Source organism: Micromonospora sp. NPDC006431 (genome assembly GCF_042870725.1).
In the GTDB taxonomy this organism is placed as follows: Bacteria; Actinomycetota; Actinomycetes; order Mycobacteriales; family Micromonosporaceae; genus Micromonospora.
Window position 1 is genome coordinate 1 of record NZ_JBIAHQ010000037.1, and the last position, 41,516, is coordinate 41,516.

The 41,516-nt window shown below is 68.3% G+C and carries 33 protein-coding genes; 13 read left to right on the forward strand and 20 right to left on the reverse strand.

Going from position 1 to position 41,516, the window contains the following annotated elements; all coding sequences use genetic code 11:
- Nucleotides 1–124: 124 nt before the first annotated feature.
- Nucleotides 125–727, forward strand: coding sequence for a DUF1152 domain-containing protein (locus tag ACFYM6_RS33460; RefSeq protein ID WP_387281503.1), 603 nt, complete (start codon nucleotides 125–127; stop codon nucleotides 725–727).
- Between the two features lie 257 nt (nucleotides 728–984).
- Nucleotides 985–2,445, forward strand: coding sequence for a S8 family serine peptidase (locus tag ACFYM6_RS33465; protein WP_387281471.1), 1,461 nt, complete (start codon nucleotides 985–987; stop codon nucleotides 2,443–2,445).
- 622 nt (nucleotides 2,446–3,067) lie between these two features.
- On the opposite strand, the gene ACFYM6_RS33470 is transcribed toward ACFYM6_RS33465, so the two are convergent.
- A complete protein-coding gene (locus ACFYM6_RS33470) occupies nucleotides 3,068–3,814 on the reverse strand; it encodes a phosphotransferase family protein (RefSeq protein WP_387281472.1) in 747 nt (248 codons plus the stop codon).
- 429 nt (nucleotides 3,815–4,243) lie between these two features.
- Entirely contained in the window at nucleotides 4,244–4,807 is a 564-nt protein-coding gene (locus ACFYM6_RS33475) for an ArsR/SmtB family transcription factor (protein ID WP_387281473.1), read from the reverse strand.
- Between the two features lie 65 nt (nucleotides 4,808–4,872).
- Here ACFYM6_RS33475 and ACFYM6_RS33480 point away from each other — a divergent pair, with 65 nt between their 5' ends.
- Complete coding sequence (locus tag ACFYM6_RS33480; protein WP_387281474.1) at nucleotides 4,873–5,442, forward strand: dienelactone hydrolase family protein; 570 nt, start codon at nucleotides 4,873–4,875, stop codon at nucleotides 5,440–5,442.
- Nucleotides 5,443–5,596: 154 nt separating this feature from the next.
- Nucleotides 5,597–6,097: a polyketide cyclase gene (locus ACFYM6_RS33485; RefSeq protein ID WP_387281475.1), complete on the forward strand. Its 501-nt coding sequence runs from the start codon at nucleotides 5,597–5,599 to the stop codon at nucleotides 6,095–6,097.
- Nucleotides 6,098–6,361: 264 nt separating this feature from the next.
- Here the strand turns inward: ACFYM6_RS33485 and ACFYM6_RS33490 are convergent, their stop codons facing one another.
- The 5 genes from ACFYM6_RS33490 to ACFYM6_RS33510 form a co-directional block, all read right to left on the reverse strand.
- Entirely contained in the window at nucleotides 6,362–6,775 is a 414-nt protein-coding gene (locus ACFYM6_RS33490) for an SRPBCC domain-containing protein (RefSeq protein WP_387281476.1), read from the reverse strand.
- Nucleotides 6,772–7,083 carry an ArsR/SmtB family transcription factor gene (locus tag ACFYM6_RS33495; RefSeq protein WP_387281477.1) on the reverse strand — a complete coding sequence of 104 codons (312 nt, stop codon included), beginning with the start codon at nucleotides 7,081–7,083 and terminating at the stop codon, nucleotides 6,772–6,774. The genes ACFYM6_RS33490 and ACFYM6_RS33495 overlap by 4 nt, the downstream gene beginning before the upstream one ends.
- A 131-nt stretch (nucleotides 7,084–7,214) precedes the next feature.
- Nucleotides 7,215–7,796, reverse strand: a complete 582-nt coding sequence (locus tag ACFYM6_RS33500) for a GNAT family N-acetyltransferase (RefSeq protein WP_387281478.1) — start codon at nucleotides 7,794–7,796, stop codon at nucleotides 7,215–7,217.
- Nucleotides 7,797–8,073: 277 nt separating this feature from the next.
- Complete coding sequence (locus ACFYM6_RS33505) at nucleotides 8,074–8,919, reverse strand: hypothetical protein (protein WP_387281480.1); 846 nt, start codon at nucleotides 8,917–8,919, stop codon at nucleotides 8,074–8,076.
- A gap of 471 nt (nucleotides 8,920–9,390) precedes the next feature.
- Nucleotides 9,391–9,693 (reverse strand): DUF4193 domain-containing protein, encoded by a 303-nt coding sequence (locus ACFYM6_RS33510; protein WP_387281481.1) that lies wholly within the window; start codon nucleotides 9,691–9,693, stop codon nucleotides 9,391–9,393.
- A gap of 250 nt (nucleotides 9,694–9,943) precedes the next feature.
- Here ACFYM6_RS33510 and ACFYM6_RS33515 point away from each other — a divergent pair, with 250 nt between their 5' ends.
- The 5 genes from ACFYM6_RS33515 (at nucleotide 9,944) to ACFYM6_RS33535 (ending at nucleotide 13,728) form a co-directional block, all read left to right on the forward strand.
- Nucleotides 9,944–10,276 carry a transposase gene (locus ACFYM6_RS33515; protein WP_387281482.1) on the forward strand — a complete coding sequence of 111 codons (333 nt, stop codon included), beginning with the start codon at nucleotides 9,944–9,946 and terminating at the stop codon, nucleotides 10,274–10,276.
- A gap of 927 nt (nucleotides 10,277–11,203) precedes the next feature.
- A complete protein-coding gene (locus tag ACFYM6_RS33520) occupies nucleotides 11,204–11,407 on the forward strand; it encodes a cold-shock protein (protein WP_107078210.1) in 204 nt (67 codons plus the stop codon).
- A 224-nt stretch (nucleotides 11,408–11,631) separates the two neighbouring features.
- Nucleotides 11,632–12,243: a class I SAM-dependent methyltransferase gene (locus tag ACFYM6_RS33525; protein WP_387281483.1), complete on the forward strand. Its 612-nt coding sequence runs from the start codon at nucleotides 11,632–11,634 to the stop codon at nucleotides 12,241–12,243.
- 279 nt (nucleotides 12,244–12,522) lie between these two features.
- Entirely contained in the window at nucleotides 12,523–12,693 is a 171-nt protein-coding gene (locus ACFYM6_RS33530) for a hypothetical protein (RefSeq protein WP_198940503.1), read from the forward strand.
- A gap of 504 nt (nucleotides 12,694–13,197) precedes the next feature.
- The gene (locus ACFYM6_RS33535) at nucleotides 13,198–13,728 is read left to right on the forward strand and encodes a hypothetical protein (RefSeq protein ID WP_387281484.1); all 531 of its coding nucleotides are present in this window, start codon (nucleotides 13,198–13,200) and stop codon (nucleotides 13,726–13,728) included.
- Between the two features lie 311 nt (nucleotides 13,729–14,039).
- Here ACFYM6_RS33535 and ACFYM6_RS33540 read toward each other — a convergent pair whose 3' ends face one another.
- On the reverse strand, nucleotides 14,040–14,762 hold the full coding sequence (locus tag ACFYM6_RS33540) for a helix-turn-helix domain-containing protein (protein WP_387281486.1): 723 nt from the start codon (nucleotides 14,760–14,762) through the stop codon (nucleotides 14,040–14,042).
- A 37-nt stretch (nucleotides 14,763–14,799) separates the two neighbouring features.
- On the opposite strand from ACFYM6_RS33540, the gene ACFYM6_RS33545 reads away from it, so the two are divergent.
- The gene (locus tag ACFYM6_RS33545; protein ID WP_387281487.1) at nucleotides 14,800–16,380 is read left to right on the forward strand and encodes an FAD-dependent oxidoreductase; all 1,581 of its coding nucleotides are present in this window, start codon (nucleotides 14,800–14,802) and stop codon (nucleotides 16,378–16,380) included.
- 554 nt (nucleotides 16,381–16,934) lie between these two features.
- On the opposite strand, the gene ACFYM6_RS33550 is transcribed toward ACFYM6_RS33545, so the two are convergent.
- The 9 genes from ACFYM6_RS33550 to ACFYM6_RS33590 all read right to left on the reverse strand — a co-directional run bounded on the left by ACFYM6_RS33550 (nucleotide 16,935) and on the right by ACFYM6_RS33590 (nucleotide 27,509).
- Nucleotides 16,935–18,533: an FAD-dependent oxidoreductase gene (locus tag ACFYM6_RS33550; RefSeq protein ID WP_387281488.1), complete on the reverse strand. Its 1,599-nt coding sequence runs from the start codon at nucleotides 18,531–18,533 to the stop codon at nucleotides 16,935–16,937.
- Between the two features lie 89 nt (nucleotides 18,534–18,622).
- Complete coding sequence (locus ACFYM6_RS33555; RefSeq protein WP_387281489.1) at nucleotides 18,623–19,801, reverse strand: cellulase family glycosylhydrolase; 1,179 nt, start codon at nucleotides 19,799–19,801, stop codon at nucleotides 18,623–18,625.
- Nucleotides 19,756–20,727 carry an acetylxylan esterase gene (locus ACFYM6_RS33560; protein WP_387281490.1) on the reverse strand — a complete coding sequence of 324 codons (972 nt, stop codon included), beginning with the start codon at nucleotides 20,725–20,727 and terminating at the stop codon, nucleotides 19,756–19,758. Before ACFYM6_RS33560 ends, ACFYM6_RS33555 begins: the two co-directional genes overlap by 46 nt.
- Nucleotides 20,728–20,840: 113 nt before the next feature.
- Nucleotides 20,841–21,728: a carbohydrate ABC transporter permease gene (locus ACFYM6_RS33565; protein ID WP_387281491.1), complete on the reverse strand. Its 888-nt coding sequence runs from the start codon at nucleotides 21,726–21,728 to the stop codon at nucleotides 20,841–20,843.
- Nucleotides 21,725–22,672 carry a carbohydrate ABC transporter permease gene (locus ACFYM6_RS33570; RefSeq protein WP_387281492.1) on the reverse strand — a complete coding sequence of 316 codons (948 nt, stop codon included), beginning with the start codon at nucleotides 22,670–22,672 and terminating at the stop codon, nucleotides 21,725–21,727. Before ACFYM6_RS33570 ends, ACFYM6_RS33565 begins: the two co-directional genes overlap by 4 nt.
- A gap of 79 nt (nucleotides 22,673–22,751) precedes the next feature.
- Complete coding sequence (locus ACFYM6_RS33575) at nucleotides 22,752–24,113, reverse strand: extracellular solute-binding protein (protein ID WP_387281493.1); 1,362 nt, start codon at nucleotides 24,111–24,113, stop codon at nucleotides 22,752–22,754.
- Nucleotides 24,114–24,168: 55 nt separating this feature from the next.
- On the reverse strand, nucleotides 24,169–25,440 hold the full coding sequence (locus ACFYM6_RS33580; RefSeq protein ID WP_387281494.1) for an enolase C-terminal domain-like protein: 1,272 nt from the start codon (nucleotides 25,438–25,440) through the stop codon (nucleotides 24,169–24,171).
- Complete coding sequence (locus ACFYM6_RS33585; RefSeq protein WP_387281495.1) at nucleotides 25,437–26,333, reverse strand: NAD-dependent epimerase/dehydratase family protein; 897 nt, start codon at nucleotides 26,331–26,333, stop codon at nucleotides 25,437–25,439. The genes ACFYM6_RS33580 and ACFYM6_RS33585 overlap by 4 nt, the downstream gene beginning before the upstream one ends.
- Nucleotides 26,334–26,510: 177 nt before the next feature.
- Nucleotides 26,511–27,509 (reverse strand): LacI family DNA-binding transcriptional regulator, encoded by a 999-nt coding sequence (locus tag ACFYM6_RS33590; RefSeq protein ID WP_387281496.1) that lies wholly within the window; start codon nucleotides 27,507–27,509, stop codon nucleotides 26,511–26,513.
- Between the two features lie 138 nt (nucleotides 27,510–27,647).
- On the opposite strand from ACFYM6_RS33590, the gene ACFYM6_RS33595 reads away from it, so the two are divergent.
- Complete coding sequence (locus ACFYM6_RS33595) at nucleotides 27,648–31,181, forward strand: hypothetical protein (RefSeq protein ID WP_387281497.1); 3,534 nt, start codon at nucleotides 27,648–27,650, stop codon at nucleotides 31,179–31,181.
- Between the two features lie 453 nt (nucleotides 31,182–31,634).
- Here the strand turns inward: ACFYM6_RS33595 and ACFYM6_RS33600 are convergent, their stop codons facing one another.
- Nucleotides 31,635–35,747 carry a glycosyl hydrolase 115 family protein gene (locus ACFYM6_RS33600; protein WP_387281498.1) on the reverse strand — a complete coding sequence of 1,371 codons (4,113 nt, stop codon included), beginning with the start codon at nucleotides 35,745–35,747 and terminating at the stop codon, nucleotides 31,635–31,637.
- A 119-nt stretch (nucleotides 35,748–35,866) separates the two neighbouring features.
- Here ACFYM6_RS33600 and ACFYM6_RS33605 point away from each other — a divergent pair, with 119 nt between their 5' ends.
- Together ACFYM6_RS33605 and ACFYM6_RS33610 are read left to right on the forward strand one after the other, a co-directional pair.
- Nucleotides 35,867–36,856 (forward strand): LacI family DNA-binding transcriptional regulator, encoded by a 990-nt coding sequence (locus ACFYM6_RS33605; protein WP_387281499.1) that lies wholly within the window; start codon nucleotides 35,867–35,869, stop codon nucleotides 36,854–36,856.
- Between the two features lie 306 nt (nucleotides 36,857–37,162).
- Nucleotides 37,163–39,385 (forward strand): hypothetical protein, encoded by a 2,223-nt coding sequence (locus ACFYM6_RS33610; RefSeq protein ID WP_387281500.1) that lies wholly within the window; start codon nucleotides 37,163–37,165, stop codon nucleotides 39,383–39,385.
- Between the two features lie 329 nt (nucleotides 39,386–39,714).
- On the opposite strand, the gene ACFYM6_RS33615 is transcribed toward ACFYM6_RS33610, so the two are convergent.
- The gene (locus ACFYM6_RS33615; protein WP_387281501.1) at nucleotides 39,715–39,873 is read right to left on the reverse strand and encodes a hypothetical protein; all 159 of its coding nucleotides are present in this window, start codon (nucleotides 39,871–39,873) and stop codon (nucleotides 39,715–39,717) included.
- Between the two features lie 107 nt (nucleotides 39,874–39,980).
- Entirely contained in the window at nucleotides 39,981–41,405 is a 1,425-nt protein-coding gene (locus ACFYM6_RS33620; protein ID WP_387281502.1) for a glycoside hydrolase family 28 protein, read from the reverse strand.
- Nucleotides 41,406–41,516: the final 111 nt, after the last annotated feature.

Below are 41,516 nucleotides of genomic sequence, written 5' to 3' on the forward strand. Positions count from 1 at the left end.
ATCGACCGCCGCACCTACAAGGCCACCACCAGAATCGACGTCATCACCGACGACCCTTGACGAACCAGCCACCGCCCTAACTGAACGGCGTTGCGTCTAGCCGTTACGGGCGGCGTACCGGTACCTGGTTGAACAACTCAACATCGATGCGGTGGTGCTGGTCGATGGCGGCACCGATGTCCTGCTGCGCGGCGATGAAAGCGATCTCGGCACCCCGGTGGAGGACATCACCAGCGTGGCCGCCGTGGCCGCGCTGGACGTGCCGGTCAAGCTGGTGACCAGTCTCGGCTTCGGCATCGACGCCTACGACGGCGTCAACCACGTCCCGGTGCTGGAGAACCTCGCCGCACTCGACCGCGACGGCGGCTACCTCGGTGCCCTGTCCATCCCCGGTTCCAGCCGGGAAGCGGCGCTGTACCGCGATGCTGTCGCCGACGCCCAGGCCGCCACCCCGGACCGGCCGAGCATCGTCCAAGGACAGATCGCCGCCGCCACCAGCGGCGCGTTCGGAGACATCCGGTTCACCCGCCGCACCGACCGAGGCAACCTGTTCGTCAACCCGCTGATGGCGATCTACTTCACCGTCGACCTCGACAAACTCGCCGCCCGATGCCTGTACCTCGACCGCATCGAGAACACCATCGGCAGGAGACAGGTCATCACGCGCATCCAAGCGTTCCGCGACGAACTCCTCAGCGCACGCATCCCCCGCGCCTTTCCCCACTGAATATGGATGGGATGTGCCCGACATAGGCCTGAAGGTCATGCGCGACATGGGCCACTGTCGTCCAGCAGCTCCAATCCAGCGACACCGGCCGGGCATCGCCAGTCCGCGTGGGTCGGCACGCACCCTGACGGCTGCAGTGCGAGCGGGTGGCTCCGTACGCATTCGCGCCCTTAGGACGTACCCGTGTTGCATAAGTTTGGTGATCGCCGATATCGGTCATAGACAGACGTCACACAGGCTCCCAGAGGAGGCCCCACATGCCTCGACCCACCCCCGTCCTGATCGCCGGCGTCCTTGCCGCCGCGCTCGTCGCGCCGGTCGCGCCGGCGCAGGCGAGCAACCCGCTCGCCCCGATATCCAGTGCCCTGGCGCGGACGCTGACGACAGCCTCCGGCACGATCCCGGTGTTTGTGCACGGTACGAGCATCGGCGCGGCCCGGCAGGCGGCCGCCGACACCGGCCTCAAACTCATCACGACCTGGAACAAGATCGGCGTCGCGGTTGCGCGCGGCACCGCCGAGCAGATCGCGGCCGTTCGCGGTCATGCCGGTGTCACCTACGTCGAAGGTGACCAGCCGCTGCGGCTGCACCTGTCGACCTCGAACGTCGCTACCCGAGGCGAGCAGGCGCGCGCTGAGCTGCGCGACGGACAGGGACGGCCGGTCGACGGCCGCGGTGTGTCGGCGGCGATCATCGACACGGGCGTGGACGGCACGCACCCGTTCTTCCGCAACGCCGACGGTAGCAGCGCAGTGAAGCTCAATCTGAAGAACATCTGCGGCCCGCTCACCGATCTGGGTCTGCCGCTCCCGCTCCCCAACGACTCGTGTTTCCTCGACCTGACCGCGGCCAACGACACCGACACGCTGTCGGCCGGCGGGCACGGCACGCACGTCGCGGGGATCGTCGCCGGGCGGGACACGACGCTCACCGACGGCACCCGGCTGCACGGCGCTGCCCCTGACGCCACGCTGATCAGCCTGTCGGTCGGCGCGGGACTGAGCATCTTCGGTGCGGACAGCGCGCTGAACTGGGTGCTCGAGCATCACCTGAATCCGTGCGCGGGCTGCCCGCCGATCAAGGTGAGCAACAACTCGTACGGCCCCACTGGCGGTGGGGCGTTCGATCCGAACTCGGCGACCACCAAGTTGCAGCGGGCGTTGGCCGCCGAGGGTGTCGTCACCGTCTGGGCGGCCGGCAACGACGGCCCGGACAACAGTGCCACCAACCCTCCGGGTCAGGACCCCACTCCGGGAATCATCATGGTCGCCTCCTACGACGACCACGGCACCGGCACCCGCGACGGTAGCGTGTCGACGTTCTCCAGCCGCGGGGCGGCGGGGCACCCGGAGACCTACCCGGACGTCTCGGCACCCGGATCGAACATCACCTCGGCCTGCCGGCCGTACCTGGTGATCTGCTCCACCGGTCTGGACCCGCGCAACGGCCCCGGGCCGCTGGACCTCGGCACGTTCAACACGATCAGCGGTACCTCGATGGCAACCCCGCATGTCGTGGGCATCGTCACCCAACTGTTCCAGGTCGCACCGAACGCGACCCCGGCCCAGATCGAGGACGCGCTCAAGGCCACGGCGTACAAGTTCACGGACGGCGCGGCCTACCAGACAGTCGGGCCCTACACCACCGCAGTCGACAAGGGAACCGGCCTCGTCGACGCGTACGCTTCGGCGGTACGGCTGGGGGCGACACCTGCCTGACGGCCGACCAGCTCAACGGCACGGTAGCGAGTTCAGCCGGCACTCCTCGCCGCCGACGAGGCGCCGGAGCGCCTGACAACAGGAAAAGGTCATCCCGATGGCGTTCGAGAACAGGCAACACTTCGAGCTGGGCCTGCTCCCCTGAATACCGGTAGCTTCCGGGGACCGGGCGTCCGCGATGGACAGCCCGGTCCTCCGGGTCAGGGCGGCCCGGCTGCCCTCTACACCGAGCGACGCGTCAGCACCTGCCCACCATCGGCGGGGTGCACGCTTCGTCGCCACCGGTCGGGTGCGCCGAGGGGCACTGCCTTGGTTCAGCCGGGTGGACCGCCTCGGTTACCACGATCCAAACAGCAGCGGAATTCGGATTGGCAGGCCCGGGCGGCCATGAGCGCCCCGCTCATCGGCTACTTGTCCGGACGTTCCTCCGGACGCAAGCGGTCGATCCGTAACGCTCGAATCGCGGCAGATCCGGATGCCCACGCTTGGCGTCGCATACAACGTGGGCGATGGCGCGCACGGGTCGTGAGCCACGACAGCTGCGCCTTCGCAGCGATCGGTGACAACGACATGTCCAGCCGCGCCCCTCGTCACCGCTCGTGGCCGTCGGGCTCGTGCAGTCTCACATCCGCGATCTCAGTACGTCGAACTCGCAGCCTGGCAAGGACGGGTCGAAGCCGTGTTCGATCAGCCAGCGGGACGCCAGCAGGCTGCGCAGCGACCACCAGGCGCGGATCACGTCCCGGTCGACGTCGGTGCCGTAACCGGCGAGGAGATCGCCGAGACGTTCCTCGTGCCCGAGGGTCAGGGTGGCCAGGTCGAACAGCGGATCGCCGGGCGCCGCCTCGGACCAGTCGATCACGCCGGTGACCTCGTCGCCGTCGGTGAAGATGTGGGTGATCTGCAGGTCGCCGTGCATGAACACCCGCGTCCACGGCCGAATCGCGGCCTCGGCTATCTCGCGGTTGCGATCGACCAGGTCGGCCGGCAGGACGCCGCTGTCGACGAGCCAGGCGCATTCGCGCTCGAGCTCCGCGTCCAGCCCGACGAGCTTCTTGCCGGCCCACGGCGGCGGTGGCGCGTCGTGCAGCTTCCGGATCGCAGCGCCCGCCGCGGCCCACGCCGCCGGTGACGCGGGCGACGGCTCGCCGAGACGGCCGAGTGCCTGGCCGGGGACGGCGGCGATCGCGAGGACGGGCGGCTTGCGCCACAGGACCTCGGGGGTCGGGACGGGCGCCAGCCGCATCGCCTCGACCTCGACATCGATGCGCGTCTGATCGCTGTCGACCTTCAGGAACACGTCGCCGACGCGCAGGGTCGCGCGCTCGTTATGGGCGACGACGACCGCGACCTCTTCCACGCCGGCCATTATCGCGGGCTGATCAGTGACGCCGCCACGGGTTTATTGCGTGCGAATCGAAATGCGTTACGGCGCACAGGCAAGCGACCTGGCCGACTCGCGCACATCGGCAAATTCGGACGTCTCCCACGCCCGGTCAGCGGTAAATCCCGGCACTCCGCCCACGGCTATGCGACAGGATCAGCAGCATTCTGCTGGCCGTGCAAGCCGCAATGCGAGGGGTGTCTTGGGTTGCTGATTCGGAGACTCCGCTCCGAGGCATCACCGGCTGCTGGCACGGCGAGGTCGTACCCGATGTCCGGCTGTCCGAGGACGTCGAGATGGACACGGGTGGGTGGCCTGACTTGGTCTGCCGGCGGATCGATCGTCAGTGACGACGGCAGCAGCCAGCTTGACCAGGTGCACGATCAGGCCGTCCGCGATTCTCGAGTAGGTGCATCACTGCGCCGTCGGCAGGGTCGGGTGGTCGGTGGGATAGATGCCGATCGCGAACCCGTACATGGTTTCGCCGGACCTCGGCATCCGGTCGAACTCATCAACCAGTTGCGCCATCCGGTCCCAGAACTGAGAGGCCTGATCCTGCGAGATGCGCGCATGCCGGATGAAACCCCAGAGCTTTCCCTGCTCGAACGCCTTCGCGGACTCGCGTGCAGCCACCTCGAAGTCGTTGAAGTCGCCTGGCATCTGTTCGCCAGCGGGTGATGGCTCCGCTGCCACGTAGAACATACGCGCGGTGCGCCCGTAGAAGCGCTCCTCGATCGCCCGCACCTTCCGCGTGCGCACCACCTGGAGCAGGCCGTTCCGGGTGAGCACGTCCACGTGGTGCGCGACCGTGCTCTTGGGGCGCTCGACCGCGGCCGCGAGCTCGGTCACGGTCGCGGCCCGCTCGTGGAGGAGCTGCAGGATCACCGTGCGGAGCGGGTGGCCGATGGCCTTTACCTGGTCCGGTCTGGTCAGCGCCATCCGATCGGCTAGCTCGTAGTCCGGGGGGTTGTCGGCCATGGCACAACAGACTAGCATCGCGGAACGTTCCAGAAATTTCGATCATTCGCAAGGAGTTCAACGCCGTGACCGACGTGCTGCTGTACCACCACATCCAAGGCCTGACCGACGGGGTCCGGAGCTTCGCCGACAGCCTGCGACAGGCCGGGCACACCGTGCACACGCCGGACCTGTTCGACGGCCGCACGTTCGGCAGCATCGAGGAGGGGTTCGGATTCGCTCGAGAGTTGGGGCCCGACGCGATCCGAGAGCGCGGCATCGCCGCAGCCGACGAACTCGGCCCCGGGCTCGTCTACGCCGGATTCTCCTTCGGCGTGACGATCGCCCAGCGGCTCGCGCAGACCCGGCCCAGTGCCCGCGGGGCACTGCTCATGTACTCCTGCCTCCCGGTCGCCGAATTCGGAGAGACGTGGCCCGAGGGCGTACCGGTGCAGATCCACGGCAAGGAGGGCGACGAGTTCTTCGACGAGGACCTGCCGGCCGCACGCCAGCTCGCCGGCTCCACGGCGAACGCCGAGCTGTTCGTCTATCCCGGCGACCAGCACCTCTTCGCCGACTCCTCGCTCGACGCGTACGACCCTGAGGCGTCCGCGCTGCTCATGGAGCGGGTGCGGGCGTTCCTCGCCTCCGTCTGACCGGCGTGGCCTAACTAGCTGGCCCACGCTTCATCCGGACATCGGCATGTTCGCATGCCGAGAAGCCGTGTGGGCTGGGCTTCGTGCCGCAGAGCGATCGGATCGCGGCAGATCCGGACGCCCGGGCGCAGCCGACACGGTGGAAGGTGGATGCATGATCGGTGACCGGTGGGGTGTGACGAACAGCGAGATGTTGCGCTCCTATCCGTGCGACGACTTCGTCTCCTCCCCCGCGCTACAGGCGTGGCGGGGGGTGCGGGTTGAGGCGCCCGCCGCAGCGGTGTGGCCGTGGGTTGCCCAAGTGAGGCTTGCGCCCTATTCCTATGACTGGCTCGACAACCTCGGTCACCGCTCACCTCGACAGTTGATGGGCCTACCCGAGCCCCAAGTCGGAGAAGCATTCACCACTGCTGCCGGACGGAAGTTGGGCAGGATCGTCTCGGTCGACCCCGGCAAACAGCTGACGGGCACCATCATGGGTTCCTTCATGTCCTACGTCCTTGTGCCCGAGGAGCAGGACAGGACGCGCTTGCTGCTCAAGGTCGTCATGCAGACGGCCCGCTGGGCCGCCCTCGGACTGTCCGTCGGCGACCTGGTCATGGCGCGCCGGCAATTGCTGAACCTGAAGCAACTCGCCGAGCGCCGCCAGCACTAGGCCGTGTCTCCTGGATCATGGCTGGGAGCGGTCAGGTTTCGCGCGTAGCCAGATGAGGATGTCGGCGATCTGCACGGTGGCCCGGTAGCGGCTTGTGCGGTTCGCTGGTGGGGCGCCTGCAACAGACTCGGCCAGGTCGCAGCGTCAGGACGCATGGGGCGTGATCTCGTTGTGGCGTGGCTGCGGCCGGATGTCTGCGGCTCATGCCGGCACTCAGGACCGCGTTCGGGCTGCCAGCGGGCTTAGCACCGCCGGGCCCTCACATCAGTCGATGAGCTGGGTCGCGGCCTGTGCCAGCTGCGGCAGCATCTGGTCGCGCCATCCGGGTGCCATGCGGTTGAAGGCATCTCGTTCGGACTTCTGATCGAGGTCGAACCCGCTGTGCTCCAAGAACAGACGGGTGCAGTGGCCTTCAGCGACCAGGCGCCAGGTCAGCGTCCAGGTCTGATTAAAGGTGTAGACGAGCTTCTGTTCCGGGATGACCTCGACGACTTCACAGGCCACCGCTCCCCAGCCGGGCATTTGGAGGTGGAAGCGGTGACCGACGACGGCGGCGATGTCGCCGGGAACCCACCAGCGGGCGTGCAGTTCGGGTTCGGTGAGCGTGCGCCAGACCTTGCTCGGTGGGGCTGCGATGAACTGGTCGATAGCGATGGTGTTAGTGCTGGTCGCGGTCATTCGTCCTCCTCGGCGACATCGGCGAGCGTGCGCAGCCGCTCGCGCCAGAATCGTTCGAACGGGTGGAGCCAGTCGCCGACCTGGGCGAGCGGCTCCGCGGTCAGGTGGTAGCGCCGTTGCCGGCCTTGGGCTTCGTCATGTACCAGCGCGGCACGCCGCAGTATCTGTAGATGCTCGGCGACTGCGGGTCGGCTCAGGTCGAACTGGTTGGCCAGGTCGCCAGCCGTTCGCGGTCCCTCGGCGAGAAGCTGCAGTAGTCTGCGGCGGATCGGGTTTGCCAGCGCGAGGAACACGTCGTCTTCAGGCACCGGTCCAAGATATGTCGGAGGTTGCCGACATGTCAATGATTTCCGACGCGTTAGGGCTGAGGCCCGGGCCGCCTCGAGGTTTTTGCGGGCCCGGTCGTAGCGCATGGTGGTGCGCGGGTCGGAGCGAGGACTCAGCGGGCGGGCACCGGCTCGGACGACGGCCGCCACTCCCGCCTGATCAGCCCGTAGACCCACGAGTCAGAGACCTCGCCGTTCACGACGCAGTCTTCCCGCAACGTCCCTTCACGCACGAACCCGAGCTTCTCCAGCACGCGGGCAGATGCCACGTTGCGTGTGTCGGTCTCAGCCTGGACGCGATTCAGGTCCAGCGCGTCGAATGCCCACCGCAGCAAGACGCGCGCGGCCTCCGTCGCGTAGCCGTGGCCCCACGCTGCATCGTCGAAGCAGTAGCCCAGCGATGCGCTGCGGTAGTCCGGATTCCACTGGTTCAGGCTGCACCAGCCGATGAACGCCCCGTCGGAGACACGATCCACGGCCAGCCGCGCCCCGGTGCCCCCCTCTGCCATCTGCCGGCAGGCCGTAATGAACCGCTCGGCGCGCACGTGTTCGCTCCACGGTGGCGCGTCCCAGTAGCGCAGCACGTAGGCGTTGCTGTGCAGCGCGAAGAGGTCGTTCGCATCCGCGTCGTCGAAGGGACGCAGTCGAAGGCGAGGGGTGTGCAGCGTGGGGGTGGGCAGCGACATGCCCGTCATGTTCCCTCCCGTGATTGATGCCCGATCAACCAGACATCCGGTGCCGGCCACTCGCAATGGGTTTTCTCGGCGGGGCGGGCGGAACGACGTGCTCGCTCATCGGCAGTTCCGGGCGCCTGCCGGCGTGCCGTCCACCCTCACGTTACGTGACGCTCGGATCGCGGCATAGAAAGACGTTGCCGCGCGGTGGCCGATGGCGGGAGGTAGGAGTGTGACCCTGCGGCCGCGCAGCTGCGTCTCCCGCCAGGCGGATACCAGCATGTCTGACGTGCTGCGATCAGGGGCCACCGAGCAGTTGCTGGCGAGCCGCGACGAACTCCTCGTCGGTCAACTCGCCGCGTTGATGCTGCCGGACCAGCACCGACAGTTGGGAGATCTGGTCGTCCGTCGGACGGGCTGCCCCAGCGACCGGCGCCGGCGCCGAGCCGCCCAGGTAATGAGTAGCTGGCGGCGGTGCCAGCTGGCTGACCGGACGGAAGAAGCGGTTGGCTGAGGGTCGCGCGAGCAGCAGGACGACGACGATCAAGGCGAGCATCGCGAAGAGGGCAAAGCCGCCGCTGAGGTACCGATAGGCCGGCGGGTACGCGGCCGGCAACCGCTGGACGAACGTGTTAGTTCCGGAGGCGTCACTGCTGAAGGCGGACACGTAGGCGATTCCGCTGAAAGCGGGCGTACCAGCTTGGCCCAGCCCGCAGAAGCTGCACATCAGGGACAGACCGATCGCGGTCCAGGCGATGATGCGGCCCGCGAAGTGCCCCGCACGCACCGAGGCCGCGATACCCAGTAGGACCAGTGCTGCCACGGCGGTGATCAACGCCGCGACGTAGGGCAATGCCGAGGCCACTGGCTTGAGAGCGTCAAAGGCACGTGGGTCGACCTCGGAGGCGTTCAGTGCCTCGCGCACACGGTCCGGGAATGCAGCTGCCCCAGCGGCGACCGCCACCGCGTCTGCGAGATACCCGACGGCCACGACGGTCATCAGAGTCGCTGCAATCGTTACCGATCGCGGCCGTCCACCGACCTCCGCCCCATCCACCATCGGCACTCCCTTCTCAATGGTTGCCGGTGACGCTAGCAGTCGGCCGTCAATGGTGCGCGATCGGTCGAACGCCTCGAACAGCACGGCGGACCCGCCACATGCGGGTCGCGGCTCACCAGGCGACGCCGTGGAACCATCGAAGCTCACCTTCGCCGAGGCGATCCCGTTTGTCCCTGGTGAGCTCTTCGGGCCGGCCGAAGAGCTCACCACGGCCGCCCTACGGCGGACGCCCCTCCTCCACAATCCGTGGTTGGTCGATCACGCCGGCCGCCTCTTCTCAAGATCCCTGTCGTTCGTCTTTCCGCAGGTGGTGCTATACGGTCAGCACGTGAGAATCGAGCGTCATTGGTGGAACGGCGACCGGAGCCTGCGGGGGCGTCGCGACGTCTACATCCGCACCGACGGCCAGCGATGGGAAGTAGAGGCGCAAACCGGCGGCATCGCAGGCCGGTCGAAGCTACACCCCTGTCCGAGTCGGGCGTCGGCAAAGATCCTCGCCGACGCGTGGCTGGGTGGCCGTCCGGAGTGGCGGGAAATGGTGCCTGGCAGCGGACGTCAGGAGCAGTCCCGGCAGACCTCCCGGCCGTCGGGCTGCGCGGCGAGCTGACTGCGATGGTGCACCAGGAAGCAGCGCGCGCAGCGAAACTCGTCCGGCTGCATCGGCACGACAGCCACGGTCAGTTCCTCGCCGGACAGGTCCGCGCCGGGCAACTCGAAGTTCTCGGCAGCCTCGGCCTCGTCGAGGTCGACTTTCGCTGACTGCGACGCCGCGCCGCGCGCCTTGAGTTCGTCCAGGCTATCGTCTTCAACCTCAACGGGAGGGCGGCGCGGTGCGTCGTAATCGATGGGCTTGCTCATGGTGATGGCCTCTCCCGCTTGATATGGGTGTCACGACGGTAGACCGCGGGTGGCATGTCGTGGTGCTCAAGAGAGCGGTGGAAGGGTAACGCTCGCCCTTGGAGGCGAGGGCACCATCGGCGGTGGTCGCCACCCAGACGGGGAATACTAAAAACTCCCCACTCCCCCGGCCATGGCCGGTCCCGAAGGGGGGCACTGCGAGACGAAGCCCCGGACCGGTCGTTGCCGTCTGTCGCCCTCCGGCGAAGAGGTGATTCGTGAGCAGGTCGCGAGTGCACGCCCGGGTTCTTCGCCTCTGACGGCATCGACATCCTCCGTACCCGCCGCAAGCGCCGCGGCCAGCCGACGCGGCATCACGCACACCATCCCCGAACGCGCCGACCAGCAGGCCGGCCGCCGCCGACGCGGCAGCCGCAGCGGCCGACCACCGATGTTCGACCGAGAGCTCTACCAGCGACGCAACGTCGTCGAACGCTGCTTCAACCGCCTCAAGCAGTGCCGCAGCGTCGCCACCCGCTACGACAAGACCGCCACGTCGTACCAGGCCACGATCACCATCGCGGGGCTACTGCAATGGATGTGACCCTTTGCAGGCACCGCCTAGCGAGCAGCGATGGGCGCGGCCGCCCGCTGCCGATCGGCGTCACCCTCGACATCGAACGGGGTGCGCAGCCGAGTCATCGAAGCCGAACTCACGTCGACGGCAGGTGTGCGGCCGGAAGGCGCATCTGCTGCCGGTGCTTCACGGAATGGACTTAAGTCATGCGTGGTTACATCAGTCAACAGCTGCTCCAAAGTTTGCGCGCCAACACGCGACTCACCCGCCCACATATGCAAGCCGGGTGCGGAAGATGAGCGGGGTGGATCCGGCCGCTCGCCGGGGCAGCGTCGGATCCGTTTCGCTCGGCCCGCCAAACCCTAACCCAAAAGGACCATCGGGTACGGCTTGGGCCGGGTGCCGGTAGAATGATCAAGCACTCCGCCGGTTCCGACCACGGCCTGCATCTGACGTCGACCACCACGCGCCGCGACCGATCGGTCAGTGCTGGGCAGGGCGACCCACTCCCACGTTGAAGACTCTCTGGCAGCACGCCGCCCCGCCTCGTGACGCCTCCCGTGGCGCCGACGGCGGCGCATAGCGGACGACGCCACAGCGCCACGGGGCAACCGGCCCGCCGCGTAGCGACGGCCGCGCGGCGCCGAACAGGCTCGAAAAGAGGTCGCCGAACGAGTGGCGTGGAAATCACGTCCGCGCCGCAGGGCGTGGCGGCGTTCTTTCCGGCACGCGGGTTGGTAGCCGGCGCGGCCTGTGCTGACAGCCAAGGCACCGCGGGCGGCGTGCCCGTGCTAGCGTGAGCGTGTTGCAAGCTTTGGTTTGTCGCATACTTTGCCAGCGCCTGGTGGGTATCCAACCCGCCGGGCGCTTTTTGTTCTGCCGGTTCTTCCGGACGAGCAGCGGCGACCATCGGGGGCCGTAGGTGGCTCCATCAGCTACTCCAGAGGAGAAGACATGGCATTCGGTACAGTCAAGTGGTTCAACGCGGACAAGGGTTTCGGCTTCATCACGCAGGATGACGGCGGCGCTGACGTCTTCGCCCACTTCTCCGCCATCTCATCGAGCGGGTTCCGCAGTCTGGACGAGAATCAGCGGGTCGAGTTCGACGTCGAGCAGGGCCAGAAGGGGCTTCAGGCCGCTAACATCCGTCTGGTCTGACGTTGACTCCGCGGAGCCGTGGCGGCGAGGCCTCGCCCGTCGCCACGGCGGCGGCTGAGACCACGGACCGGCGAATAGTGGTCCGTTCCGACGCTACGGTCGTGCCCGGCCTCGAACCGCTGGTGTTGTACGCGCTGTCCGCCCCCGAGTGCGCGCCCGGGACAGGCAGCATCGATCGGCTCCGGCTGGCCTCGGTGCCGCTGGTGCCAGAGGTGCGACTGGTCATGGCCGAGGACGCGATCGTCCTCTGGGCCCGGCTCGAAGCCGAGGCGGGGCACGTCCTCCCGCCGCCGTTCTGGGCATCGGCCTGGACCGGCGGACAGGCTCTCGCGCGTTACATCCTCGATCACCCGGACACGGTGGCCGGTCTCCATGTCCTCGACGTCGCCTCCGGCTCCGGACTGGTCGCCATCGCCGCGGCGATGGCGGGCGCCGCCGGTGTCACCGCCAACGACATTGACCCGTACTCGATCGCGGCAATCAGTGCCAACGCCCACGCCAACGGCGTCGACCTGACATTGTCGTCGAGTGACCTGCTTGACGGCGACGGTGACGGCGTGGATGTGGTATTGACCGGTGACGCTCTCTACCACCCGTCTGTGGCGGCCCGGATGCTGCCGTTCCTCGCCCGTGTCGCGGCGAAGGGCGGTCGGGTCCTCGTCGGCGATCCGGACCGAGGCCACGTGCCTCATGACTGGCTGGAGCGGGTGGCGACCTACAAGGTGCCGGTGAGCAGCGCTCCGGAAGACGCGCAGCTTCACCTGACGAGCGTGCTCAAGCCACGACGCGAGCAGGTGGACGACCGGTGGGGCCGGGCCACGCAGTTGCAGGCGTGAAGCGCCGGACAACTCTCCTGGCCCTGGGGTGCGGAAGGTGCTGCGGCAGGCCCGTGGGTATGTTGTGGCTGGACGCCCCGAAGACCGATCGTGACGATCGGGTTTCGCACCGCCGGCCCTCTGCAGCCGACGAACTAGACGCACCGCACTGACCGTTCAAGCCTGTCTCCAGCCGGTGCCGCGCAGCAACGCGTCCGGCCGACGGCTCACCTCAGGGCGGGCATGGACGGGTCCGACAGCATCCAGATTCATTGTGCGCGAAGGGAGCCGATACAGCCGATGAAGATCGATAAGAGTAAGGTCCTTGAGGCCCTGCGCCAGCGCGGCCAACACAGCCGGGCCGATTGGGTCGACCGGGAGCTGCCGGACCGCATCGACACCGCCCAGCACTCAGGCATACTCGCGACCCTCAATCTCAACCCAGCCGATTTCGCCGATCCGCCGTCGTGACGACGCTGACCTCGGCACCTCCGGTGGCCGCCGTGTTGGCCGGGGTAACCGCTGATGCGAGCAACGGACGGCAAGCGTCCTGCTGCAGCGGCCAGACGGCTGGCTGGCTGGCTGGGCAGCTGCGCACTCCGTGTGAAGCAGGACGCTGCACCCGCCTTGACCTGCGGAAACACGAACCGCAGGTCGGCGCGGGTGCCGTTGGACGCTGTTTGGCGCCGTTGCGTGCAGTTGACCGCCGTTCAACGCAGCCGGCTGCTCCCACCCCGCTCCCCCGATCTTGGCTGCACATCGATGCACACGGTGAAGTCCCCTTCGTGGTCGCCGGTGTGATGCAGTGGTACGGGGACCAGGGCGGATATGACGACGTGTCCGTCTTCGCCGGTTTGACTGACGCCTAGCGGTGACCAGAGATTGTCGGCGGCGTGGCCCAACCGCCTGCGCTGCCCGGCAGAATGTCATGGCGCTAAGCGATTGGCTGTTGTGGCCGACAGCGGAGGAGGTCTCATGGGCTACAGCTTTGAGTGGGTTGATCTGCCCGAACCTGCTGCGGCTGCTCGCTTCCGCTACCAAACACACCTCGAACTCGGGGATCTGTGCCGACCATGCACGGACAAGTACCACTCACTTGCGGATGCCTATCAGTTCCATCTGAACACCGCCGGCATGGCCTTCTGCCGCGACGGTATGCGCCGCACGGGCATGACCTACCAGGCAACCCCGCAGCCCTTCCCCGCCTGGCCGTTCGATGACATCGACGACTGGCGGTCTGCCGATCAGAGCCGGCGTGACGCCTACAACGAGGCCGAACGGGCGGCGTCGGCCCAGACGGTCGCTGGAATGGTTGGCATCCCGGAGTTCAAGCTGACGAGTAATGGCCCATGGCTGGTAGGTGCGAGGGAGATCGAGCAAGCGTTGACCTTCTACCAAGCTTCATCACCCAGCCTCCGCGCAGAGTTGGAGGGGGACGACCTCTGGGTGGCCTGGCTCGACTGGCTGAGGCGGACCGTCAGCCACGGCGGCTTCACCGTCCAGTGACCCCCCGCACCGTCCGCCACAAGAGTCGAGTCTTCATGCCGACTCGGCTGGGTAAGCACACATTTCCCCTGTAGGCGTAGGCCCCACTGGGACGTCCGTGGGGGCCTACGCCTACTCGTCGGGTGACGCGAGGGCCATCATCACTGTGCCCGTCGTCTGGTCTTCGAGCTTGGCCGCCGTGAACTCGAGATACGACGACGCGATCGCCCACGAGTACCAGAATTCTGCGTGACCTGCGTGGACGAGGTTTTCGGCAATCGCACGGTGCCGGCGAGGGTGGGGAGATCGTTCGCTGCGCCGTCCCTCGTTACTCAGACGCGGCTGTCGTGCCGGTACTGCGATGGCGACTGGCCGGTGTGGTTGCTAAAGACCCGGCTGAGGTAGAACGCGCTCCGATATCCGCAGCGCTCGGCGATCGCTTGCAGTGTGTCGTCGGTCTCGGTCAGCAGCTCCCGTGCCTTCTGCAGCCGGACGCTGCGGAGGTACGCGACCGGCGTGACGCCCCGGACGGCCCGGAAGCGTCGTGAGAGCTGCGTTGGGCTGATGCCGAGTGCCGCGGCCAGTTCACCGAGCGAAAGGTCCGGTGAGGTGAAGTGGTCCAGGATCAACACTGTCGCTTGCCGCACCAGCTCGTCTCCGGGCGCGCCGCGGTGGGCGCGGAGCATCATCAGGATGAGGTCGGTGACGACATGAGCGGCCAGCAAGCCGGGGTGGGCTTCGGCGGCTTCGAGCATCGCGAGGTCGGCGCGGCACCGGTCGACGTCCGGTACGCGCGTACGGCCGATCGGCGGCTTCAGCTCGGTGCTGAAGCGCGCATGGAAGAAGGAGGTCGGAGTCTGCATCCGGCGCCAGAGCGTGCCGCCCGGCGGGCAGACGACGATGTCGCCGCGCTTCGCAACCCCTCGCGGTCCGCCGGAGACCTCGAAGGTGAAGGATCCGGTCCTCGGCAGCAGCAGGCACCAGTCGTCGTACCTGTCGGAGCTGAGGCTGAACTGATCCTGGGACGGGGCGAGCAGGTAGCCGTCCAGCGTCACCATGGCAAAAAAGTATATGCGGATGGCTGGAATTGCTATGCCCAAGCAGATTCCCGCAGCGGCAGAGTGCATGGGTATGACGACTACAGCCGATGTCTGTGTCTACGGAGGAACGCCTGCGGGTTGCATCGCCGCGATGACGGCGCATCAGGAGGGCGCGTCCGTGATCCTCATCGAGCCGAGCCGCTGGCTTGGCGGCATGCTGAGCTCGGGTATCAAGCCCCGGCAGGACTGCCCGATTTCCGCGATCGCGGGCGGCCTGACAAGCGAGGTGGTCTTCGGCTTCGGGGACAACCCCCGCAGCGTCATGCTGGCTTTCCACGAGTGGATCGAGAGTGCGGGCGTCGAGGTGATCTTCGAGCGCCGCGTTCGTTCGGTGCGGCGAGAAGGCAACCGCATCACCGCCGTCCAGCTGGAGACCTCGCAGCCGGACCGGTGGGGTGTTCCGTTGCCGGCTTCGGAGTCGGTTCCCGACATCGTCGTGCAGGCGGCGGTCTTCATCGACGCTTCGTATGAGGGCGACCTGATGGCACTGACCGAGGTCCCCTACCGTACCGGACGCGAGTCACGAGACGCCTTCGGCGAACAGGTCGCCGGCGTTCGCCCGGTCACGAACTGGACGCCTATCGACCCGTACGTCGTACCGGGGGACAGCACGAGCGGACTGCTGGCACTGGTAGAGGGGGATCACGGTCTGCCCGTCGGCGCGGCCGACGACTACACGCAGGCGTACAACTTCCGCTTCTACGTCACGACCGACCCGGCACGCCGGGCTGAGCTCACTCCGCCCGACGATTACACTCCCGACGACTTCGAGCTGGTACGGCGTTACGTCCGACATCTGGGATCCGACGTTGAAGCGCTGCGCGGCATCTTCCCCGGTTGGCTCAACTCGGGTGAGTACAACTACCAGCGCGCGTCACTGATCACCAACGCTCCGGTCGGAGTGAGCCGCCAGTACCAAGACGGCGACTGGGACGACCGTTCGCGGCTGTGGCGGTACCACATCGACTATCTCCGCGGTATCCACCACTTCCTGTCGACGGATCCCGCCGTACCTGAGGAGTTCCGAGCGGAGACAGCGACCTACGGCCTGGATGCGAGCGTCTTCCCGGACACCGGCGGCTGGCCACCGCAGCTCTACGTGCGGGTGTCGCGGCGGCTCGACGGGATCTACACCGTCACATACGCGGACGTTGTCAACCAGACGGATCCCAGCGACAGCATCGGCCTCGCCCTGTTCGGCGTGGACGTCTACCCGGTACGGCGGATTCCACATCGCGATCCGACGACCGGGCAACTCGGTGTGGCGACCGAGGGCGACATGTTTCTCGGCGGCCACATGGGCACCGGCGAGCCGTATCCGATTCCCTACCGGGCGGTCACCCCGAAGCAGTCCGACTGCGGAAACCTGCTGGTCCCGGTCTGCCTGTCTGCCACTCATATCGGCTACGCGGCTACCCGGATGGAACCGGTGTTCTGCGTCCTGGCTGAATCCGCAGCGGTTGCCGCGGTGCAGTCCCTGCGCGAACACACCGACGTGCAGGACATCGACGTTGCCCAACTCCAATCCCGACTCGTCGAGCGCGGCCAGGTCATCGCATGGACCGCCACATAGGCCCTCAGATCCTCACTCGCCGGATGCGCGGACACTGTCGCCGCCGGGCCATGAGGATCACCGAAATACAGCCGCATCGGGCACCCTTTCGCCGCTCGACCGGCGAGCATCATGACGACCTGCGGGTTGGACCGGGCGAAGAAGGGCCGGGCACGCAGGGTCGGCGTCTGCGGCGGCACCACCTCGTCGCCGGTACGGGACTCACGTGCCCTCACCGGACGCGGCGGCGGTGATCTCGTAGGAGCCTGGCCAGAGGCCGCGTCACTGTCTTGTCCACCCTCGCCCGGCTGGTGCGTGCCGACCTGCCGGTCAGGACAGGACGGACATTGTCATGACCAGCAACTCGTCACCGCTGGCGTGGCTGCGCTCGTTCGGCACCCCGGTGCTGGTCGGGATCGAGGGCATCGGCGCCGCTGGCAGGGGGCGTCCGACCCGATCGACGCCGGTGCCGCCGCCCTCGCCATCCACCGCACCGGCATGCCGAAGCTTCTCGGAACCCCGCAGGCCCGGCCCAGGTGGACGCGATGTGATGTTCCTTCTCTTCCCGGGCGGATTCACGGTGCTCGGTGTGTGCGGATCTCGTCTGGCCAGGCGAGAGTGACGCCGAGGGTGTCGTTGAGCAGCCGCTGGTAGTCGGCCAGGTGGGTGTGGTCGATGCGGACCTTGCGGGGTGGCACGCCCCGGTCGAGGCAGTACGCCGCCATGGCGCCGGCGGCCTCGCCGATGCTCCACTCGACCGGGTGCAGCCGGTAGCAGCCGTTGGTGATGTGGGTGGTACCGATGTTCTTGCCGGCGGCGAGCAGGTTGTCGACCCGGATCGGGATGAGGGCGCCGAGCGGGATCTGGAACGGGTACGACTCGATGTCGACGTAGGTGCGCCCGGCGGTGCTGGGGTGCAGGTCGATGCGGTAGTGGCCGATGCCGACGCTGTCGGAGAAGGCCTGGCTGCCGGCTCCGGGTGGGCGGGCGTCGACGCCGACGTGCTGCTCCAGGACGGTGAACTCGGCCTGGATGCGGCGTGATTCGCGGATGTAGGGGGCGATGGCTAGTCCGTCGGTGGTTCCGGTGACGTCGCCCCGCAGCCGTAGCCCGGGGTATCCGGTGCCGTCGCCGTTCGGGTGCGGTGCCTCGGTCTGCATCCAGTACAGGAACGACAGTGACAGGTCGCGGGCGCCGTCGAGCGCGGCGGCCCGGGTGGCGTCGTCGACGCCGAGCAGCGGGGCCTGCCAGTAGTCGATCTGCGGCCAGTTGACCAGGGTGACGTCGGCGAAGGCGGTGCCGGTGAATTGGCGGGCGGCCAGGATTCGCCGGTAGTGCCACAGGTCGTCGGCGGGCCCGCTGCCGGGGTCATCGCGGAAGATGGGCCGCTTGCGCGTACTGAGGGTGATCGGTTCGACGTCGATCCAGGACAGCTGCGGGCCGGGCCAGAACGGGGGGACCGTGGTACGCCAGAAGTCGTAGCCTGCCGGGCGGTCGATGGTGTGATCCTCGCCGGGCCGGTGTTCCAGGGCGAAGCACCAGGAGATCGCCTGCTGGTTGAGCGGGTTGGCGACCGGCAGCGCGTGGGGTTCGCCGGTGGTGTCCTGGCCTTCAGCGCCGATGACGTGCTCGACTCCGGCCAATGGCAGCAGGTCGCCGAGTTCGGTGGCGTCGAGGATGTAGTCGGCGGTGACGGTGATGTCGCTGCCGTCGGGGCGGCGCAGGGTGACCGCGGTGATCTGCTCCCCGGTCGTGTCGGCCGCGACCGGTTCGTGCTGCAGCAGGACCGTCACGCGACCGGCGGACTGCCACGGTGCCAGCAGCTGATCGATGACGGCGAGGGCCGAGCGGGGTTCATGGCACAGCCGACTGACGTGACCCAGGCCCGGGTTGAGCAGCGGATCGGCGGCGGCCCGTGGCGTCAGCGGGTAGTTGTCCCGGTAGTGACGGCGGATGCGCTGCCGGAAGTCGGCGTAACTGACGGCGGCCAGCTGGGTCTCGATCCAGGCGTTCTCGTCCGGTGGCACCGCCTGGCTGGTGAGCTGGCCGCCGAGCCACTCGGTGGCCTCGGTGAGTATCACCTTGCGGCCGAGCTTGGCGGTGGCCAGCGCGGCGGCGACGCCGCCGACTCCCCCGCCGACCACCAGAACATCCGTCTGCAGCTGCGTACTCACGCAGTCGTTCCCCTCTCGCACTCGGGTTCATTGGCCGGTCGGCCGGGGTCGGGCTCCACTGGCGCGTCGCCACCGACGAGCTGGCGCACTCATCGGGCGTCCTCGCGTACGATCCGTGGGCCGGCGTCGGTTCCCAGCTGGGCGAACCATTCCGACGCGAAATCCAGGTCCGGAACAGTTCCCGCCGGCAGCGGAATGCCAGGTGCGGCAGGCTCGGGTGGCGTGCTGTGAGCCCGCAGCTCAGCGATCACGTCGCGGACCCGCGCCCCGACCGGCTTCACGGAGTTGTCCGTGTCGATGAGACCGAGCCCGTACTCGAGCTCGTCGAAGCCGCGGAATCGGCGATCGATGTCGTGCGACGCCCACCACGTCACAGCGGTGACCTCCGGGATCGCGGCGATCCGCCGTAGCATCCGTTCGGCGAAGTCCGGCACCGTCGCCCGCTCGAGCCAGAGGTCGGACACGCCGACCTCCTGCACCCACAGCGGCTTCCGCCGTCCGCCGAGGATCGCCAACGCGACCTGGGCGAGGTAGTCCGGGATCGCCCACGCGCCGCGCTCCTGGTCACCGAACCGCGCCAGCGCCCTGGTGAAGTACGGCCAGGCGTGGATGGCGACCAGGTCCGAGATGTCCACCACCGCCTCTGCGCTGAGCGCGCAGTCGCCGGTCATCCAGGGTTCGTGATCGACACCAACAGTGACTGGTACGCCCGGAGCCCCGGCGCGGGCGGCCGTGACCATGCGGCGCGCCCAGGCATCGCAGGCGCCTGACCCGAGCCCGGACTGTCGCATGAGAACGTTCGGCTCGTTCGCGATGTCGAGACACCACAGGGCCGGGTGCGCCGAGACGGCCCTGGCGGCTGCGGTCACCAACAGCGCGGCGGCTTCCACCGCGTCTGGCTCGGTGAAGGGATTGGCATCCCGCAGCCAGGCGGGACGGAAGTCGAAGCCGCTCAACCAGCCGTCGAGCACTGTCGGGCAGACTGCCAGGCCGCGCACTTCGGCGAGGTCGAGCAGGCGTACGAGCCGGTTGAGCATGGCTGAGGAGACGTACGCCGGGTTCGGTTGGAACAAGGGCCACAAGCATTGGATGCGCACGTGGTCGAAGCCGAGTCCGGCGATGACGTCGAGATCACGCGCGATGGCAGAGTCGTTCCAGTCGACCCACGCGTACCACCAGTCGCGGCTGGGCAGGTAGTTGACGCCGTAGCGGACTGGGGTGCTCACCGGCCCAGCCGATCCGCGAGGAACGCCGCCTGGAGCGTCCACTGACCCGCGGCTCCACCTTCGTGACCGTTGTAGGAGTGCACCGTGATCGTCTTGTCCCCCGCGTACGCGTTGTACGCGGCGAACACCGTGGACGGAGGGCAGGTCTGGTCCATCAGACCGACCGAGAAGAGCGCCGCCGCGGACGCGCGAGAGGCGAAGGACACCCCGTCGAAGTACGACAGAGTCGTGAAGACCCGCTCCGTCATGCCTCGTTGCACCGCGAGGTATCGGACGATCTCCTGGTACGGGTCACGCTCGGTGAGACCGACCGCCCGCTCGAAGTGACACAGCAACGGGACGTCCGGCAGGGCGGCGGCGAGGCCGCCGGACAGCCCGGCGGCGGCCAGCGCGATGCCGCCGCCCTGGCTGCCTCCGCAGACCGACACGCGAGCGGCGTCGACCAGCGGATGCTCCCGAACAGCGTCGATCGCGCATACGGCATCGGTGAACACCCGGCGGTAGTAGTAGGTCTCGGGGCTGTCGATGCCGCGGGTCATGACGCCACTGGCGGCAGGGCCGCTGCCGTGCGGATCGGGCGTGAGGCCGCCGACGCCCCACTGCGCCCCCTGCCCGCGCGTGTCCATGACCAAGAACGCGTATCCGGCGGCAACCCAGGGAAGCCACTCGTGCGGCAGGCCGCGACCCGCACCGTAACCCAGGTACTGCACGACGGTGGGCAGCGGCGCCTCGGCATCGGCCGGGACGAGCAGCCACCCCGCGACCGGGTCACCCGCGTACCCGGAGAACCGCACGTCGAAGACCTGGCATGCCGCCAGGGGTGACTCGACCGGCGTGAATGACGGCTTGTCGCCTGCGGCGCGTGCGTCGGCGAGCGTACGCGTCCAGAAGTCGTCGAAGTCCGCCGGTTCGCGGACCTCGGGCCGGTAAGCGCGGAGTTCGTCGAGGGGGAGGTCGAATCGAGGCATGGGGTTCCTTCCGAGATCAGGCATTCGGTCCGTGCGGACGAGGGCGGCCGGCAGTGCAGCGGTAACCTTTGGGGCGGCCCAGAGAATCCCCTCCTGTTAGGGAGAGGAGGACGTCAACCTTTCAGGGCTCCCGAGTTGCCGGCCGCCCGCAGGAACTGCCGCTGGAACACGAGGAAGAGCACCACCGGGATGATCACGGAGATGAACAGGGCGCCCATGAATTGCGCGAAGTCGGCGGAGCTCTCCAGCCGCGGCAGCGCGACCGAGATCGGTTGGTCCTGCGGATTCGGCAGCACCAGCAGCGGCCACAGGAACTCCTTGTACGCCCCGACGAGCGTCAGCAGGCTCACCACGCCCAGGATCGGCCGTGACATCGGCAGCACGAGCGAGACGAAGACCCGGAAGGGACCCGCGCCGTCGATTCGGGCCGCCTCGAACAGGTCGGCGGGAATGGCCGCGAAGAACCGTTGCATGAGCAGCACGTTGACCGCGTTGGCCGAGGCGGGCAGCCACACCGCCCACAGGGTTCCGATCAGGTTGGCGTGCACGAGCGGCATGTCCATCACGGTCAGGTAGAGCGAGACGAGCGAGATGACGCCGGGAATGAACAGCGTCGCGAGGATCGCTGCGAACACGGCCTTCGCGTACCTTGGCTTCAGAATGGCGAGCCCATAGCCACCGGTCGTGGCGACGAGGAGCCCGAAGAACAGCGACCCCGCCATGAGCCAGAGCGTGTTGACGAAGTAGCGCGCGAAGTCGACCTTTGTCCACACCTCGGCGAAGGTGTTCCAGTGGATCCCGCTCGGCCAGAGCGAGAACGGCGCGGAGAGCGTCTCGGTCGTGGTCGATGTCGCGGCCTTGAACAGCCAGAACAGCGGTCCCACGCACAAGACGGCGAGAGCGGCGAACAGCAGCACTCGGACGGCGACGAGGGCGATCCGTACGCCGGGTCGGCGCCGGTCGAGACGGGACAGGAGGCTGCGTTCGGCGTCGGCGGTCATGAGGTGCTCCAGCGCTTGGTCGCCCAGAGGTAGATCCAGGAAAGGCCTGACAGGGCGATCGCCAGGAGGAGGCTCAAGGCCGTCGCGCGCCCGTAGTCCCCGGATACGAACGCGTACCGGTAGATCAGCATGAGGATCGTGACCGTGCGGTTCTCGGGACCGCCATTGGTCATGATGTAAGGCTCGGTGAAGACCTGGAAGGTGCCGATCAACTGCAGCAGCATCATCACGAGCAGCACGCCGCGCATCTGCGGGAGAGTGACGTGCCAGAACCGCCGGAACGCACTCGCCCCGTCTGTCTCCGCGGCGTCATACAGCTCGGTCTGTACGCCCATCAGCGTGGCGAGATAGATGATTGTCGCAGTGCCGAACGACGCCCAGGTGGCCTGCAGCACGATCGAGGGCATGGCGAGGTCGCCGTCGTTGAGCCACGACAACGGGCCCAGCCCCACCCACCCGAGGATGGTGTTGAGCACGCCGGTCGGGCTCGGGTCGAAGAATGCCTTCCACAACAGGACGGCGACCACGGGCGGGAAGATCACGGGCACGTACACGAGCGCCGAGGCCAGTCCCCGGGTGCGACGCAACTCCGCGATGAAGACCGCCAGGATCACCGGCACGGGGAACCCGATCACGAGGGCCAGCAGCGCGAACCACAGCGTGTTGAGCGCGGCCGTCAGGAGCAGCGGGTCGGCCAGGACCCGCGTGAAGTTGTCGAGGCCGACCCAGTCGGCCGTCAGGAAATTGGTCTGCTGCATGCTCAGGGGCAGCGACCGCAGGATCGGCCACCACGAGAAGAGGCCGAACGACAGTAAGAGCGGCAGGAAGAACACCAGCGTGGACAGCCCACCACGGCGTACCCAGCCCATGAGCCCGCGCGACGGACGGTTCGCCACGGTTTGCTGCATGCGGGACGCCGGCCGGGACGGGGCCTGGACAGTCACCGAGATCACCTCGTCTGTTCGGGTGGACTCCCCGTCGCGTCACGGCGACCGCGGCGGGACGGGGAGCCGGTAGCGGAGATCAGCCTGCGTCGATGGTCGTCTGGACCTTGCGCTGGGCTTCCTTCAGCAGCGCGTCGATGTCGGCATCCTTGCGCGTCAGCACTGCTTGGACCACAGTGTCGAGCGTCCCGTACGTCTCCTGCGTCTTCGTCGGCGGCTCGGGGACCAGAGCCATCGTCTGAGCGGAGGCGAGGTACGCCGCATAGTTCTGCCGCGGCACGTTGACGTAGTCCTTCACCCAGCCGAGATACCGGTCGGTCGTCGCCTGGTCGAAGAGCGAGAGCGCGGGTTCGCCCACCGGCTGCTTGTCGGCCGCTTTGGCCTTTGCGTCCGCGACGGCCGCCTCCTGGCTGCCGTACTTGCGGAGGTACCGGTACTCCGCCCACTTGATCGCGGCCTTGGTCTCGGCGACCGAGGCGCGCGGGTTGATGATCGCGACGGTACCGCCGCCGAGCGTACCCAGGCCCTGGGCCGCCTGCGGCAGCGGCGCGAGGCCGAAGTCGTCGGGCTTCATGCCCATGTTCGACACCAGCGTCTTGTACGCGTCCGCGCCCTGCACGAACATGCCGATCTTGCCGCCGGCGAACGCCTTCATGGCGTCGTTGTAGCCGATCAGGAAGTTCGAGCCGAAGGTGTTGTCCTCCCACCGCAGGGAGCGGTAGAACTCCAGTGCGCTGCGGGTGGCGTCGTTGTCGACGGTCGCGTTCTTGCCGTCCGCCGACTCGATGGTGCCGCCGTTGGCGTAGCTCATCGTGGTGAGCACCCAGCCGCCGGTGTTGTCCTTCGTCATGCTCGCGAAGCCCTGCACGCCGGTGGCGGACTGGATCGCCTTCGCGGCGACGCGTACCTCGTCCCACGTGGTGGGCGGCTTGTCGGGGTCGAGGCCCGCCTTCTTGAACAGGTCACGGTTGTAGAGCAAACCCATGCTGTACGCCTGAACTGGCACCCCGTAAATGTGGTCGCCGGAGTCCTTGACGATCTTCTGAATGGACGGGTTGATCCGGCCGATCGCGGAGTCCTTGGGGATGGTGCCGGTGATATCGGCGATCTGCTTGCGAGCGATCAGTCCCTGCATCTCCGTGAAGGGGACGTAGAAGACGGTCGGGAGCTTGCCGCCGGCCAGAAGTGCTTGGAACGTGCGTACGTCGAAGGTGGCTTCGTCGCCGGTGACTTTGATGTCGGGGTTGGCCTTGATGAAGTCGGCGATGTCGCGGTTGAAGTTGTTGAGCTCCTCCGGCTGCTGATTGGTGGGCATGCCCGCGACGGTGATCGACACGGGCCCGGATGAGTCGCTGTTCGGCCCGCTGCACCCGGTGGCCAGGGCGAGCGCTGCGACGGCCAGGGCTGCCGGCGCGAGAAGCGTGGTTCTTGTGCTTTTCATGAGTCTCCTCGGACAGTGTTGGTGGTGGATCACTGGGTGTGGGCGGTGCTGCCGGTCAGGGAGCGATGAGTCCTCCGTCCCGGCCGCGGACCCGCGCGGCCCACGCGTCGTGCCCGGAGAGTCCGGCGGGGAACCGGGCGGCGGCGGCCTCGTCGAGGTCGATCCCCCAGCCCGGTGACTCGTTGGGGCGCAGCCAGCCGCGCTCGATGCGCAGCGTCCCGGGGAAGACCTCGTGCACGGCGGGGGTGTACACGTGGCCTTCCTGGATGCCGAAGGCCGGGCTGGTCACATCCAGCGCGACGTTGGCTGCCGCACCGATGGGCGATGTGTCGCCTGGGGCGTGCCACGCCGTGCGCACCCCCACGAGTTCCGCAGCGGTGGCGATCTTGCGTGCCGCGGTGAGGCCCCCGATGCCGGAGACGTGGGAGCGGATGAAGTCAACGCCCCCGCCGAGCACGAGGCGCGCCGCGTCCGTCAGCGACGTGGTCAGCTCGCCCACCGCGAGGGGCACGGGCGAGGCTGCCCGTACCTCGGGCAGGCGGTCCCAATGCTCGGGCGCGATGACGTCTTCCAGAAAGAACAGGCGGTACGGCTCGAGCGAGCGGGCGAGCACGACGGCCTGTTTCGGCGAGAGCCGCGAGTGCACGTCGTGCAGCAGAGCGATGTCGGGGCCGAGCCGGTCGCGGGCCGCCGCGAAGAGTTCGGGGGTACGCCGCAGGTACTCCTCGACGTTCCAGCCGCCCGGGTACTGGTGGTCGGCGGTTGCGGTGTGGGGCACCGCCGGGGCACCGTAGTGGCCGGCGCCCGGCTGGCCCGTCTGCAGCCGGATGTGCCGCAGCCCCTCCTCCCGGAGGCGTTCTGCCTGGTCGAGGGTCTCCTCGACGGTCGCGCCGGCGGCGTGCAGGTAGGTGTCGGCCGCCGCGCGTACCTTGCCGCCGAGAAGCTCGTGTACCGGCCGTCCGGCCCGCTTTCCCGCGATGTCCCACAACGCCTGGTCGAGCCCGGAGATCGCGTTGTTGCCGACCGGGCCCTCACGCCAGTAGGACGAGAACCTGGCAAGGCGTACGAGGTCTTCGATGTCGCCCGGATAGCGGCCGACGACCAGCCGGGCGAGATGCTCCTCCACGTAGGTCGCGACCGCCCGCCAGCGCTGCGTGAAGGTCGCACAGCCCAGGCCGTACAGGCCATCGTCGCTCGTCTCGACCTTGACGACCAGCAGCGGAATGCCCTCCGGTGCGGTCGCGATCGCCCGGACCCGGGTGATGCGCACGTCGTCGGGCGCTTCCCAGGGCTGGGCGAAGGGGGACGTTGCGTCCGGCGTACTCATGCAGATGCCTCCATGACAGATGCCTCGCCCTCGGCGAGCGAGACGACGGGAGCCCAGCCGAGTACGCGGCGCGCGGCGGACGTGTCGATCGGCGCTCGACGCCCGTCGAATCGTTGCCGGCGTTCGACGTGGGCGGCGTAGCGGTCGAGAAGGTCGTCCGTGGACTCGTTCAGGATGGTGTCCGCCGCGGCGACCAGAAGCGTGTGCATCCCGGAGATCGGCTGGGTGAGGCCGCGCAGGATCGCGTCGACGGCATCCCCCATCTCCAGGTACGCCCACCCCTCCCGGGCGAGGCGCGCCCGTTCCCCGGGAGTCGCGATCATGCGCCGCACCGTGTCCCGCAACGCGGCGAGCTCGCGGACGAGCGGGAAGCGCAGCGCGACGACGGTCATGTCCCAACGGCTGCAAGCGAACGCACCGACCTGCTCGTCAACCCACTTCGACAGCGAGTACGCGTCGTCGTGCGCCACGGGCGACGCCTCGTCCAGCGGGTAGTACGCCGGCATCACGTCGTGCCGGTTCATCGGCACCCCGAAGGCGTTGATCGAGCTGGCGATGACCGCCCGGCGGATGCCCACCTCCCCGGCGCACGCGAGGACCGTGAATGTCGCGGAGGTGTTCCCGACGAACACGGCCCGCGGCGTGTCGAGGTCGGGGTGCGCCGTCGCCGCCAGATGAACGACCGCGTCCACGTCCGCGAGCGCGTCTCGCACCAGGACTTCATCGGCGGCGTCGCCCGTGAAGACCCGGTCCGCCGGGGTCGGCGCGGACCAGGTACGGGACAGCGCGGTGACGGCGATGCCGCGGTCGACGAGCGCCTCGACCGTCGGCCGGCCAACGGTCCCGTCGGCACCGGTGACCAACACACGGGTGGGTCGGAAGAGCTCAGGCACGCCGGTGATCCTCACTGTCGGAGACGGTGTTGCGAAACTGCTTTCGCAGCAGAGAAGCACACGCCCCAAAGGATGTCAATACGCGGATGCCGACGGACCGCTCCGGCGCATGCCGAGACACGGCAGTCCCGTCAGGACTGCCGTGCGGTCAGGAACGCTGCGTTGTCCGGCCGCGCGTCAGGAGGAAGGACCGAGCACGAGGGTCGGCGCCACGAGGTGCTCGCCGGGCGCCCGCTCGGGAGAAAGGACATCGGCCGCGGCGAGCCGGCCGAGCCGCTGCAGCTCCAGATCGACGGTGGTGAGCCGGCGGATGCCCTGGTCCAGGACGATGCCTTCCCAGTTGTCGACGCCGACGACGGCGATGTCCGCGGGCACCCGGAGGCCGCGCGCGGCGCAGACCTCAAGCACGCCCAGGCCGATATGGTCGTTGCCGCAGAAGACGGCGTCGATCTCGGCACCGGAATCGAGCAGGTCGGACATCGCCTGGGCGCCCCATTCGTGAGACCAGGATCCGTGCCGGGTCTCGCCGGCCTGCTTCAGCCCGGCAGCCTCCAGTTTCGTACGCATTCCGCGCTCACGCAGGCGCACGGCGATGCTGTCCCGACTGCCCGTGATGTGGGCGATACGCGTACGACCGCGCTCCACCAGGTGCCGCGTCGCGAGGCGGCCCGCGCCCTCGTTGTCGGGCAGGTAGACGACATCCTCGCGATGGTCCGACGCCGCGAACGCGTACGTCACGGGTACGCCGAAATGGTGCGTCACCGAGGGCGACACGCGTTCGTGACCGTCCCCGACGACGAGAAGACCGTCGATGCGGCGCGCCTGGAGCGCCCGGATGCTCTTGGTCATCTGACGCGGCACGAGCAGGTCCTCGTCGAACACGAGAGACGCCTGCTGCAGCTCGCCGAGCTGCAGCACCGCGCCGATGAGGACCGGACCTGCGAAGGTACTGGCCGCGCGGTAGGTCAGGACCCCGATGGTCCGGCTGCGCCCGAGCGCGAAGGAGCGCGCCAGCGCGTTCGGCTGAAAATCGAGCCGCTCCGCGACCTCACGCACGCGCGCCCGGGTCTCCTCCGAGATCCGATCGCCCCCGTTCAGGGCCTTGGACGCGGTGGAGAGCGACACCCCGGCGATCGACGCGATGTCGCTCAACCGGACGTTGCGGTTCGACGGCATGCCGAGAGCATACCGGCGCGAAGGCATTGACAGAGTCCGACCGCCCGGCGAAAAATGCCGACTGCGAAACCGATTTCGCACCGCAAAGCCTCCCCGTCCCCCGATCGCGATCATCCGACGCCTCATCGAGGAGTGCTCATGCCCAGGACGATCTCCCCGCTTTCCGGAAGGGCGCTCTCCCGCCGAGCGCTCGCGCTGCTGGCTTCCCTCGCTGCCGTCATGGCGCTGCTGTCCGCCCCACACCCCGCCGCCGCCGACACCGGGCCCGTCGTGATCGGCGACTTCGAACACGGCACCGATCCGTGGTTCCCGGTGACGACGGGCGGCGCCACAGCGACGCTCACGACCACCACCGACACCCCCGCGGGTGGCACCGCCTCCGCCCGTGTCCAGGCGAACGCGCCGAGCGGAACGGTCGAGATGGCGCGCGCCGTCCCCTCAGTCGACCTGCGAAGACTCGACCTCTCGGTACGCAGCGCCCAGCTGACCGGCCTGGTCCTGCGCCTCGTCGACAGCACCGGGCAGGCGCACCAGCAGACCGTCGCGCTCTCCCCCGGCACACAGTGGCAGAAGCTGTCGATCACCACCTTCGCCGGCGGAACTCAGTACGTTCACTGGGGCGGCGCCAATGACGGTGTGTGGCACGGGCCGCTGACGCAGATCTCGCTGCTGATCGACGCGTTCCGCATCTCTCCTGGCCCCGCCGTGACGCTCGACGTCGACGACGTCATCGCCCAGGGACCGCCGCCCCCGCTCGCCATCAGGCCGACCACGCTCGGCAACGCCTTCACGACCGGCGACACCGTCTCGTTCGGCGTCGACACGGCCGCCACGTCGCTCAGCTGGTCGGCGCGGGACGCGTACGGGGCCGTCGTCGCCGCCGGCTCCGGCACCCCGGCGCAGCTCGGGAACACCATCTCCCTCGGCACCCTGGGGACCGGCTGGTACACGGTTGACATTGCCGCCGTCCAGCCCGACGGCACCACCGTCAACGGCGGCACGGACGTCTCGGTGTTGCCCACGACCACGCTCCGGGAACGGCGCGTTGGTGCCGCGACGCACTACGGTGGAAGGTGGCCGACGGCCTCCGCACCCTTGCTCGGGAAGGCTGGCCTCGGCTTCGCTCGTGACGAGGCGTACTGGTCGGAGGTCGAACGGGTCAAAGGCACATACGCCTTCCCCTCGCGCGTGGAGAACGCCGATGCGGCGCTACGCGCGACCGGCGTGGACTTCCTGCAGGTGCTCGACTACGGCAACGCGCTCTACCACCAGGGAGAGGCGCCCGCGACCGATGAGGGACGAGCCGGTTTCGCCGGGTACGCCCAGGCCTCCGTCGATCACTTCGGCACCGCGCGCGCGGCGTACGAGGTGTGGAACGAGTGGAACATCCGCGACGTGACCGGGCCCGCGGGGGCGACGCCGCAGAACTACGTCGCGCTGCTCGCCGCGACGGCCACGAAGGTGAAGGCGACGCATCCGGACGCGACACTGGCCGGGCCTGCCCTCGCGCCGATGAACGACTGGCAGGGCTGGCTCGACGGCTTCATCGCCGCCGGCGGCCTCGACCACATCGACGCGTTCTCGACCCACCCGTACAACTTCACCGCCGAGCCGGAGGCGTTCCGGACCCACGTGGCGATCCTGCGGCAGAAGTTCACCGCGGCGGGGCACCCCGACATGCCGATCTGGTTCACCGAGCACGGCTGGTACACGACGCAGAACCCACCCGGCGTAGCGCCCGGCGTACAGGCACGCAACCTCGCGCGCGCCCAACTCCTGAGCCTCGGCGACGGGATCGGGCGCTACACCGTCTACGACTTCAAGGACGACGGCACGAACCCGGCCGATGCCGAGCACAACTTCGGGATGATCCGCAACGAGGTTGACGCTCGTGGTGCGTACGTCCCCAAGCCCGCGTTCACCGCGGAGGGCGTGCTCACTCGCCAGACGGCGGAGCGCCCCGTACGCGCGGTTCTGTCGCTCGGCACCGGCCGCTACGGAGTCGAGTTCGGCCCGCGTACGGGCGAATCCGCTGACACGCGGATGCAGGCGCTGTGGGCACTGACGCCGCAGACGTGGAGCGTCCAGGCGACCGGCTCGGTAACGGTCACCAACCTCTACGGCGGCACCACTGTCCTTGAGCCGGACGCCGGCGGACGGGTGCACGTCTCTGTGGGTGCGGAGCCGATCTATCTGCAAGGCGCACTGGGCCAGGTGGCGACCACCTCGCCGTTCTCGCTGGCCGTGACGGGTTCCGTCGGCGGAAGCGCGCCGGATGCCACCTGGCACATCGCCAACCCGGGGACGACGACCCGCACCCTCTCGCTCGTCTCCGATGGGCTGACCACGCAGGCGACCGTGCCCGCCGGGGCGACGCAGGACGTCGCGGCGGCGCTCGCGCCCGCTCAGGTGGGGCAGCGCACCTGGACCGCGGTCGTACGGGAGGGAGGCCACGCGATCGGCGTCCTCACCGCCGCCGCGCAGGTCGTTCCCGCATTGCAGCTGACGGGTGAGCACGTGCTGAGCGCTGCCGGCACGGACGTGCTGCGGCTCGAGGTTCTCAATCGCAGCACGCACGCGGTACGCCTCGACGGTGTCACCTGGGCCGTCGGCGGTTCGAGGGGAACAGCGCTGGTCGATGCGCAGGTGGCGGGCGGAGCCACGGCCGTACAGGATGTTCCGCTCACCGCCTTCGGTGCGTGGTCGGCGACCGTCTCCGGACCGGCGACCGACACCGCGAGCGGCGTGGTCGTGGCGGCGAGTTCGGTGGCGGTGGACGTCCCGTACCAGCCGGTGAAGATCGACGGCGTGGTGGACCGCGCCCTGGAGAAGCTCCCGGCCCAGACGCTGGGCAAGGACGAACAGGTGATCACCGGATGGAAGGGCCTTCAGGACCTCAGCGGAAGCCTGTGGATCACACACGACGACAGCCGGCTCTACCTCACCGCGCAGATCGTCGACGACGTCCAGGCGCAGCCCGCGAGGGATGCGGCCATCTGGCAGGGCGACAGTCTCCAACTCGGGTCGTCCCCGGGCTGGCCGGGCGAAAGTGGCCGCCCCGTCGGCGAGGTCGGCACCGCCCTGACCGATGCGGGACCGGTCGACCTCACCCGATGGCTACCCGTCAGTGGCGGGACGGACGGCATCGCGACCATGATGAAGCGGGACGAGAAGACGAAGACGACGACCTACGAGCTGGCAGCGACGTGGGCGGCGCTCGGGGTCGACCCGGCCAGTCGCATCATGGCCGCCACCATCGCGATCAACGACAACGACGGGTCGGGTCGCCGCGGCTGGAGCACCTGGGGCAAGGGTGTCGCCGAAGCGAAGGATCCGAGCCTGTTCCACGCCCTGCGGCTCATGCCTCCCGGCGGTGACGAGGTGGACCTGTCGACACAGGCGCGTACGGTGTGTCTTCCGTCCGGTGGCGCCGTCGCGGTCGACGTGACGAACCGGGAGCTGCTGCCAGCCGGTGTCCGCATCACCACTCCGTGGGGTCGCAAGGAGTTCCGCGATGTGCCGCCCGGTGTGCGGGTCTCCGAGACCTTTCCCACCGGGTCGGTATCGCTTCCCGCCGGGACGGTGACCGTGGATGCTTCGGTCGTCGCCGCGAGCGGCCAGCCGTCCTACCAGCTGCGGCAGGTGCCCTACCCGCCGATCGGCTGCCCCTGACCGAGCCCCACCCGGACGACGGCGGAGAGGTCGGCCCTCTCCGCCGTCACCCTTCGGCACAGCTGTCACAAGCCAGCCGGCTGGCCGCGGCACGGCTCGCCCCGGGCCCGCTACATCGCGGTGGCGGGCGAGGGAGGGCGGTCCGAGGGCAGGCCGCGTGCCGCGCGATCCAGTCGGGCGACAGTGGCACCTGGCAGGTCGCGCAGAGCGGCACGACTCACTACGACAATGCGGTCACGAGCTACTACGGCGACGTCGATCTGCCGTGCTACCTGCGGGTCTATGCAAAGTTCGGCAGCCAGGAGAAGCTGACGCAGCCGGCGCGCAACAACAACTGCGGCGTGGGCTGAGGCGGCGCTCCGCACATGACGAGACGGCCGGACCTGGAAGGTCCGGCCGTTTCGGTTGGTAGCGGGGGCAGGATCTGATGGGGCTCTGCTCGATGTCAGAGCGTCATGAAGCGCTCATTTTCCGGCGGCTGGGGGCCTGGAAGCCGGTGAAGTTGGGTGTGTCGTTCCTGGTCAGGGCGATCTGGTTGAGCGCCAGCCCCGCCTCGCGAGGTGCCAGCGTGATCGTGTGCTCGCCCGGCTTGAGCGCCAGCGCGGCACCCGCGACGCTCGTGCTGCCGTACCAGGTCTCGAACCCGGTCTCCGGCCCGGACTTGTTCGACTGGTACCGCCACTGCCCGTCGACGACCAGGTGGTAGGAGTCCGCATCGACGTTGGGGTTGCTCGAGTTGACGAACAGGTAGTACGTGCCACCGGTCTGGATGTCGACGGTGAAGTCGAGCCGCGGTGGTGCTCCCGCTGCGGAGCTTCCGTTGACCTTCTGCGTCGGGCCGGCCTTGAACAACGCCTCGGCCTGGGCCGCAGAGGTCGCCAGCCACTGCGCCTTCGCGCTGGCATCGGCCGACGGGACGACCTGCAGGCCGTTACGAGCCAACGCCCAGCCGTGCGTCCCGTTGTTGCTGTCGGTCGCACGAGCGGTGGCACTGTCCTCGAGGGCGTCGGCCGCATCGAGGACGACCAGGCCGTCCTGCTCCAGGTACGGGCCGACCGGCGCACCGTCCGCCCGCCGCACCGTGACGGTCAGCACCCAGGCCTCCCCGCCGCCGGCGGTGATGGAGACCTCGGCTCGCCCGGCCCTGTGTCCGGTGATGCTCACCGCACCGTCCTTGACCGCGACCGACACCGCGGTCTCGTTGTCCGACTCCGCGGCCACCACGCCCGCCACGCCCTCGACCCTGCTTGTCCGGCCCACCGACGTCTCGATCGCAGGCAGCCGGCGAAGCTGCGGCATCACGGCGGGAAGTGCCGCCACGGTCGCCGTCTGGGGTGCGGCGATGTTGTTCGGGCTCTCGGGCGGGCCGACCAGGCCGTCACCGACCGCGCCGTCGCGGGTCTCGATGATGATCCGGTCGAAGAGGATCGCGGTGTCCGAGCGGTAGACCATCAGGTCGTGCCAGCCCGGCGTGGTCACCTCGACGGTGAAGGTCAGGGGTTCGATCCCGTGCATGATGTTGAATCCCCAGGGGCTGGTGCTCGTACCGGCGACAGAGTTGCCGCGCAGCAGGCTGGGGACCTGGTCGTCGAGCCCGACGGCCGTGCGCGCGGTGCGCGGCGTGCCGTTGTCCTCGGTGCCTTCGTTCAGCGTCGGAATTCGGTAGAAGGTCCCGGTGAACCTCCCGGTGGAGGTGAAGTGGACCCGGTATCTCAGGCGGGCGGTCGTCTCGAAGCCGGAGTCGACGCGGGGCGCGATCTCCGGGAAGCTGCCCATCGATGCCCCGCGCTGGCCCACGCCTTCAAGGGGGGCCCACCGGCTCCCGTCGGCGCCGGGCACGTTCTCGGAGAAGTGCTCGGCCTCGAGGGCCACGTATCCGTTGGCCTCCAGGTGCGCCGGCTCGGCGACCCGGCGCAGGTCCACGGCGGCCCGCGCCGCGTCGACCGTGAACGTCGCGACCGGGTCGCCGGACTTGGCGCCGTCGACGGCGTTGAAGACCCGGATCGTTCCCGTCGTGGCCGGGTGGTCCTTGGCGACCGTCACCGTGACTCGTTGCTCTGTCGCGGTCGTGCCCGAGCGCTGAGACAGGGTGATCCACGCAGCGTCCGCCTCGGCGACCCACTCCTGCGGCTTGGCTACGTCGTCGCGGGAGAACACGTCGAAGAACCGCTTGTCGTCGGGCACCGCCGAGTTGAACGTCAGCGTGCCGCGGCCGGGCTCCTTGCTCCCCTCGGCGGCGGCGCCCACCGCATCGGTCGGTGCGGCCACCCGGGCATACCGGTCGTTGGTGAGCATGACGGTGCCCTCGTTCGGAAAGCCTTCGGGATGGCTGTGGTCGATGGCGTGGTCCCACTTGCCGTCGCTGATCGTGTTCCAGTAGGCCTCGTCGGCGAGGATGCGCTCACGGGCCTGCTTCGAGAGCAGCTCGTAGCTGCCCGCGCTGGCGTAGCGACCTTGGGCGGCGGCGAGCTGGTTCTTCCAGTAGTAGCCGATCTGCTCGGCCATGTTGCGGTAGGACCGGACCCGGTGGAGCACCTGCTGATAGAATGCGGAGCGATAGCGCGGGTCGAGCTTCGCGGAGACGCCCTCGAGAATCCTCACCAGCTCGTTGGACTCGTTGATGTAGCGCTGGAGCTCATCCCCGTCCGAGGTGGCACTGAACGGGAAGACCTGACCGGCGTGGATCCTTCCTGAGTTCGCGTTGGAGGAGTTGATCTCCCCCCAGAACTCGGCGCGCTTGGTGTTCTCGAGCGCGTCGAACCTTTTCAGCGCGTCGGCGACCACGGCGGCGTTGTTGCCCCTCAGCCGGAAGTCTCGCTGCACGTGCTCGGTGAGGAACCTGCTCCCGATGTTCGTGTCGTCATAGCCCTCGACGTCCCACGCGAGCTTGGCGAACAGGCCGAGCTTGATCTCGCCGGGCTTGATGTCCCCGACGTTGAGGATCCAGTAGCGACCCGCACCGGAGTTCCACGCCCGACGCAGCTGCTGCACCATCAGGGACATCGGCGTCGAGTTCAGCCACAGGTAGCTCTTCGGCTCGCCCCAGTAGGAGATGTGGTAGTAGACGCCGTTCCCGCCGGACCGAGCGGCCTCGGTCCGCGTGGGCACCTGGCGCAGATAGCCCTGGTTGTCCTCGGCCCACATCAGGGTCACATCGGCGGGGATGTGGTCTTTCAGCCCGGCGTTGTAGAGGTCGTTCATCTCCTTGTAGGGGATGAACACCTGCGGCACAGCGTCGGGGCTGCCGTAGACCGCTGCGATCAGCTTGCGCTGCTCGCGAATGACGTCGGCCTCCATCTCGACCTTGTCCTTGAACCCGTACGGGTTACCGGGTGTGAACACCGGATCGCTGTCGTGCACGCCGCGGATACCCAGGGCAAGGATGTTCTCGAAGTCGGCGTTGGCGACCACCCGCTGGCGCCAGTACTCCAGGATCGCGGGCTTGTTGATCGAATAGTCGAAGGCGGCCACGGCGTCCGAGCCCTTGATGTGGAGCGCGTCCTTGTTACGGTCGTACCACTGTCGCCACTCGCCCTCGTTGTTGCGCAGCATCAGCTCGGCGTGAGACGAGGATGCGACCACGCCGAACGTTGCCGCCTCGCGAGCGTTGATCGGTGTCCCCGTGTCGTATGTCCCGGTGTCGGTGACCGCGTTGAACGCCCTCGAGGCCAGGTGCATCGCCGGCCACAGCGTGTTCAGCCTCAGCCGCAGCATCAGCTCGAAGACGTGCCGGTAGAAGTTGACGTCAGGCGTGCCGTTGCCGGTGGGGAACTTCCTCTTCGCCCACGCGACGGTGCGTTCCTCGTCGTTGATGAAGAATCCGCGGTACTTGACGTCCGGCCCGTCGTCGACCCGGGTCTTGCCTTTGACGTCGATGTCGTCGCGCTGCTTGACCGGCACGTCGCTGTACCAGTACCACGGCGAGACGCCGATCTCCTCGGAGATCGAGTAGATCCCGTAGATCGTCCCGCGGGCATCGCTGCCGGCGATCACCAGTGCGTTGTCGACCCCGGGGACCGGGTTCTTGATGGTCTTGGTCGCGTACGCCTCCCACTTGCCCTTGATCCTGGCGGCCTCGTCGAACTTGCCGGCTGCGACGATCTCGTCGATCAGCCGGCTCTGACCGATCTGGCCGACGATGATCGCGCTCTGCTGACCCGCGGCCTCGGTCAGCAGGGCCGGCAGCTTGCTCTGGTCTGCCTTCGCCAACCGCGCTTCCTTGGCCGACTCGTCGTCGACGAACAGGCTCTGCACCTCACCGGGATCGATCGCCCCGGTCACCATGGCGACGTCCTGCCGCAGGTCCTGAACCGCGCGGCGCACCTGCGTGTAGTCCCGATCGGCGTGATCGCCGCCGTAGGACGTGTCGATCAGGATCGGCGAGGCCGTGTGACCGTTGAAGATGGTGAAGTCACCCGACGATGCGTGCGCCGGCGTCACCCCCACCGACGTCAGGGACGCGGCCAGCACAACGGTCACGACAGCCGCGGACCACCGCCTGGCCCGACCCGCGAAACTGCGCTGGTTGCGCTGCACACCTCGACCTCTTAGCCCGGGCTGCGACATCCCTCGCTCCTCTCGTCCGACACGGTCACCGTGCGGCCGGCACGGTCGCAACCTAGGAACCAGGCGACAACTTCTGCAAGGTGTTGCCAGAATTGCCATTGTCGTGTCTAGATGCGTTCGTGGAGCCCACCATCTTTGACGTGGCGCAAGCTGTCGGCGTGGCCGCATCGACGGTCTCCCGGGCGTTCAACAAGCCCGGCCGGGTCAACGAAGCGACGCGACAGCGGATCGTCGCTGCCGCCGCACAGCTCGGCTACCAGCACAGACCGCAGAACCGCGCCCTTCCGGGTCCACGCCACCGCACCATCGCCATGGTTCTCTCGGACATCACCAATCCCCACTTCTTCGAGCTGATCCGCGGCGCGGAGCAGCGCGCGAAGGCGTCCGACGTCACTCTCGTGATCGTCAACGCCGAGGAATCCCGGCGCATCGAGGAGAACCAGATTCGCGACCTGGCCGCTGGCGTGGACGGATTCCTGCTGGCCTCCAGCCGACTCCGCGACGAGATCCTGCGCGACCTCGCCAAACTGCACCGGATCGTCCTGTTCAACCGAGAGCTGCCCGGGTTGACCAGCGTCACGTTCGACACCGCCGCAGGCTGTCAGCAGATCCTGGAACACCTGGCCTCGCTCGGGCACCAGAGCTTCACCTACTGCGCCGGGCCACCCAGTTCCTGGATGGGCGCGGCGCGCTGGGCGGCACTGAGCGCCGGGGCCGAAGCGCACGGTCTGACGGCACACCGGATCGGTCCGTACACCCCCAACGTCGCCAACGGCGGGGCCGCCGCCGACGGAGCACTACGCACCGATGTGACGGCGGTCGTCGCCCACAACGACCTCCTGGCGATCGGTATCATCCGACGCCTCGCCCAGCGCGGTGTTCGAGTCCCGGCCGACATCAGCGTGATCGGGTTCGACGACATATTCGCCGCCGACTTCGTCCATCCCTCGTTGACCACCCTGGCTGGACCCGGCTCGCACGCCGGTCGGCTCGCGGTAGAGCTCGTGATCGAGCAGTTCGCCGCACGACAGGGCGAGGGCGAGGCGATCCGTCTGCCTACCGAACTGGTGCTTCGCGAGTCGTCCGGCCCAGCGGAACGCCGCGCCTGAGCGGCGCGGCCGTGGCGAACGCGACGAGCGCCTGCAGACCGCCAATACCAACGGAAAACCTCAACGCCTTCTTCGAGGTGGCTGTACCAGACGGGCGAGCCGGCCTCCTGGTGACCTTGCGCGCGGGCCCCGCGCGCATGCTTGCGAAGCCCGCTGCCTGGTCGGGGGTGGGTGGCCGGATCCGGTCGAGTTCGCCGGCAAGGGTTGTAGCCGCCGCCGGTGCCTTTGTAGCGTGACCCGGGTCCTTGAATCGATTCACGGTCGCCCCGAACCGCGAGGCATCGTCCCGGCCGAGGAGGCGCAGAGATGACCGAAGAACGCAGAATCCGCCGACGCACTGTCCTGCGGGGAGCCGGCGCGCTCGCCGCCGCTCCGTTGATGGCCCAGGTCCTCGCCGCGGAGGCCGCAGCGGCGCAGGCGGCCCCGCAGCCCGGACCGCGCATCGACCGGCGGGCGGTGGTCTCCCGCCACCCGGTCGTCCGGTACGCCAGCGACCGGGAACTGCCCGTCCAGGTGGGCAACGGCCGGTTCGCCTTCGGCGCCGACGTCACCGGCCTGCAGACGTTCGTCCCGTTCTCCACCCTGTCCGACTGGGGCTGGCACAGCGACGCCCTGCCGCCGGGGAAGACCATCGCCGACTACAAGGGCACGGTCTGGGACACCTACGGCCGGCCGGTCTACTACTGGACCGGCGACAAGAACGAGCCGGAGCTGCACAACTGGCTGCGTGGCAACCCGCACCGGATCAACCTGGGCCGGATCGGCCTGCGCCTGCTGAGGGCCGACGGCACCGAGGCCACCGAGGCCGACCTCACCGACACGGTGCAGCGGCTGGACACCTGGACCGGGCTGCTTCACAGCAGCTTCCGGCTGGACGGGCATCCGGTCACCGTGGAGACCTCCTGCCACCCCGGCATCGACGCGGTCGGCGTCCGGATCACCTCGCCCCTGGTGGCGCTCGGCCGGCTCACGGTGTTCCTCGACTTCCCCTACGCGACCGCCGCCGGGCAGGACAAGTTCTCCGCCCCGTACGTCGGCTTCTGGGACCGGCCGCAGGCACACACCACGACCCTGTCCTCCCGCGGCGCCGCCGGCGCGCTGATCATGCACGTCCTGGACGAGACCGAGTACCAGGTCGCACTCGCCTTCACCGCCGGCGCGACGGTGACCCGGGAGGACCCGGCGCGGCACCGCTACCGGATCACCGGCGGGCGCTCCGAGCGGCTCGACCTCACCTGCCACTTCGCACCGGAGGTGGACCGGGCGGCCCCACCAGCGGCAGAGGTGTCGGCGCAGAGCGCGTCCTGGTGGCCCCGCTTCTGGCACACGGGAGGGGCGGTCGACCTGTCCGGCAGCAGCGATCCCCGGTGGCGGGAACTGGAGCGGCGGATCGTGCTCAGCCAGTACCACCTGGCCGTCAACGAGGCGGGCAATGAGCCGCCGCAGGAGTCGGGCTTGGTGAACAACGGCTGGTACGGCAAGTTCCACATGGAGATGTACTGGTGGCACGCCGCGCACTACGCGCTGTGGGACCGGTGGCCGCTGCTGGACCGCAGCACCGACATCTACTCCCGGTTCCTGCCGCGCGCCCGGCGGCTCGCCGCCGAGCAGGGTTTCCGGGGCGCCCGGTGGCCGAAGATGACCACCGCGGTCGATGACGCGACCGGACGCGAGTCGCCGAACGTGCCGACCGCCCTGCTGCTCTGGCAGCAGCCGCACCCAATCTTCCTGGCCGAACTCGACTACCAGGCCCACCCGACCCGCCGGACGCTGCTCAAGTGGCAGACGGTGATCTTCGAGAGCGCCGAGTTCATGGCGTCGTTCGCCCACGATGACGGCACCGGCCGTTACGTTCTAGGGCCGCCGCTGATGTGCGCCAACGAGCGCAACCCCGCCGGGGCCACCACGAACCCGACCTTCGAGTTGTCGTACTGGCGGTTCGGGCTGCGGGTCGCCCAGCAGTGGCGCGAACGCCTCGGTTTGGGTCGCGACGCGCGCTGGGACGACGTGCTCACCCGGCTGGCGCCGCTGCCCGTGCAGGACGGCCGGTACGTGCTCTACGAGGGTGTGCCGGACATGTGGACCCGGTTCAACACCAACCACCCCGACCCGGTCGCCCCGTACGGCATGCTGCCCGGCGACGGCGTGGACGTCGAGACCATGCGGGCGACCACCGCCAAGGTGTACGAGACGTGGCCGGTGACCGACCTGTACAGCTGGGACTTCCCGCTGCTGGCGATGAACGCCGCCCGCCTCGGGGACCCCGTACGGGCGGTGGACTTCTTGCTGCACGAGCGGCTCGGCTTCACCGACACCGGGCTGCCGGCCAGTGGCAAGAAGGGCGTCCCTTCGCCATACTTCCCGGCCGCGGGCGGGCTGCTCTACGCCGTCGCGATGATGTGCGCGGGCTGGGGTGACTCCCCAGACGTGCCGGGCGGGGCGACCGGTGCGGCCGGCGCCGACGGCACCGCACCCGGGTTCCCGGAGGGCTGGGTGGTTCGGTGGGAGGGGCTTGCCCCGGCGTTGTGACGGACGGTCGGGGGCGCGGGTGGCCGGCTTCGCCGGTCACCCGCCCCCGAGTTCACTCCTCGATCGCCCCGCCCACTGCCCGCAGGTGTTCCCGGAAGGTCAGCGCCGGATTCTCGGCCCGGGCGGCCAGATGTGCCCCGAGCCGATCTGTGCGCGCAGCGGCTCCCCGGCCCACCTCCGGTCGGCCTGCCGTCGCTCCGCGTCCCTGATCGACTCGGTGAGGTCGAACACCTCCCCCCACCCGGTCGGCCCGGCACAACAGCGCGCCGTCCTCGTCGGCCAGCGCAACGTCGCCGGCGTCGACCGTCCACAGCCCACCCGCGCCGAGGTCAGCGCGTCCGCGGGCCGGGGTCGAGGCGCAGTAGGCCGGTCGGGATGGCGCCGAGGTTGAACACCGGAAGCCGGACCGCCAGGATGTCGACGATGTCCCGGTGCAGGCCCCAGACCACCAGGCCGGCCAGGCCGACGGCCTGCGCCTCCAGGCCCACCAGGTCGCCGACGAGGCGTCGCCCGGCCGCGCGGATAGGGGCGCGAGATCGTCTCCCGGGTGGCCGCGCGGTTCGGTGCGGCCACCCGGGGAGAATGGTCAGGGACTTCAGGAGGTTCCTGCGTCCGCGGCCACGTGGTAGACGATAGTGTTGATGTTGATTCCGTTGAACAGGTTCAGCGCGACATAATGACGATCGGTGTACCAGTACTGGTCGTCGTTCAGCGTGATCGTGCCACTCGTGAAGGAGCCGTCCGCGTTCATGGTCACCGGAATCGCCGTGCCACTCCTGTCCACGAAGATGCGGGCCGTGCCACCGCTTACAAAGCCGGGGTATGTGGCCAGGTCGACCTGGCCGGTGATCGTGAAGCTGTGTCCGGAGACCTTGTTGATCACATTCGGGTTGCCGGTGCTCACCGGCGTCAGTTGCACGGTCTGATCACCTGCGTGAGCTACCGTCTCGTTCAGGACGTTCAGCGGTGTCGTGTTGTAAACCGTCTCCGCTCCGGTCGACGGGTCGATGTAGGTTACATTCTCGACAACCAGGTTTTTTATGTTCTTGTTCGAGTTGAAGGCGGCCTGCAGCGTGTTGCTCGTGTGGAAGGTCGAATTCCGATAGTAGACGTTCTCCACCGGTGAACGCGAGGCTGCGCTGGAGAACTGGAACGTGGTCCTGCCTGGTGTCATAGTCGGCGCGGTGTTGACGTCGTCGAGGTAGATGTTGCGGACTGTCGGGTTGAAGATGTCGGCGTTGGGGAACGACACTGTTTCGGAGTAGTTGCTGTCGAGTTGGACCATCGCGGACCGCGCCATCGTCAGCAGGTTGTGCCGGAGATAGATCTTCTCGACGAATCCGCCCCGGTACGAGTTCGTCTTGATCTTCAGGATCATCGCCAGCCCAGGTCCGCCGAACTCGTTGTGTTCGATGAACACGTTCCGGATGCCCCCCGACATCTCGCTGCCCATCGAGACCGCGGCGGAGTAGGTGCCGATGTTGTCGTTGTTGTACAGCGAGTCTCGGACGATGATGTTCTCGCTTGGTTGCCGGTGCAGCCTGCCGTTGACGTTTCGGCCGGCCTTGATCGCAGCACCGTCATCGCTGACCGTAACCCGGTTCCTCTCCATGACGACGTTCTTGGAGGACTCCGGGTTGGTTCCGTCGTCGTTGTTCCAGCCGGTGGCCTCGAAGTCTTTGGTCTTGTCGCTGTAGATGTCGAGGTCTCTGATGAGGACGTTCTCGGAGTTGAGCGGGTGGACGATCCAGAACGGCGTGTTCCTGATCTTCACGTCCTCGATGAGGACGTTGCGAGAGTGGTTCGTTTCGATGAAATGCGGCCGGAAGGTGGACTTCATGGCCACCGCGTCCGCTGGCGGCGGAACGTGCTTTACCGTGTCCCCGTCGATCACCGGGATCGTGCTGGGCATGTGTCCGTCGTCGGTGAATAGCCGCTTCGTGATCGGCACGTCCTCGAAGTTCATCTGGTTGAGGATGCCGTTTTCACCGTACGGAGCGTCGAGGCTCTTGTTCTCCACCGACGGCTCACCCCAGTGACGTGATCTCAACAAGATTCGGATAGGTACTTGTATTCGAAATGAGTCAAGTGCAGCGCGGCGGCGACGATATCGCCGGTCCGGCCTGGGCTG

Bases quoted from the DNA above. Each gene is read 5' to 3' on its own strand.
- ACFYM6_RS33465 (WP_387281471.1), top strand. From the start codon at position 985: ATGCCTCGACCCACCCCCGTCCTGATCGCCGGCGTCCTTGCCGCCGCG.
- ACFYM6_RS33470 (WP_387281472.1), bottom strand. From the start codon at position 3,814: ATGGCCGGCGTGGAAGAGGTCGCGGTCGTCGTCGCCCATAACGAGCGC.
- ACFYM6_RS33475 (WP_387281473.1), bottom strand. From the start codon at position 4,807: ATGGCCGACAACCCCCCGGACTACGAGCTAGCCGATCGGATGGCGCTG.
- ACFYM6_RS33485 (WP_387281475.1), top strand. From the start codon at position 5,597: ATGATCGGTGACCGGTGGGGTGTGACGAACAGCGAGATGTTGCGCTCC.
- ACFYM6_RS33490 (WP_387281476.1), bottom strand. From the start codon at position 6,775: ATGACCGCGACCAGCACTAACACCATCGCTATCGACCAGTTCATCGCA.
- ACFYM6_RS33500 (WP_387281478.1), bottom strand. From the start codon at position 7,796: ATGACGGGCATGTCGCTGCCCACCCCCACGCTGCACACCCCTCGCCTT.
- ACFYM6_RS33510 (WP_387281481.1), bottom strand. From the start codon at position 9,693: ATGAGCAAGCCCATCGATTACGACGCACCGCGCCGCCCTCCCGTTGAG.
- ACFYM6_RS33520 (WP_107078210.1), top strand. From the start codon at position 11,204: ATGGCATTCGGTACAGTCAAGTGGTTCAACGCGGACAAGGGTTTCGGC.
- ACFYM6_RS33525 (WP_387281483.1), top strand. From the start codon at position 11,632: ATGGCCGAGGACGCGATCGTCCTCTGGGCCCGGCTCGAAGCCGAGGCG.
- ACFYM6_RS33530 (WP_198940503.1), top strand. From the start codon at position 12,523: ATGAAGATCGATAAGAGTAAGGTCCTTGAGGCCCTGCGCCAGCGCGGC.
- ACFYM6_RS33535 (WP_387281484.1), top strand. From the start codon at position 13,198: ATGGGCTACAGCTTTGAGTGGGTTGATCTGCCCGAACCTGCTGCGGCT.
- ACFYM6_RS33545 (WP_387281487.1), top strand. From the start codon at position 14,800: ATGCCCAAGCAGATTCCCGCAGCGGCAGAGTGCATGGGTATGACGACT.
- ACFYM6_RS33560 (WP_387281490.1), bottom strand. From the start codon at position 20,727: ATGCCTCGATTCGACCTCCCCCTCGACGAACTCCGCGCTTACCGGCCC.
- ACFYM6_RS33565 (WP_387281491.1), bottom strand. From the start codon at position 21,728: ATGACCGCCGACGCCGAACGCAGCCTCCTGTCCCGTCTCGACCGGCGC.
- ACFYM6_RS33575 (WP_387281493.1), bottom strand. From the start codon at position 24,113: ATGAAAAGCACAAGAACCACGCTTCTCGCGCCGGCAGCCCTGGCCGTC.
- ACFYM6_RS33580 (WP_387281494.1), bottom strand. From the start codon at position 25,440: ATGAGTACGCCGGACGCAACGTCCCCCTTCGCCCAGCCCTGGGAAGCG.
- ACFYM6_RS33590 (WP_387281496.1), bottom strand. From the start codon at position 27,509: ATGCCGTCGAACCGCAACGTCCGGTTGAGCGACATCGCGTCGATCGCC.
- ACFYM6_RS33595 (WP_387281497.1), top strand. From the start codon at position 27,648: ATGCCCAGGACGATCTCCCCGCTTTCCGGAAGGGCGCTCTCCCGCCGA.
- ACFYM6_RS33600 (WP_387281498.1), bottom strand. From the start codon at position 35,747: ATGTCGCAGCCCGGGCTAAGAGGTCGAGGTGTGCAGCGCAACCAGCGC.
- ACFYM6_RS33610 (WP_387281500.1), top strand. From the start codon at position 37,163: ATGACCGAAGAACGCAGAATCCGCCGACGCACTGTCCTGCGGGGAGCC.